Source organism: Agarivorans litoreus (genome assembly GCF_019649015.1).
GTDB lineage: Bacteria > Pseudomonadota > Gammaproteobacteria > Enterobacterales > Celerinatantimonadaceae > Agarivorans > Agarivorans litoreus.
This window is the reverse complement of sequence record NZ_BLPI01000001.1, coordinates 865,858-922,415: the sequence shown is the minus strand read 5'-3', so window position 1 is coordinate 922,415 and position 56,558 is coordinate 865,858. Positions and strand designations below refer to the sequence as shown.

At 44.9% G+C, this 56,558-nt stretch carries 59 protein-coding genes (2 of these 59 only partly in view); 38 read left to right on the top strand and 21 right to left on the bottom strand.

The window, feature by feature from the left end; all coding sequences use genetic code 11:
- The 3 genes in view from dxs to K5L93_RS04265 are tightly spaced (at most 34 nt apart) and all read right to left on the bottom strand, a layout consistent with a single transcriptional unit that may run on beyond the window.
- Positions 1-683: the start of a 1-deoxy-D-xylulose-5-phosphate synthase gene (gene dxs / locus K5L93_RS04275; RefSeq protein WP_220718609.1), read on the bottom strand. 1,186 nt of this gene lie to the left of the window's left edge; only the first 683 of its 1,869 coding nucleotides appear in the window; it begins with the start codon at positions 681-683; its stop codon lies beyond the left edge, outside the window.
- A gap of 34 nt (positions 684-717) precedes the next feature.
- Complete coding sequence (ispA, locus tag K5L93_RS04270; RefSeq protein WP_220718608.1) at positions 718-1,605, bottom strand: (2E,6E)-farnesyl diphosphate synthase; 888 nt, start codon at positions 1,603-1,605, stop codon at positions 718-720.
- Positions 1,602-1,847: an exodeoxyribonuclease VII small subunit gene (locus tag K5L93_RS04265; RefSeq protein ID WP_016402704.1), complete on the bottom strand. Its 246-nt coding sequence runs from the start codon at positions 1,845-1,847 to the stop codon at positions 1,602-1,604. Before K5L93_RS04265 ends, ispA begins: the two co-directional genes overlap by 4 nt.
- Positions 1,848-2,070: 223 nt before the next feature.
- On the opposite strand from K5L93_RS04265, the gene pomA reads away from it, so the two are divergent.
- The 4 genes from pomA (at position 2,071) to K5L93_RS04245 (ending at position 6,085) form a co-directional block, all read left to right on the top strand.
- Positions 2,071-2,835 carry a flagellar motor protein PomA gene (gene pomA, locus K5L93_RS04260; protein WP_220718607.1) on the top strand — a complete coding sequence of 255 codons (765 nt, stop codon included), beginning with the start codon at positions 2,071-2,073 and terminating at the stop codon, positions 2,833-2,835.
- 10 nt (positions 2,836-2,845) lie between these two features.
- Complete coding sequence (locus K5L93_RS04255) at positions 2,846-3,763, top strand: flagellar motor protein MotB (protein WP_040307387.1); 918 nt, start codon at positions 2,846-2,848, stop codon at positions 3,761-3,763.
- 158 nt (positions 3,764-3,921) lie between these two features.
- On the top strand, positions 3,922-5,385 hold the full coding sequence (gene thiI / locus K5L93_RS04250) for a tRNA uracil 4-sulfurtransferase ThiI (RefSeq protein WP_220718606.1): 1,464 nt from the start codon (positions 3,922-3,924) through the stop codon (positions 5,383-5,385).
- A 196-nt stretch (positions 5,386-5,581) separates the two neighbouring features.
- Positions 5,582-6,085 (top strand): glycine cleavage system transcriptional repressor, encoded by a 504-nt coding sequence (locus K5L93_RS04245; RefSeq protein ID WP_016402708.1) that lies wholly within the window; start codon positions 5,582-5,584, stop codon positions 6,083-6,085.
- 70 nt (positions 6,086-6,155) lie between these two features.
- Here K5L93_RS04245 and K5L93_RS04240 read toward each other — a convergent pair whose 3' ends face one another.
- Entirely contained in the window at positions 6,156-6,560 is a 405-nt protein-coding gene (locus tag K5L93_RS04240; protein WP_220718605.1) for a CBS domain-containing protein, read from the bottom strand.
- Between the two features lie 322 nt (positions 6,561-6,882).
- On the opposite strand from K5L93_RS04240, the gene K5L93_RS04235 reads away from it, so the two are divergent.
- Positions 6,883-9,597, top strand: a complete 2,715-nt coding sequence (locus K5L93_RS04235; protein WP_220718604.1) for a bifunctional acetate--CoA ligase family protein/GNAT family N-acetyltransferase — start codon at positions 6,883-6,885, stop codon at positions 9,595-9,597.
- A gap of 269 nt (positions 9,598-9,866) precedes the next feature.
- Here the strand turns inward: K5L93_RS04235 and K5L93_RS04230 are convergent, their stop codons facing one another.
- The 3 genes from K5L93_RS04230 to K5L93_RS04220 form a co-directional block, all read right to left on the bottom strand.
- Entirely contained in the window at positions 9,867-10,679 is an 813-nt protein-coding gene (locus K5L93_RS04230; RefSeq protein ID WP_220718603.1) for an N-acetyl-ornithine deacetylase, read from the bottom strand.
- 125 nt (positions 10,680-10,804) lie between these two features.
- Positions 10,805-11,431 (bottom strand): transporter substrate-binding domain-containing protein, encoded by a 627-nt coding sequence (locus tag K5L93_RS04225; protein ID WP_220718602.1) that lies wholly within the window; start codon positions 11,429-11,431, stop codon positions 10,805-10,807.
- 154 nt (positions 11,432-11,585) lie between these two features.
- Positions 11,586-12,488 carry a LysR family transcriptional regulator gene (locus tag K5L93_RS04220; RefSeq protein ID WP_220718601.1) on the bottom strand — a complete coding sequence of 301 codons (903 nt, stop codon included), beginning with the start codon at positions 12,486-12,488 and terminating at the stop codon, positions 11,586-11,588.
- 219 nt (positions 12,489-12,707) lie between these two features.
- Between K5L93_RS04220 and K5L93_RS04215 the strand changes: the two genes are divergently transcribed.
- Genes K5L93_RS04215 through K5L93_RS04200 form a run of 4 tightly spaced genes read left to right on the top strand, consistent with a single transcriptional unit; the run spans position 12,708 to position 18,498 of the window.
- Entirely contained in the window at positions 12,708-13,490 is a 783-nt protein-coding gene (locus K5L93_RS04215; RefSeq protein ID WP_220718600.1) for a (Fe-S)-binding protein, read from the top strand.
- Positions 13,487-14,950, top strand: a complete 1,464-nt coding sequence (locus K5L93_RS04210) for a LutB/LldF family L-lactate oxidation iron-sulfur protein (protein WP_220718599.1) — start codon at positions 13,487-13,489, stop codon at positions 14,948-14,950. The genes K5L93_RS04215 and K5L93_RS04210 overlap by 4 nt, the downstream gene beginning before the upstream one ends.
- Positions 14,950-15,615 carry a LutC/YkgG family protein gene (locus tag K5L93_RS04205; protein ID WP_220718598.1) on the top strand — a complete coding sequence of 222 codons (666 nt, stop codon included), beginning with the start codon at positions 14,950-14,952 and terminating at the stop codon, positions 15,613-15,615. Before K5L93_RS04210 ends, K5L93_RS04205 begins: the two co-directional genes overlap by 1 nt.
- 54 nt (positions 15,616-15,669) lie before the next feature.
- Positions 15,670-18,498, top strand: coding sequence for an FAD-binding and (Fe-S)-binding domain-containing protein (locus K5L93_RS04200; protein WP_220718597.1), 2,829 nt, complete (start codon positions 15,670-15,672; stop codon positions 18,496-18,498).
- A 50-nt stretch (positions 18,499-18,548) separates the two neighbouring features.
- On the opposite strand, the gene K5L93_RS04195 is transcribed toward K5L93_RS04200, so the two are convergent.
- The 8 genes from K5L93_RS04195 to K5L93_RS04160 form a co-directional block, all read right to left on the bottom strand.
- Entirely contained in the window at positions 18,549-18,869 is a 321-nt protein-coding gene (locus K5L93_RS04195; RefSeq protein ID WP_220718596.1) for a hypothetical protein, read from the bottom strand.
- 121 nt (positions 18,870-18,990) lie between these two features.
- Complete coding sequence (locus K5L93_RS04190) at positions 18,991-19,752, bottom strand: hypothetical protein (protein ID WP_220718595.1); 762 nt, start codon at positions 19,750-19,752, stop codon at positions 18,991-18,993.
- Positions 19,753-19,907: 155 nt separating this feature from the next.
- Entirely contained in the window at positions 19,908-21,719 is a 1,812-nt protein-coding gene (locus K5L93_RS04185; RefSeq protein WP_246614980.1) for an ABC transporter ATP-binding protein/permease, read from the bottom strand.
- 174 nt (positions 21,720-21,893) lie between these two features.
- Positions 21,894-22,442, bottom strand: a complete 549-nt coding sequence (locus K5L93_RS04180) for a hypothetical protein (protein WP_220718594.1) — start codon at positions 22,440-22,442, stop codon at positions 21,894-21,896.
- Between the two features lie 202 nt (positions 22,443-22,644).
- Positions 22,645-23,202 (bottom strand): VC2662 family protein, encoded by a 558-nt coding sequence (locus K5L93_RS04175; protein ID WP_220718593.1) that lies wholly within the window; start codon positions 23,200-23,202, stop codon positions 22,645-22,647.
- A gap of 207 nt (positions 23,203-23,409) precedes the next feature.
- Complete coding sequence (locus K5L93_RS04170; protein WP_220718592.1) at positions 23,410-24,624, bottom strand: glycoside hydrolase family 53 protein; 1,215 nt, start codon at positions 24,622-24,624, stop codon at positions 23,410-23,412.
- A 295-nt stretch (positions 24,625-24,919) separates the two neighbouring features.
- Entirely contained in the window at positions 24,920-26,887 is a 1,968-nt protein-coding gene (locus K5L93_RS04165) for an alkyl/aryl-sulfatase (RefSeq protein ID WP_220718591.1), read from the bottom strand.
- A 162-nt stretch (positions 26,888-27,049) separates the two neighbouring features.
- On the bottom strand, positions 27,050-28,000 hold the full coding sequence (locus tag K5L93_RS04160; protein ID WP_220718590.1) for an AraC family transcriptional regulator: 951 nt from the start codon (positions 27,998-28,000) through the stop codon (positions 27,050-27,052).
- A 134-nt stretch (positions 28,001-28,134) separates the two neighbouring features.
- Between K5L93_RS04160 and K5L93_RS04155 the strand changes: the two genes are divergently transcribed.
- The 9 genes from K5L93_RS04155 to K5L93_RS04115 all read left to right on the top strand — a co-directional run bounded on the left by K5L93_RS04155 (position 28,135) and on the right by K5L93_RS04115 (position 36,691).
- Positions 28,135-28,956, top strand: coding sequence for an NAD(P)H-binding protein (locus tag K5L93_RS04155; protein ID WP_220718589.1), 822 nt, complete (start codon positions 28,135-28,137; stop codon positions 28,954-28,956).
- A 165-nt stretch (positions 28,957-29,121) separates the two neighbouring features.
- The gene (locus K5L93_RS04150) at positions 29,122-29,703 is read left to right on the top strand and encodes an SCO family protein (RefSeq protein WP_220718588.1); all 582 of its coding nucleotides are present in this window, start codon (positions 29,122-29,124) and stop codon (positions 29,701-29,703) included.
- Positions 29,700-31,199, top strand: coding sequence for a methyl-accepting chemotaxis protein (locus K5L93_RS04145; protein ID WP_220718587.1), 1,500 nt, complete (start codon positions 29,700-29,702; stop codon positions 31,197-31,199). The genes K5L93_RS04150 and K5L93_RS04145 overlap by 4 nt, the downstream gene beginning before the upstream one ends.
- A gap of 293 nt (positions 31,200-31,492) precedes the next feature.
- The gene (locus K5L93_RS04140; protein ID WP_220721412.1) at positions 31,493-32,593 is read left to right on the top strand and encodes an ISAs1 family transposase; all 1,101 of its coding nucleotides are present in this window, start codon (positions 31,493-31,495) and stop codon (positions 32,591-32,593) included.
- Positions 32,594-32,634: 41 nt separating this feature from the next.
- Positions 32,635-32,949 (top strand): hypothetical protein, encoded by a 315-nt coding sequence (locus K5L93_RS04135; protein ID WP_220718586.1) that lies wholly within the window; start codon positions 32,635-32,637, stop codon positions 32,947-32,949.
- A gap of 80 nt (positions 32,950-33,029) precedes the next feature.
- On the top strand, positions 33,030-33,200 hold the full coding sequence (locus K5L93_RS04130) for a hypothetical protein (protein WP_016402730.1): 171 nt from the start codon (positions 33,030-33,032) through the stop codon (positions 33,198-33,200).
- A 97-nt stretch (positions 33,201-33,297) separates the two neighbouring features.
- Positions 33,298-33,546, top strand: a complete 249-nt coding sequence (locus K5L93_RS04125) for a DUF3297 family protein (RefSeq protein ID WP_016402731.1) — start codon at positions 33,298-33,300, stop codon at positions 33,544-33,546.
- Positions 33,547-33,885: 339 nt separating this feature from the next.
- Positions 33,886-35,373 (top strand): L-fucose/L-arabinose isomerase family protein, encoded by a 1,488-nt coding sequence (locus K5L93_RS04120; protein ID WP_220718585.1) that lies wholly within the window; start codon positions 33,886-33,888, stop codon positions 35,371-35,373.
- Between the two features lie 157 nt (positions 35,374-35,530).
- On the top strand, positions 35,531-36,691 hold the full coding sequence (locus K5L93_RS04115) for a PQQ-dependent sugar dehydrogenase (RefSeq protein WP_246614979.1): 1,161 nt from the start codon (positions 35,531-35,533) through the stop codon (positions 36,689-36,691).
- Here K5L93_RS04115 and K5L93_RS04110 read toward each other — a convergent pair whose 3' ends face one another.
- Complete coding sequence (locus K5L93_RS04110; RefSeq protein WP_220718584.1) at positions 36,692-37,276, bottom strand: TetR/AcrR family transcriptional regulator; 585 nt, start codon at positions 37,274-37,276, stop codon at positions 36,692-36,694. It abuts the gene before it with no gap.
- 274 nt (positions 37,277-37,550) lie between these two features.
- Here K5L93_RS04110 and K5L93_RS04105 point away from each other — a divergent pair, with 274 nt between their 5' ends.
- From K5L93_RS04105 to K5L93_RS04095, 3 genes are all read left to right on the top strand, one after another.
- Complete coding sequence (locus K5L93_RS04105; protein ID WP_220718583.1) at positions 37,551-38,162, top strand: glutathione S-transferase family protein; 612 nt, start codon at positions 37,551-37,553, stop codon at positions 38,160-38,162.
- A gap of 107 nt (positions 38,163-38,269) precedes the next feature.
- The gene (locus tag K5L93_RS04100; RefSeq protein ID WP_373869966.1) at positions 38,270-38,743 is read left to right on the top strand and encodes a nuclear transport factor 2 family protein; all 474 of its coding nucleotides are present in this window, start codon (positions 38,270-38,272) and stop codon (positions 38,741-38,743) included.
- Positions 38,744-38,776: 33 nt separating this feature from the next.
- On the top strand, positions 38,777-39,730 hold the full coding sequence (locus K5L93_RS04095; RefSeq protein ID WP_220718582.1) for a pyridoxamine 5'-phosphate oxidase family protein: 954 nt from the start codon (positions 38,777-38,779) through the stop codon (positions 39,728-39,730).
- On the opposite strand, the gene K5L93_RS04090 is transcribed toward K5L93_RS04095, so the two are convergent.
- Entirely contained in the window at positions 39,727-40,689 is a 963-nt protein-coding gene (locus K5L93_RS04090; RefSeq protein WP_220718581.1) for an integron integrase, read from the bottom strand. The genes K5L93_RS04095 and K5L93_RS04090 overlap by 4 nt on opposite strands.
- A gap of 112 nt (positions 40,690-40,801) precedes the next feature.
- Between K5L93_RS04090 and K5L93_RS04085 the strand changes: the two genes are divergently transcribed.
- From K5L93_RS04085 to K5L93_RS04060, 6 genes are all read left to right on the top strand, one after another.
- The gene (locus K5L93_RS04085) at positions 40,802-42,031 is read left to right on the top strand and encodes an ISL3 family transposase (protein WP_220718580.1); all 1,230 of its coding nucleotides are present in this window, start codon (positions 40,802-40,804) and stop codon (positions 42,029-42,031) included.
- A 210-nt stretch (positions 42,032-42,241) separates the two neighbouring features.
- Positions 42,242-42,637, top strand: a complete 396-nt coding sequence (locus tag K5L93_RS04080) for a hypothetical protein (RefSeq protein WP_220718579.1) — start codon at positions 42,242-42,244, stop codon at positions 42,635-42,637.
- Positions 42,638-42,754: 117 nt separating this feature from the next.
- The gene (locus K5L93_RS04075; protein ID WP_220718578.1) at positions 42,755-43,162 is read left to right on the top strand and encodes a hypothetical protein; all 408 of its coding nucleotides are present in this window, start codon (positions 42,755-42,757) and stop codon (positions 43,160-43,162) included.
- Between the two features lie 113 nt (positions 43,163-43,275).
- Positions 43,276-43,689 carry a hypothetical protein gene (locus tag K5L93_RS04070; RefSeq protein WP_220718577.1) on the top strand — a complete coding sequence of 138 codons (414 nt, stop codon included), beginning with the start codon at positions 43,276-43,278 and terminating at the stop codon, positions 43,687-43,689.
- A gap of 81 nt (positions 43,690-43,770) precedes the next feature.
- Complete coding sequence (locus tag K5L93_RS04065) at positions 43,771-44,013, top strand: hypothetical protein (protein ID WP_040306963.1); 243 nt, start codon at positions 43,771-43,773, stop codon at positions 44,011-44,013.
- A gap of 155 nt (positions 44,014-44,168) precedes the next feature.
- The gene (locus K5L93_RS04060) at positions 44,169-44,366 is read left to right on the top strand and encodes a hypothetical protein (RefSeq protein WP_220718576.1); all 198 of its coding nucleotides are present in this window, start codon (positions 44,169-44,171) and stop codon (positions 44,364-44,366) included.
- Between the two features lie 401 nt (positions 44,367-44,767).
- On the opposite strand, the gene K5L93_RS04055 is transcribed toward K5L93_RS04060, so the two are convergent.
- Complete coding sequence (locus tag K5L93_RS04055) at positions 44,768-45,922, bottom strand: IS110 family RNA-guided transposase (protein ID WP_220718575.1); 1,155 nt, start codon at positions 45,920-45,922, stop codon at positions 44,768-44,770.
- A 122-nt stretch (positions 45,923-46,044) separates the two neighbouring features.
- Between K5L93_RS04055 and K5L93_RS04050 the strand changes: the two genes are divergently transcribed.
- The 3 genes from K5L93_RS04050 to K5L93_RS04040 all read left to right on the top strand — a co-directional run bounded on the left by K5L93_RS04050 (position 46,045) and on the right by K5L93_RS04040 (position 47,262).
- Positions 46,045-46,431, top strand: coding sequence for a hypothetical protein (locus K5L93_RS04050; protein ID WP_220718574.1), 387 nt, complete (start codon positions 46,045-46,047; stop codon positions 46,429-46,431).
- A 197-nt stretch (positions 46,432-46,628) separates the two neighbouring features.
- Positions 46,629-46,961 carry a type II toxin-antitoxin system RelE/ParE family toxin gene (locus K5L93_RS04045; protein ID WP_220718573.1) on the top strand — a complete coding sequence of 111 codons (333 nt, stop codon included), beginning with the start codon at positions 46,629-46,631 and terminating at the stop codon, positions 46,959-46,961.
- Complete coding sequence (locus K5L93_RS04040) at positions 46,948-47,262, top strand: helix-turn-helix domain-containing protein (RefSeq protein ID WP_220718572.1); 315 nt, start codon at positions 46,948-46,950, stop codon at positions 47,260-47,262. The genes K5L93_RS04045 and K5L93_RS04040 overlap by 14 nt, the downstream gene beginning before the upstream one ends.
- A 127-nt stretch (positions 47,263-47,389) precedes the next feature.
- Here the strand turns inward: K5L93_RS04040 and K5L93_RS04035 are convergent, their stop codons facing one another.
- Both K5L93_RS04035 and K5L93_RS04030 read right to left on the bottom strand, forming a co-directional pair.
- A complete protein-coding gene (locus K5L93_RS04035) occupies positions 47,390-47,680 on the bottom strand; it encodes a type II toxin-antitoxin system RelE family toxin (protein WP_220718571.1) in 291 nt (96 codons plus the stop codon).
- Positions 47,670-47,918, bottom strand: coding sequence for a type II toxin-antitoxin system Phd/YefM family antitoxin (locus K5L93_RS04030; protein WP_005377003.1), 249 nt, complete (start codon positions 47,916-47,918; stop codon positions 47,670-47,672). Before K5L93_RS04030 ends, K5L93_RS04035 begins: the two co-directional genes overlap by 11 nt.
- A gap of 637 nt (positions 47,919-48,555) precedes the next feature.
- On the opposite strand from K5L93_RS04030, the gene K5L93_RS04020 reads away from it, so the two are divergent.
- The 5 genes from K5L93_RS04020 (at position 48,556) to K5L93_RS04000 (ending at position 53,434) form a co-directional block, all read left to right on the top strand.
- Positions 48,556-49,551: a branched-chain amino acid aminotransferase gene (locus tag K5L93_RS04020; protein WP_220718570.1), complete on the top strand. Its 996-nt coding sequence runs from the start codon at positions 48,556-48,558 to the stop codon at positions 49,549-49,551.
- A gap of 143 nt (positions 49,552-49,694) precedes the next feature.
- On the top strand, positions 49,695-50,060 hold the full coding sequence (locus K5L93_RS04015; RefSeq protein WP_220718569.1) for a hypothetical protein: 366 nt from the start codon (positions 49,695-49,697) through the stop codon (positions 50,058-50,060).
- A 105-nt stretch (positions 50,061-50,165) separates the two neighbouring features.
- Positions 50,166-52,034, top strand: coding sequence for a vWA domain-containing protein (locus tag K5L93_RS04010; RefSeq protein WP_220718568.1), 1,869 nt, complete (start codon positions 50,166-50,168; stop codon positions 52,032-52,034).
- Positions 52,015-52,581 carry a sigma-70 family RNA polymerase sigma factor gene (locus K5L93_RS04005; RefSeq protein WP_220718567.1) on the top strand — a complete coding sequence of 189 codons (567 nt, stop codon included), beginning with the start codon at positions 52,015-52,017 and terminating at the stop codon, positions 52,579-52,581. Before K5L93_RS04010 ends, K5L93_RS04005 begins: the two co-directional genes overlap by 20 nt.
- Entirely contained in the window at positions 52,574-53,434 is an 861-nt protein-coding gene (locus K5L93_RS04000) for a flotillin family protein (RefSeq protein ID WP_220718566.1), read from the top strand. The genes K5L93_RS04005 and K5L93_RS04000 overlap by 8 nt, the downstream gene beginning before the upstream one ends.
- Before the next feature lie 58 nt (positions 53,435-53,492).
- On the opposite strand, the gene K5L93_RS03995 is transcribed toward K5L93_RS04000, so the two are convergent.
- Positions 53,493-54,224, bottom strand: coding sequence for a siderophore-interacting protein (locus tag K5L93_RS03995; protein WP_220718565.1), 732 nt, complete (start codon positions 54,222-54,224; stop codon positions 53,493-53,495).
- A gap of 93 nt (positions 54,225-54,317) precedes the next feature.
- Here K5L93_RS03995 and K5L93_RS03990 point away from each other — a divergent pair, with 93 nt between their 5' ends.
- From K5L93_RS03990 to K5L93_RS03980, 3 genes are all read left to right on the top strand, one after another.
- Positions 54,318-54,752, top strand: a complete 435-nt coding sequence (locus tag K5L93_RS03990) for a MarR family winged helix-turn-helix transcriptional regulator (protein WP_220718564.1) — start codon at positions 54,318-54,320, stop codon at positions 54,750-54,752.
- Between the two features lie 156 nt (positions 54,753-54,908).
- A complete protein-coding gene (locus K5L93_RS03985; RefSeq protein WP_246614977.1) occupies positions 54,909-55,376 on the top strand; it encodes a DUF302 domain-containing protein in 468 nt (155 codons plus the stop codon).
- Between the two features lie 296 nt (positions 55,377-55,672).
- Positions 55,673-56,558, top strand: partial view of a methyl-accepting chemotaxis protein gene (locus K5L93_RS03980; protein ID WP_220718563.1) — the beginning only. It continues 1,151 nt past the right edge of the window; only the first 886 of its 2,037 coding nucleotides appear in the window; the start codon lies at positions 55,673-55,675; its stop codon lies off the right edge, out of view.

Below are 56,558 nucleotides of genomic sequence, written 5' to 3'. Positions count from 1 at the left end.
CTGCGGGCTAGCTCTTTAATTGGAGGCATACCACTTAATACTTTTTTACCACCTTCACGCAGCGACGAGTACAAAGAGCCAGAAAGAATATTGGCTAAAGAATTGTTCAGGGCGCCAACATTTTCGGAAATCGACATCTCGTTGTCATTAAGGATCACTAGCATGTCGTTATGAATCGCACCGGCATGGTTTAGTGCTTCAAAAGCCATACCTGCGGTCATGGCGCCATCACCGATAACTGCAACTACTTTACGACCTTGTTGCTCTTTCTCAGCCGCAATGGCCATGCCTAAGGCGGCACCAATAGAAGTGCTTGAATGGCCTACGCTGAGTACATCATATTCACTTTCACCGCGCCATGGGAAAGGGTGCAAACCTTTAAACTGACGAATAGTCGACATTTTTTCACGGCGACCAGTTAAAATTTTGTGCGGATAAGCTTGGTGGCCTACATCCCAAACCAATTTATCAAACGGGGTGTTATAGACGTAATGCAAGGCAACCGTTAACTCAACCGCACCTAAACCTGATGCTAAATGGCCACTCGATTGGCTGACACTGTTAAGAAGGTATTGGCGCAGTTCATCACACAGCTGAGGTAGCTGTTGCTGCTCAAGCTGACGAAGTTGCGGCGGCAAATCAGCCAGAGCAAGCGTAGGGTAATCTTTAATATTCAGTGTCATATAAAATGCTTATCATTATTCTTATTGTTGACGACTAGTTGTTTCGATGTACGACATAATCAGCTAATAAGGCTAGCAACTCACTATTGTAAGGCAAAGTCTCTAAGGCTTGAAGCGCTTCTTTACCTAGGTTTTCAGCTTTTTCTATTGCGCCTTCAAGGCCCAATAAACTTGGGTAAGTGCTCTTATTTAGGGCTTGATCTGAGCCCTGAGGTTTACCTAAAGTGTCGGTATCACTAATTATATCCAAAATGTCATCACGAACTTGAAAGGCTAAGCCTAAGGCATCTGCATAACGAGCTAAAGCTTGCTGCTCATTTGCGTGCTCAATCTCGCCACAAACCGCGCCTAACATTACCGCTGCTTTGATTAGAGCACCGGTTTTATGTTGGTGCACTTCTTCCAGCTGCTCAAGGCTAACCTGTTGGTTGGTTGCGGCAATATCTAGCGCTTGACCACCACACATACCGTTATAACCAGCCGCTTGGCTTAATATTTTAAGCATGGCCACTTTTTGGGTATCGCTGGCAGGCGCTTCGGCAACTAAGCTAAAGGCGAGGCTTTGTAAGGCATCACCGGCTAGAATGGCAGTCGCTTCATCATAGGCAATATGGCAAGTTGGTTGGCCACGGCGTAGTTCATCATCATCCATGGCTGGTAGGTCGTCATGAATCAACGAATAGGCGTGAATGCATTCTACAGCAGCTGCAGCGGCATTAAGTATGTCTTTGGGCGCATTGGTTAATTGGCCTACCAAATATACCAGCAGCGGGCGCACTCGCTTACCGCCTAGCAATAGGCCGTGACGCATGGCTGCCAGTAGCTTGGGGTCATTAACAACTTGATTGGCTAAAACACTGTCTAAATGGGTGTTTATTTGGGATTGGTAGTCAACAATGGTACTGGCTAAACTAGCGTTCACTCAGAAGGCTCCTGCACTAAAGGTTCTAGTGAATCGCCATTTGGCCCTTGGCGAAGTATCTCAACTTGCTGTTGAGCCTGTTGCAGTTTAGCTTGGCCAGCATTGGCTAAACTGATGCCGCGTTCAAATTGCTTAAGAGAATCTTCTAGGCTTAGCTCACCTTGTTCAAGCTGTTGAACAATGTCTTCAAGTTCATTTAAGGTTTCTTCAAACTTCATTTTTTCTGGTTTTTTTGCAACCATGCTAAAGCCTCTATCAAGCATATTCTGGCGCAAAGTTACCTTAGCCGTTTGGGTAGGTCAAACTTGCGACTCAAGTATTTTTATATTGGCCGATAAATATAGTAGAGCTTGGTAGGTCAAGATATTGAAATGAGAACACAAAATTACCTTCGATTCTGGTGTGCGAGTAGACTAGTATTAGTTTAATTAGAATCTCTAGGCTACAGGTTAAAAGGAAAAAGCAGTGGATTTAGCAACGCTGATTGGGATTATCGGCGCCTTCGCCTTTGTTGTTATGGCGATGGTGATGGGTGGCGGAATCGAGATTTTTATCGACATTCCTTCGGTACTAATTGTTTTTTGTGGCTCCTTGTTTGTTGTATTGATGAAGTACAATTTAGGTCAATTTTTAGGCGCAGTGAAAATTGCGGCTAAGGCTTTCATGTTCAAAGTTGATAAGCCCGATGATTTGATTGAGCGCTCTGTAGAAATGGCAGACGCGGCCCGAAAAGGTGGCTTTTTGGCCTTAGAAGAAGCCGAGATTTCCAACCCCTTTATGCAAAAAGGCATCGATATGCTGGTGGATGGCCACGATGCTGACGTAGTGCGCGCCACTATGGAAAAGGACATCTTGCTCACTTCCGAGCGCCATGAGTTTGGCGCCGGTATTTTTAAAGCGCTGGGTGATGTAGCGCCAGCCATGGGGATGATTGGTACCTTGATTGGTCTGGTAGCCATGTTATCTAACATGGATGACCCAAAATCCATTGGCCCAGCTATGGCGGTAGCCTTGTTAACGACTTTGTATGGTGCAATTCTTGCCAACATGGTGGCCATTCCTATTAGCGAAAAATTGCTGTTGCGTGCTGGTGAAGAAAAGCTTAACCGTAGTTTGATTCTGGATGCTGTATTGGGTATTCAAGATGGCCAGAATCCGCGAGTGATTGAGGGTGTTTTGAAAAACTACTTGCCAGAAGGCAAACGCTCACTAGGCACAACAGACGAGTAGGTAGCGCAGTATGGAAGAACCTTGCAAGTGCCCCCCAGAAGGACTGCCCGCATGGATGGGCACCTTCGCCGATCTCATGTCTCTGTTGATGTGCTTCTTTGTATTGCTGTTGGCCTTCTCGGAAATGGACGTACTAAAGTTTAAGCAAATTGCTGGTTCAATGAAGTATGCTTTTGGTGTGCAAAACCTACTGGAAGTAAAAGACATTCCAAAAGGAACCTCGGTTATTGCACAAGAGTTTAGACCGGGCCGCCCTGAGCCAACACCTATCGAAACCATCATGCAGCAAACCATTGATATGACTCAGGCCAAGCTTGAGTTTCATGATGGTGAAGAAGCCGATGCTGGTGGTCAGCAAAAAGCCGCTGGCCAGCAAACGGGTGGCCGAGCCTCAGCAACCCAAGCTCAGTCTTCACAAAGCCAATCCGAAACCCAAGCCCAACAAAATGAAACGGCTAAACGAATTGCCCAGCAGTTGCGTGACCAAATTGAAGATGGCGCCATTGAAGTGGAGTCGCTTGGCCAGCAAATTATTATTCGGGTACGAGAGAAGGGGGCTTTCCCTTCAGGCTCTGCCTTTTTACAACCTAAGTTTCGCCCGGTTATTCGCCGTGTGGGAGAGGTGATTAAAGACATTCCTGGTATTGTCACCGTGTCTGGCCATACCGATAACCAGCAAGCAGAGTCAGAGTTGTACCGCTCAAACTGGGATTTATCTAGTCAGCGTGCTGTGTCGGTGGCTCATGAACTCATTAAAGTACGTGGCTTTGCCGAAGAGCGCTTAATTGTTAGCGGATTGGCAGACACTCAGCCTTTAATGAAAAACAATACCATCGAGAACCGCCGTCGTAACCGCCGGGTAGAGATAGGCATTATGCAAGGTAAGGCTTCTCAATCAGGCGAGATCGCCGTTTCTGGAGAAGAGTAAATAATCCCACTCGCTTAGCTGAGCTAAGCGAGTTTTGTACTTTCTCTATGTGTACTTTCCCCAAAATTCCTGCCAAGGCGAGCTAAACTAAACAATATTGGCTCGCTGCCTTAACTCGCGGTATAATTCGCGCCCAAATTTATCAAGGCCCTTGAGTTATGAAGTTCATCGTTAAACTATTTCCAGAAATTGCCATGAAGAGTAAGCCGGTTCGTAAGCGCTTCAGTAAAATTCTTCAAAGCAATATTCGCAATGTAATTAGTCCAATCGATGAAACTATTCGAGTGCGTTTAGATTGGGACCGAATGGTTGTTACTTCACGTAACGACAGCGAAGAAAACCGCGAAGCGGTGATTCAAGCGCTTTCTTCCACTCCGGGTATCGTGCACTTTTTGGAAGTGAAACAGCATCGCTATACCGATTTACACAACATCTATGAGTTAACGTTTGACGCTTGGAAAGATCGCTTAAAAGACAAAACATTTTGTGTGCGGGTTAAGCGCAGTGGTAAACATGATTTCTCATCTATTGAAGTAGAGCGTTATGTTGGTGGTGGTTTAAACCAACATTGCGAGAGCAATGGGGTGCGGTTAAAAAATCCTGATGTTACGGTGAAAATCGAAATCGCCGACGACGTGATGTATCTGGTGCAAGAGAAGCACCCAGGTTTAGGCGGCTTTCCTATCGCAACCCAAGAAAGTGTATTGTCGCTTATTTCCGGTGGTTTTGACTCGGGCGTGTCGAGTTATCAACTCATCAAGCGTGGCGCAAAAGTACACTATTGTTTCTTTAACCTAGGTGGGCGCGCTCATGAACTAGGCGTGAAGCAAGTCGCCCACCACCTATGGAAGCGTTTTGGTTCATCACATAGGGTTAAGTTTGTTGCGGTAGACTTTGATCCAGTGGTGAACGAGATCCTTGAAAAAGTAGACAACGGCCAAATGGGCGTAGTACTTAAACGTATGATGGTGCGGGCAGCGTCAAAAGTGGCTCAGCAGCTGGATATTCCCGCACTGGTCACGGGGGAAGCAGTAGGCCAAGTTTCTAGTCAAACCTTAGTTAACTTAAGCATGATTGACCGAGTGTCAGAAACCTTGATTCTTCGCCCGCTAATTGCCACCGATAAACAAGATATTATTGATACGGCTAAGCATATTGGCACCAACGATTTTGCCGAAACCATGCCAGAGTATTGCGGTGTTATTTCTAACAAGCCTACGGTGAAAGCAGTTGAGTCGAAATTGCTAGCCGAAGAGCAAAATTTCGATTTTACGATTTTGGATAAGGTAGTAGAAGAGTGCCGCATTACCGATATTCGTGATGTAACCAAAGAAGCTGACGAACAAGTGACTGAAGTCGCTGGTGAAGAAGAACTAGCACAAGACAAAGAAGCGGTAGTATTAGACATTCGCTCGATAGAGGAGCAGGAACAACAGCCTTTTAGCTTAGAAGAAGTAGAAGTAAAGCATATCCCATTCTTTAAGTTAGCCACTCAGTTTGGCGATTTAGATCAATCTAAGCATTACATGCTGTATTGTGACCGAGGGGTTATGAGCAAACTACAGGCTTTGTATTTGCAAGATGCTGGCTTCAAAAATGTTGGCGTTTATAGCAAAAAATAGCGATTTTAAAAGCCGACGAAAGTCGGCTTTTTTATTGGGCTTGCCAAGCAAACTTATTAATAACTATGCATTTTCTGCGCAGTTAGCATTTTTACAAGCTTTTACTGCTGACCCGCTCAAATCCTGCGTCTTGTCACACCCTTTGCCGCTGGGTGGTATAAACTTAAACTAGGTTTTAGCATAAAGGGGTAGATGTATGAGCGATCTATTTTTAGTTACTGCCACCGGGGAAGATAAGCCCGGTACACTAAATCGCTTGGCCGATATTACCCACTCTCATCAAGGAAAGTGGTTAAGTAGTCGGGTGGTAAATTTAGATGGTCAAGTGGCTTGTATCTTCAAAGTGCAGGTTCCGCAAAAAAATACTCAGGCCTTGCAGCAAGCCTTGCTTGCAGTAGATGACTTACACTTAAGCATTAACGGCTGCAAACCTGCCCACTTATCTCAAAGTGAATCATTAAGTTTGGTCATTGATGCAGAAGATCGCCCCGGCTTAATTAATGATATTACCCGTTTATTGGTGGGACATGGTGTTAATGTTAACAAGCTTGAATGCCATCGAATGAGCGTACCTGAGGCTGGGGGAAGTGTATTTACTGCCGAACTTGATCTAATGGTGCCAGACAGTGAAAACACTGCTGGAATTATTGCCGAAATAGAGGGTTTGCAATCTCAGATGGTGGTTAACCAAGTTCATTAATCGGTATGTCACAGAGAGCAAAAAAGGGCAGTTTAGCTGCCCTTTTAGTGAGTAAAGCACAGTGAACTCGTTATTTGAGATTGAACTCTTTAACTGCATTAAGAATACTACGAATACTGTACTGGCCAATAAACTTGCCATTTTGCACCACTGGCATTCTGCGGCGCTTTTTCTGAATGAGTTTTTCAGCAACGGCTAAAATATCCATGTCGGTGCCAATAATATCCACTTCTTCAGTCATGTAATCGGCGACAGAACCTCCAATTTCACCGTGGTAGGTACCTTTTAATATCGCCTGCAAACAATCTATTTCAGAGATTACCCCCACAACTTCACGTCGCTCATTAATAACGGTTGCACCTGATACCTTGGCAGTAAGCATGATGTCGATGGCTTCAAACAATGAGTTTGAAGGAGTTACTGTGACCGGATTTTTGGTCATGTAGTCAATTGCACGAATAGAGGTTAACGCCATGCTTTCTTCCTTAAAATTGCAGGGTTTCTTTAAGATATGAATAAAAAAAATGCTTTTTGTCCAGTTGTTTGTATAAAAAACTGGTGTGAGTTAAAAAAACCAAGGTGACTTTGAGTTAATTGTAGTTGTAATGTTGCTCAATGGTTGTATTTTTTGTGGCGAGCCAATTTACTGGGCTAGTTACACCAAAACGGTTTTGGTAAAACTAACTACTACCTTGGTCTAGCGATGTAAATTGTGTGAACAATGAATACTTTAGTCTCAGTCGATACACGTTACACTTGGGTTTAATTGCTTTAGTTCAGCCAAAGAGATCCCGCTAATGAGTCAACGTAAGCTGCATGATTTGTTTTCGCCAAAGTCTATCGCGGTAATTGGTGCATCTAATCGCGCTTCACGTGCTGGCAACGTGGTAATGAAGAACCTAATGAGCGCTGGTTTTAATGGCCCCGTTATGCCGGTTAGCCCTAAGTACAAGGCAGTGCTTGGTGTATTGGCCTATCCAAGTATCGAGAAGCTTCCCCAGCGTCCAGATTTAGCCGTTGTGTGTGTCAACGCCAGCCGCTTACTAGAGGTCGTGGAAAAGCTCGGCCAATTTGGTTGTAAAGCTGCCATTATTACAGCCGGTGGTTTAGACATTAAGTTAGACGGTCAAGAGCAAACAATTGCCGAACAAGTGTTGGCGTTTGGCCAGCGTTACGGCATGCGCATTTTAGGGCCAAACAGCTTGGGTTTAATGTTGCCTAACATTGGATTAAATGCCTCATTCGCCCACGCCAATAGCCAGCCAGGCAAGATTGCCTTTGTGTCGCAATCTGCTGCCGTGTGCACAACCGTGCTCGATTGGGCAAACAACAAGGGCATTGGCTTCTCATCCTTTATCTCATTGGGAGATGCCTTAGATATCGACTTTGGCGAATTGCTCGACTTCTTAGCCAGAGATGCCAAAACCCAAGTGATTATGCTGTATATCGACTCGGTGAAGGATACCCAGCGCTTTATGTCGGCTGCTCGAGCGGCCTCACGCAACAAAGCCATATTGGTGATTAAGTCTGGCCGCAGCCGTCTAGGTGCGCAAGCTGCAGCCCTGCATACTGGCGGATTGGTGGGTAACGACGCGGTATACGACGCGGCATTTAAGCGTGCTGGTATGTTACGAGTAAAAGACCTACATGAGTTGTTTGCTGCGGTAGAAACACTCACTTACGCCAATCCATTGCAAGGCGAACGTTTGGCGATTATAAGCAACGGCGGCGGGCCAGCGGTGCTGGCGGTTGATGCCTTGATGGAGCGAGGGGGGAAACTAGCGGAGTTCTCGGACGATACTTTGGCTAAGCTGTCTGAGGTGCTACCCAGCGCATGGTCGGGGCAAAACCCCTTAGATATTGTTGGTGATGCTGATCCTTCTCGTTATGCCAAAGCCTTAGATATAGTTGCTAGTTCCGGCGAAGCAGACGCATTGCTGCTAATGCACGCACCTTCGGCACTGGCGGGGGCAGAGTCTACCGCTGATGCCTTAATTAATGTGATTAAGCAAGATAGCAAGGCGCGTCGCCTCAATATACTTACCAATTGGATGGGGGAAGAAACCGCCTATTCTGGCCGTTTGGCGTTCACTAAAGCGGGCATTCCGACTTACCGCACCCCAGAAGGGGCTGTGGGAGCATTCATGCACATGGTTGAGTTTCGCCGCAACCAAAAATTGTTGTCAGAAACCCCCAGTACTACCGACAAAACCTTGGTTGATCAAGGTGCTAAGCAGTTGCTCCAGCAAGCGATTGATAAAGATATATTTGTGTTGGAAACCCATGACGCTAAACCTTTACTACAGGCTTACGGTTTGCAAATCATCGATACCTGGTTTGTACACAATGTTGAAGAAGCCATTAGTTGTGCCGACAACATTGGCTATCCGGTAGCCTTAAAAATTCAGTCGCCCGATATACTGCATAAATCTGATGTGCATGGTGTGAGCCTAAACATTAATAACCAGCATGAGCTGGAAATAGCCGCAGAATCAATGGTCGATAGGGTTAAGCAAGCTTACCCACAAGCCAAGGTTGAAGGCATGATCCTGCAACGAATGGCCTTAACTGCTGGCGCACAAGAGCTGCGTGTGGCAGTAATTAATGACCCGGTATTTGGCCCTGCTATTTTCTTAGGCGAAGGCGGCTCTGAGTGGGACGAAACCCAAGATGCAGCGGTGGCGCTTCCGCCACTTAATATGAGTTTGGCGCGTTATTTGGTTATCTCGGCGCTTAAAGCAGAAAAAATACGAGACAGACGCTTGCCTAACGGATTAAAAATGCAGGCGCTTTGCAGCATGTTAACTCGGCTATCAAACTTGATTATCGATTGCCCAGAGATTGCTCGTTTAGATCTTAACCCAGTGCTAGCTGCGGGGGATAACATCACCTTGCTTGACGTGAATATGCGTTTGCAAAAAGTGGATGAACGGCTTGCTCAGCGTTTAGCTATTCGCCCTTACCCTAAAGAGCTAGAAGAATATTGTCAGACTAAAAACGGCACAAAGGTATTGCTTCGCCCGATTTTGCCAGAAGACGAGCCTAACCATTTGGCCTTCGACTCATCGCTTACCGAAGAAGATCGCTACAAGCGTTACTTTGGTGCACGCGGCCAAATGACCCATGAAGAAATGGCCTTGCTCACTCAAATTGATTACGCCCGAGAAATGGCCTTTATTGCGGTAGATGAGCAAGCCGATGATGACCGGGCAATTCTAGGAGTAGTGCGCGCCAGCATCGATCCCGACAACTTAGATGCTGAGTTTGCCATGGTGGTGAGAAGTGACTTGCAAGGCCAAGGTTTAGGTAAACACTTGCTGCAAAAGATGATTCGCTACTATCAACAAATGGGCACCCAAACCTTAAGTGGCATGACCATGATCCAAAACCGCGGCATGGCGGGTTTAGCCAAACACCTTGGTTTTAAAGTGAAATTTGAGTTGGAAGATGGGGTTATTGAAATGCAGCTTGAGCTACAAAACAATCCCCCTGCAGAGGCGAGGGGCAGTTGAACTTTGGTGTTGAAATTTTGTTCGAAATAAGCGGGCTTCAATCGCGGCGAGCACTTAGAAGCCTAGTGGACTAAGCAAGAAGTGCTTAACAAAGAGTAAAGTTCGCTTATCCGAACCTTTCGGGCAGCATTTCTTAGCCATTTATTCAGCGTTAGCGAGTGATGATTAAGCCCACTTAACTGCACACTCACTGCCTTGCCTAAATGGCTAATAAATTGCTGCAAAAACCATCAGCAAAGATCAACAGACCCTAGTTAGCGGCTTTTTAGTTATTGGCTTGAACGAACAAATTGTTGCATCACAGCGCAGTTAGCATTGATGCGCTGGTCAAAATCTTCTCGTGCAGGGGTTTCGCTGCACGCGCCGCGTTTAGCACCAATGCGCACTAAGCATGATTCAAACGAGCTGTCGTAATGGTTGTGAATTAAGCCATCATCTAGTGGGCAACCGTCAATGCTGTTGTCCTCGGCCACTTTAAAGTACTGCGCCAAGCTATCTCGCAAACCTAGGCTAAAAGGCCCTGCATCTTGCTCTGGCTCAAAAGAATACACATAGCAGTGGTGTTGCAATACATCTTCGTGGCAGGTCAGTATGCCGTCACTGCTTAGTGCTTTTAGCAGCGCTTGTTGCTTAATAAGCAGCTTGCCTTCTTTAGAGCTTTCTTCGGTTTCAATTGCGGTGCCATCGGTTACACCAAAGCCACGATTGGGGTTTTCACCATATTGGTTAAAGCGATGTCCGGCTTTAAATCCTGTAGGGTTTACTAGCGGCAATAGGCTTAAGTTTACTGATAGAAATACATCATCGTTAAGCTGGCTAAGAAACTTTAACATGCCCCATGGTCCAGCTGCTTCTTCTCCATGAAAGCCAGCGCTAATAAGAATATTAGGTAAATGTGGCTTGGGCTCCGCAGAGCGATATAAATCAACAGGGTAGCTTTCAATTTTACCAAGTGTTTGCTGTTGCATGCCTAAACGCTGCATTTGTTCATGAAGTAATGAATAGAATCTATCGATGTCATTGCTGGCACAGCCAAACTGTTGAGACTGCCAATGAAACTGTTGGAAAGAAGAACGGCTCAAAACCTAAGCTCCTGCATGGTTAAGTGATTGCTTAAGCGAACACTACCAGTACTTTTGCTTAGGCTCTAGTCTTGAGCAGTATTTACTTGTTTTTCTATATGGAGTTAGCGTTTTAGCTTAAGTGCTTAATCGTCGTCATCGTCAGAGTGAAGGCTTACTGCTTCTGCGAGTTTTTGTTTAAATTGCTCGGCAATGGCGTGATGTTTTTCATTTAAGTAGAAGTAGCTGGTTATGGTAATAAAAGGTTCTTTGAAGCAAGGTTTTATTAAAGCTTGATCGGTTTCATCAAGTAAAAACTCTATGGAGCGTTTACTTGCGGGGAAGTAATCGGCACGATGACGGCGAAGCATTTTCACCATTATGTGCGGGGTAGATACTTTCTCAAAACCCACTTCGGATAATTGATAAAAAATACCAAAGTAGGGAATGCCATTTAAACCTACCGGTTTAAAGTTACTCAGCTGGTTTGGGTCACTTGGGCAACTATGAGTCTCGGGTACCCAAATCCACAGCGAGGAGCTCTCGATGGGCACATCAATTTTTATCATGTGGCTAGAATCATGCCCTGATATTTCGTAGGGGAAAGCCTCGCCATCTAACTCGCCATGTTGCACCAAACGGTGAGCACGCGTTTCTGGCAATGGAATAAGCTCCAACTTAATATCCATTTTTGCGGCGGCTTCTACCAAGTAATTTAGACCGGGCTCATCTTCGCTCGAATCTAAATCGTAGTCGAGCACGGCGATTTTCATTAATGAAGCAGCATTAATGAAAAAAGGAATCAACAAAAAGCTTAGGATTAGCAATCGAATTGGCATTATTAGTTAAATATTTTATTGGCTTAGGCAAAGTATAGAGGGCATTTTAGCAAGGCTGGTTACAATTTAGTCATTTTGTGCTAAAAGCCTAAAAATACTCCGAAATGGCTAGATAGTGCTGCCTTATATGTTCAATCAGCAATTTGATTTTTTTGGGTTGCTGGCGGGTAAAAGGATACATGGCGTAAATGCCTAGCACCTTTGCAGCTTGGCCTGTTAGGACTTCTTGTAAGTCTTGTTTGGCTAAATCTTGGTACACCAAACATCGTGGTACATAAATTAAACCATGCCCAGCTAACGCCGTTTTGCGTAATGCTCGCGCGTTATTGGTGCTAAAGCCGCTGTTAATGCGAATGGCTTGAGTATTCTCCCCAACCTTAAATAGCCAGTCTTCGGCGCCTCCTTCTTGATAGCTATAACTTAGGCAGCGATGTTGTTTAAGCTCATCTGGGGCTTTGGGAGTGCCATGCTGTTTTAAGTAAGCTGGGCTGGCTACCACCACCCAATGCGAGTCGATAATATGCCTGGCAATTAACGATGAGTCAGGCAAGCTGCCGGTGCGAATCACCAAATCAAAACCATCTTCTAGCAAGTCTACAAAGCGATTATCCATCGACATCTCAATGCTAATTTCGGGGTGTTGTTCGCTAAATGCTGCTAAAGCTTCGGCAAGCAACAGTTCGCCCGAGATCGTTGGCACACTAATGCGGATCTTGCCGCTTAGGCTTTCGCCATATTCGCCTACTTCGGCAAAGGCTTCTTGTGCACTAAGCGCAATGTGTTTGGCTTGGCTATATAGTGCTTGGCCGGCCTCGGTGAGCGAGAGTTTACGGGTAGTGCGATAGAGCAGTTGTACCGCCAGTTGCTGCTCTAAACGAGCCACGCGCTTGCTCACTACCGAATTAGTTAACTCGCGCTGTTCTGCAACCCGAGAGAACGAGCCTTGCTCAACCACGTCGGCAAATAAAATCAAATCATCTACATTTGGCATATTTTGGAAATAATTAATTTCTTTGTTTCTATATATGGATAAATTGCCAAGGTGTAAAGTAAATGTTAATTAAAAGTGTGGTTTTAGCTAAGGCTTGCTTGGTACTTCACGGTTTACTTGCACTAAGGTCTGATTTCCGCCGGAGCAGGATTAACTAAAATCAAAGCTAAAATGCTAAACCTTGTTTTATAGCTGGTTGTTTATTAGTAAGGGAAAGGGATGAGTCAAACGGGATTAAGGATATACCCCAGCAAACCCAGTAAGGTGTATTTTTACGCAACTTGCTTGCTAGACCTGCTTGATCCCGATGGTGGCATAGCCGCCATAGAGTTAATTGAACGAGAAGGGGTAGAGGTTATTTGGGTAGAAAAACAAAGCTGCTGTGGCCAACCTGCCTATACCTCTGGCTACCAAGAACAAGCAAAAACCGTTGCCTTAAGCCAAATGGCACTATTTCCCGAAGATCACCCAATAGTCGTGATGTCGGGCTCTTGTGCCGGAATGATGTTTAAACACTATCCCCACTTATTTGCTAATGATGATATTTACGCCGACCAAGCGGAAGCATTTGCTGAACGGGTTTTTGAGTTTAGCGAATTTTTAGCCCATATTTGCCGGGCAAAACTACACGACCAAGGGCCCTTAACCTCGGTTGTGTTACACACCTCCTGCAGCGGGCGAAGAGAGTTGGGGATCCATGCCAGCTCGCAAGCTTTGCTGTCTCAGCTAGATAAAGTAGAACTTAAAAAAGCAGAGTACGAAAGCGAATGTTGTGGTTTTGGTGGCAGCTTCTCGCTGCGCCATAGCGAGATAAGTCAAGCCATGGTGGAAGATAAAGCCAGGCATTTACAAGGTTCTGGTGCCAGCTATTTAGTGAGTGCCGATTGGGGCTGCTTAGCTAACATTAATGGACATTTGGCCTATCGAGGAGAAGCCAGTCGCTTTAACGGCCAGCACCTAGCGAGCTTTTTATGGCAACGCACCAAGGGAGCTAAAGCATGAGTGTACAGCATTACTACCCTAGCCAGTTTAAACAACAAGCGAGCGATGCCCTCGCCAATCAAACCTTACGCAGTAACTTTCGCGGCGCCATGGATTACTTGCAGCAAAAGCGCAAAGACGCCTTTAGCGACCCGCAAGAGCTCGCACAATTGCGTGAACACGCCGAGAACATTCGCCAACGCTGTTTAAGCAAGTTACCGCAGCTACTAGAGCAGTTAGAGAAAAACTGCCAAGCCAATGGCATACAAGTGCATTGGGCCGAAGATGCCAAGCAAGCTCAACAGCTAATTGCCGAGTTAATTCAAAGCCAAGGCGCGACTAAGGTCGTTAAAGGCAAATCCATGGTGACCGAGGAGATCGAGCTTAACCAACATCTAGAAGGCCTAGGCATTGAATGTGTTGAGAGCGATATGGGTGAGTACATTGTGCAGTTGGCCAAAGAAACGCCCTCTCACATTATCATGCCGGCCATTCACAAAAATAAGCAGCAAGTAGCCGACTTATTTAAGCAACATATTAAAGACTTCGATTACACCTTATCGGTAGACAAGTTAATCCAAACCGGCCGCGAGGCCTTGCGCACCAAGTTTAAGCAAGCAGAGGTGGGCATATCTGGGGTGAACTTTGCGGTGGCTGAAACGGGCACTTTATGTTTGGTTGAAAATGAGGGCAATGGCCGCATGACCACTACCGTACCACCAGTGCATATTGCGGTTACTGGTATTGAGAAGGTGGTGGAGTTTTTAAGTGATGTGCCACCACTATTTAGCATTTTAACTCGCTCGGCGACTGGCCAGCATATTACCACTTACTTCAATATGATCTCTGGTCCACGACGTGCGCCAGAACGAGATGGGCCAAGCGAAGTGCATTTGGTATTGCTCGATAATGGTCGCTCACAAGCCTATGCCGACGAAGCCTTGCGTAAAACCCTGCAGTGTATTCGTTGTGGTGCCTGTATGAACCATTGCCCAGTTTATACCCGTGTTGGTGGCCATGCCTACGGCACCACTTACCCAGGCCCTATTGGGAAAATAATCTCGCCCCATTTACAGGGTTTAGCGCAAACCAGTGACCTAGTAACCGCCTCAAGCTTGTGTGGTGCCTGTGAAGAAGTGTGTCCGGTTAAGATCCCCATTCCTAGTTTGTTGCAGCGCTTGCGCCACGATGCAAAGCTGCCCGCTGCCGAGCAGACGCCAAGTTTGAAAGGGCAAGCGAGCGCTGCTAGTTGGACAGAGCACACCGCGTGGCGGATGTGGGCTTGGTTGAGTACTCATCCTAGTATCTACAATTGGGCTATGGCTGTTGGTGTAAAGCTTGCCAAATATTTGCCTATGCCAATGGGAGAGTGGACGCGTTGTCGTAATAAACCTGAGTTAGCCAGCCAAACCTTTCACCAAACAATGAAGCGCCGTGCTAGCAAGTCGGTAACTCGTTCAGCAACTGGGGGAGCACGCTAATGGCGGTGAGTAACTCAAGTGCCAAGCAAAACATTATGCAGCGTTTGGCCGCAGTATCGGCCTTAGCGCCAACAAACCAAACCAGTGCTAATGCCTGGCAGGCTTCTTCACCAGAGCAGGCTTTAGCCCGTTTTGAACAAAGCCTAGTGGCCGCCCATGCCGATGTAATTATTCTAGAAAATGCCAAGCAATTATCGGCTTGTTTGCAGGAGTTACAGCAACAGCACCAATGGCAAACTGCGCTATGTGGGGAAGGCGGCGAATGGAGCGAAGTCTTTAGTTTAGCGCTTGCCGAACACTTACAACTAAACCACTTTTTGCAGCCTTTTGAGCAGCTCAAAACTGCCTTGTTTGAAAGTACCGATGTCACTTTTACTGGCTGTGCTGCCGGCATTGCTGATACCGGCACTTTGGTGCTTAAACCCAGTGCCGATGAGCCCCGCAGCTTATCGCTGATTGCGCCGTGTCATGTGGCTGTGATTAAAGTCAGTCAAATTGTCGATAATTTTAGCCAATTAATCAGCGAGCAACATTGGCATAAAGGATTACCAAGTAACGTAGTGCTGATATCGGGGCCGTCTAAAACTGCCGATATTCAGCAAACCTTAGCGTATGGTGCACACGGCCCCAGCCAGCTAATTGTGATTGTGATAAATGGCGAGTAGCCGAGATTAAACTAATTTTTAACACCAAGTAGAAGCAGTGGAGCAGCCAAAAACATGACTCAAACACATAACGAGTTAGACGGACCTTACCAACAATTGTTTGAGCACTTGTCACTTACGCTTGCTCCCGAGCAGCTAATGACCAGTGAAGCGCAAACTTTAGCTTATGGAACCGACGCCAGTTTTTATCGCTTAATTCCGCAGCTGGTGGTTAAAGTTAACACCTTAGAGCAACTGCAACTAGTAATGGCCAGCTGCGCTAATTTGCAGCTGCCTTATACCTTTCGTGCTGCAGGTACCAGTTTGTCGGGGCAAGCGATCAGTGATTCTGTGCTTATTCTGCTTAGTGATGATTGGCGCTCTCATCAAATATTGGATAATGGCAACAAAATTAGTCTGCAGCCAGGGGTGATAGGCGCCGACGCCAACCGTTATTTAGCGCCTTTTCAGCGAAAAATTGGCCCCGATCCAGCTTCGATTAATGCTTGTAAAATTGGTGGTATTGCGGCCAATAATGCCTCGGGCATGTGTTGCGGCACCGCACAGAATTCTTATCACACAATGGCATCTATTACCTTGGTACTTACCGACGGGACGGTGCTTAATACCGCTGACCCACAAAGTGTGGCGGCCTTTAAGCAAAGCCATGCTAGCTTGTTAGAACAGCTGAGCGAGTTGGCTCAAACCACCCAACAAAACACCGCTTTAGCCGACAAAATTCGCCATAAATATCGACTAAAAAACACCACCGGTTATAGCTTAAACGCGCTGGTGGACTTTACCGACCCCTTCGAGATTTTGCAGCACTTGATGATTGGCTCAGAGGGTACCTTGGCCTTTATCGCCGAGCTTACCTACAACACTGTAGTGGAGCATCCACATAAAGCCTCAACGTTATTGGTGTTCGAAAATAGTGATGTGGCCTGTAAAGCAGTAGAAGTATTAGCCAAGCAAGCGGTTGCGGCAGTGGAGTTAATGGATGGCCGCGCGCTAGCATCGGTGGCTAACCAAGCGGGTATGCCCACGTTTATCGCCGACCTAGATAATCAAGCCTGCGCTTTACTCGTGGAAACGCGTGGTAGCCAAGCCGATGAATTAAGCCAATTATGCCAACAAGTGATGGACAGTTTGCTTAATTTCCCCCGCATTGGTGAGGTTGCGTTTACTACTAAATCGTCTGAAACCGCCGCCTTGTGGGCTATTCGCAAAGGCATGTTTCCTGCTGTGGGCGCAGTGCGAGAAACCGGCACAACGGTAATTATCGAAGATGTGGCTTTTCCAGTAGAGCGCCTAGCCAATGGCGTGAACGAGCTGCAAGCATTGTTCACCAAGCATGGTTATCACGAAGCGATTATTTTTGGCCACGCCTTAGCTGGTAACCTGCATTTTGTATTCACCCAAGGCTTCGAAGACCCCGATGAAGTGGCACGTTATGGCCGTTTTATGGATGAAGTAAGCCAGCTGGTGGCGGTTAAATATCAAGGTTCTCTAAAGGCTGAGCATGGCACTGGCCGGAACATGGCGCCCTTTGTTGAGCTAGAGTGGGGCGCCGAAGGCATTGCACTTATGCAACAAATTAAGCAACTGTTTGACCCACAAGGTTTGCTTAACCCCGGCGTTATTCTTAATGATGACAGCCAAGCCCATTTAGCAAACTTAAAACCGATGCCAGCCGCCGATGACTTAGTGGATAAGTGTATTGAATGCGGCTTTTGTGAACCGGTTTGTCCCTCGCGCAGCTTAAGCTTGAGCCCGCGGCAACGCATCGTTCTGTACCGAGAATTAAGCGAATTACGCCGAACTGGCGACAAACCTCTGCGCTTGGCCGAGCTAGAAAAAGACTTTAAGTACCAAGGCGTAGATACTTGTGCAGCAGTAGGCTTGTGTGCTGACCGTTGTCCTGTTGGCATTAACACCGGCGATTTGGTGCGTAAACTGCGCGAAAAACACTACGCTAAACATCAAAATATCGCTCGCTGGACAGCGGAGCATTTTTCTAGCGTAGCTACAATGACACGTTTAGGTTTAGGTACTGCAGAGCTTGGCCATAAAATACTGGGCGACAAAGCCCTAGGTGCCATTAGCAAAGGCATTACTAAGGTATCGGCGGGTAAGGTGCCTACTTGGAACCCTAGTTTTCCGCGTCGGGCCAAGTATCAACCACCTCAAGCTCGCTTTCATAAACAAAAGGTGGTGTATATTCCGTCTTGTGCCTCGCGCACTATGGCACCGCCCGCCAATGCTATCGACCCGCGCCCCTTGCTGGAAGTGACATGCAGTGTGCTTGAAAAAGCCGGCTTTGAGGTGATTATTCCTGATAATGGAGACGATCTCTGTTGCGGCATGCCTTATCACAGTAAAGGCATGTTCGATATTGCAGCGGGTAAATCGCAACAACTGGAAGATACTGTTTGGCGGCTCAGCGAACATGGCCGTTGGCCAGTGCTTATGGATACCAGCCCTTGTGCTAAACGTAGTAAAGAACAGTTTGGGCGTGATCTGGATATTCACGAGCCCATTGGTTTTATTCACCAGCACGCGTTAGACAAGTTAGAGATTGCCCAACTTGATGAACCCGTGATGCTGCACCTAACCTGTAGTTCACGGCGAATGGACATGCACGACCCCTTGCTAAGCATTGCCAAGCGCTGCGCTAAACAAGCGATATTGCCTGAGCATATCTATTGCTGCGGCTGGGCAGGCGACAAAGGCTTTACCACTCCCGAGTTAAATCAAGCCGCGCTAGCCCCACTTAAAGCACAAGTACCAGAAGGCTGCACCCGTGGCTACAGCAATAGCCGAACCTGCGAAATAGGCTTATCACAACACAGCGGTGTGGTGTATCAATCGATATTGTATTTGATAGATGAAGTGAGTTTGTAGAGAGACGAGTGTTAGTAAGCGAATAAGTTGAGGCTTATTCGCTTTTACTTTTATTGGCTTAAACACTCTAAAGTAAGCTCTCCTTTAGCGTTTCTTAGATTTAAATGAATGGAAAAATCATCATCTGTTTTGTTTCTTGGCGCACTTTTAACAGTGGTGATTAAGCCTTGGTGATTTATTTCTGCAAGGAACTGGCTTACAAATGGCTTGTTTAAGCTGGTTTCTAATATCCCTGCTGTTTTAATCTCGATGCTTAGCGCTTTGTTACGCAGAATTGACTGAGAGTCACCCGCAGTTTTGGCTAATAAGCTTATGGTTGGTATAGGTATAACCGCGGGTTCTCCATCAATAAAAGCTTCATTGATTAACATACAACCAATATGTACCTCGCCAGAGTTAGCCGCTATAGCAGTATTTATATTGAAAGAAGCCAACGCAGCGAACAGCAAAGCTAAGCTTCTTTTTAATGCTCTTGTATTTTTCATGAATGTATTAATAAAAAATTCCCTTTCCAAGCGGTTGATTATTTAGAATTTGCCAACGTAATATTTTCTCTAGTTTCCACATCGACCTATTCACTTCACCCAGAGTTTTGTCTTCAATTTCTCGTAACAAAGCCGCTAGCTTTTGAGTCACTCCATATTTGCTATCTAACTTATCAAGTCCCCAGCCAACAAGTAAACCTACAAAAATGGCAATTGCTAATGGAGCAGCAGCTAAAGTCGTTACAGTGCCAACAGCAGTAGCCGCGATTGCACCCACAATTGCCGAAATACCAACTTTGACTAATGAAACCGCTAGGTCTGCAACTAATTCACTTAATAGAAATTGGTCTTTTAGTAGGTGTTCTAAAATAATAATAGGTACTGTCAAAATAAATGTTAGTCTTGCCCCGGCTCTAGCAGAGGATTTAATCGCTGCTTTACCGACAGCCATGTCGACCACTTTTGTGTTTGTTGATAAATATCTGGCAGCAGTAAAGATATGCCGTTGACCAGGTCTGCCTTTAAAAATAATGTAGATTTTTCCATTAACTACTTTTTCATAAACTTTACCTGAAAAACCTAGATCTCTAATTAGTTTTGTAAGGGTGACTAGATCATTACCAGTAGCGGTTAGCCCAGCAGCAGTGCGTGTCCCCGATACAATCTGACTCTTGATTGCTTGTTCATAAAATTCTTTAACTTGATTACTTTCTAAAACGTAAACAAGTTGATGATTATTGGTAACATCTTGGGTGAATTTTTTATCCATAAAATACGCTTATTCATTCCTGCAATCTGTCAAAAAACAAACATGCCTTTATTTGATGTTATTGTCAATTAAGTCGTGGTGTTTACTGATTGATCAGGCTAGCTACAGTAATAGCCTTGTTGAAGTTAAGTTCTGAAAGTTGCCTTCTCAGGCTTCTACCGATGATACTTAAACTGCAACTCTACTAAGCGTTGATATAGCGGGCAGCTTTGCAGCAGAGATTGGTGATCGCCAACATCAATTAAGCGGCCTAGATCCATTACTGCGATTTTGTCGGCGTGCTGAATGGTTGAGAGGCGATGAGCAATAATTAAGGTAGTTCGCTTATTCATTAACTCTTGCAGGGCTTGTTGAACGTGGTGTTCGCTCTCGCTGTCTAGGGCGCTGGTGGCTTCGTCTAGTAGCAATATACTCGGGTTCTTTAATATGGCTCTAGCGATAGCAATGCGCTGGCGTTGGCCGCCAGATAATCGCACGCCTCGCTCACCCAAAAAGCTGTTATAGCCTTGTGGTAATTGGCTAATAAATTCATGGGCGTGGGCTTTTTTAGCTGCCTCTATTACTTGTTCGTTGCTGGCATCGGGATTGCCATAACGAATGTTGTGGAATACGTCGCTGCTAAACAGGGCTGGGTGTTGTGGCACTAGAGCCATGTGTTGGCGCAGCGCTGCAGGTTCTAGTTGGCGAATGTTTACGCCGCCTAAACTTACCTCGCCTATTTGCGGGTCGTAAAAGCGTTGCAGCAATTCGAACAGGGTGGTTTTACCAGCGCCCGATGGCCCAACTAGTGCCAGTACTTTGCCTTTATCTGCCTTTAATGTAAGTTGCTCTGTTGCTGCAATATCGGGCTTAGAAGGGTAGTGAAATGTGACATCTTTAAAGGCCACTTCGGCGCTTAACCCGTTAGCTGAGGCAAGGTCTTGGCTAGGTGCGGTAATGTGGCTTTTTACTTGTAGAATTTCAATCAAGCGTTCGGTGGCACCTGCGGCGCGTTGTAATTCGCCTAATACTTCTGAAATGGTCGCCAAGGAAGAGGCAACCATAATGGCATAAAACACAAAGGCGGCTAAATCTCCGGCCGACATCACGCCGTTTATTACATCGCTTCCGCCTACCCACAACATGCCGGCAATGGCACTAAATACAATCACGATAACGCCAGAGATTAAGATGGCACGTTGTTTAACTCGCTGTCTGCCTACTTCAAAGGCCTTTTCTACTTCTTTTGAAAACAGCGCACTTTCTTGGGCTTCGTTACTGTAACTCTGCACGGTTTTTATTTGCTCAATGGCTTCGCCTGCGTAGCTGCCTACATCGGCCATTGAGTCTTGGCTTTGGCGCGAGAGAGCTCTAACACGTCGGCCGTAAATCAGGATAGGAACCAAGATAAAGGGCACCGAGGCTAATACAATAAGGGTGAGCTTTATATTGGTGGCAAATAGCATGATTATTGCGCCCGCACACATTAAGACACTGCGCATAGCCATAGAAAATGACGAGCCAATAATGCTTTGCAATAAGGTGGTGTCGGTGGTGATACGCGACATAATGTCGCCACTGCCGTTGGTTTCAAAGTAGCTTGGGTGCAAGGTAATTACGTGATTAAACACGGCTAGCCTTATGTCGGCGCTAACTCGCTCTCCCACCGAAGACACTAAGTAAAAACGAAAAAAGGTGCCAATAGCAATGAGCAGGGTGACCATAAGTATAAATTGAATGGCATTACCCAGCTCTTGTTGCGACTGCTGGGCGAAGCCTTCATCAATTAAAATGCGCACCCCGTAACCCACCGAGAGGGTGAGAGAGGCGGTGAAGATTAGCGCAAGTAAAGCCCCAGCCACCTTAACTTTATAGGGGCGAATAAAAGCAATTAACTCAAACAAAATGCGCAGGTTTTTAGCTTTTTTCTGTGGCTGCGCAGAGTTTGGGGTGGCGTTGTGCGCATGGTTGTTAGTTTGCGTTTGCATTGCTGAGCCTTGGTTGTAGCCAGCGTTTCGCTAACTATTTTGTACTGCGTGATTAAGCCCAATATAAGCTTGATAGTGCTGCTCATATAACGATTGCTTCAAGTGCTTAGAATAGCAAAGCTTAGCTTTTGAGGTGGGTAGCAATTGTCATTTTGTAAGTGTTGTTAAGCAGGTTTAATAGTGGCGGTTGGCGCCTAGCTTTGTGGCGTCGTTAATCGTTTTGTAAACCTTTAGTTGGCAGGCATCGCAGCGGGTTTCTAAACCAATGTACAAAGGGCTTTGGCAAAAGTGGCAATGGGCAGCCTTTAGTGGTTCTAGCTTGGCTCGCCGTTGTTTGTGACTAGGGCACTTTTTGTGTTTAAGCAACCAAACAAAGCATAAGATGTTGATGGTAAAGCTTAAGCCACGCAGCCACCAAATATAGTCACTGTATTGCGGTGCTTCCGGGTCAAATAGTAAGCCGGTTACGATCAGCGAAAATAACAAAATCACCACTTTTGATACTAAACCATTGGTGTAGCGGCTGTCGGTTTGATTATTACATTCGCTACAAAGCCAATGCTGCCTTTTGTTTAAAGGCAAAATGGGGATCCAAAACAAACCTAACCAAGCGCGATAACGCCACAGCTCGGCAATCACTGGTTTCTCACAGTAATTGCAGTAATCTCGGCTGTAGCCAATCCGTTTGGCGTTTCGTTTCTTAATCCCTAAGTGTAAGTACATGCTGGCCGTTATCCGAGCCTAAGGTGCTTGGTGCTTAGGCAAATGGAGTTGATTTTTTGTTCACTCAAGCATGTATGTTACTGATTGGAATACAAGTAATACAGAATATTGTTGTGTTATGTGACGTGAGGTTTGCGGAAAATAAAAAGGCCAGCAATTAGGCTGGCCTAGAATTAGTTTAGGCTATTAAGCTTTGCTGCGGTTATTTAGCAAAGTTAAAAATTGGGAAGCATTTAAAGAAGCCATTGTCGGCACAATTGATTAGGCCAATTTGTACGCCGTCGATTTCTTTAGTCATGTTAAATACACCCAACTGGAAGTTAGATTTTTCTGAGATGCTAGCGAAGCCTAGGTCTGCTTTGGTATAGCCCTCTGAAAAGTTTACTGCGCTCCAGTTTAGGCCATTTACGTCGTTAGTAACGTTTACTGCAGCTAGGTTAACACCGGTAGTTGAGCCAGTATTCCAGTTAAATAGGCCTAAAGACACCCCTTTCATTTCTTCGGTTACTTTAGCGCCACCAAAAAGTAGTCCAAAGTTAATACCTGTGGTGCGCTTGGTCTCAGACATACCTAATACCGAGAAGTCTACACCTTTTACTTCGTCTACTTGACCATGAAGTACTGATAAACGTACGCCGCCAACGGTGTTTGAATCTGGTGCGTTATAGCCGTTGATCGTTGAGAACATTACTGGCGATTCGGCAAAGGCAGGAGCAGAAATTACGGCGCTAAGTGCTATAGCTGAAATGAATTTTTTCAAGGGTGAATCTCCATAAGCTGCATTGGCATAATAAGTGGTTTCGCCAAGGCAGGAGTCAATCAATAAGGGAGTGCAGTATATAATATGCTTAAGTTAAAAAGCGAGAGCGTGATGTTTACTATTTCAGTTATAAAAGGTCTTACTATGCACTACTTGGATTTAAGCTAATTTTTCACAGGTTCAATAATACTGCTACAACTTTTTCTGTTACTTTTGCGTCTTAAATATTTCCAATGAGGGTAAAGCATTGCCTCCAAAGTCGAATAGGCCTTGGTTTTCCCAGGCATTACCCATTTGCCATTGATCACTGCCGTAGGCCATTCCAGCTTTTGTCGCCCAGGTTGCGCCTTCTACAGGTAACCAAGCTGGCTCCCAATAATAAATGCCCAGACCTTGCTGGTTAGGTAGGTTATTAAGTAAAAGCATTATGTCGGAAAGAAATTGGGCTTGGCCGTTTACCGACACTTGATAACCTTGAATTGGGCCTGAGTCAGAATAACTGTTTTCTAGTCTATCTGCGTTTGCATTGGTATAGGGGAATGAGGTTTCAACGAGCAAAATGGGCTTGTTATATCGATTGCTTAGGTCTTCCATATTGGCTTTTACATCGGCAATCGGGCCGTGCCACCAAGGATAGTAAGACATACCAATAATGTCGTACTCAACACCGTATTGATGTATTTCATCAAACCACCAACGAAAGTATTCATTTTTACCAGCTTCGGCAAGATGCAAAATAATTTGAGTATCTTGCTCTCCGCTATTATCGTGTACTGCCTGAATCCCAGCTTTTAATAGTAGTGATAGCTTTTCGAATCCTTGGCTACCGGGTCCCCAGTTTTTGCCGTCTGGCCATAGCATTCCACCATTGATTTCATTGCCTATTTGAACACTATCAGGCACTACACCTGCGGCTTGGTAAGCTTGCATTACCTGTGCGGTGTAGTCGTATACTTTTTGATTTAAGTTTTCAAAAGATAGGTGCTGCCAAGCTTTGGGCTTGCTTTGTTTTTTGGGATCGGCCCAAAAGTCGCTGTAGTGAAGATCCAGTAGAAAAGTCATGCCATTGTCTTTGGCGCGTTTAGCCAAGTCTATGGAACGTGTTAATTGGTTATTTCCTCCGCCATAGCTCTCTCCGGTGTTAGATTTTGGATCTATCCATAACCTCGTCCTAATGGCATTCACCCCGTGTTTTTTTAGTATTGTGAATAAGTCTTGCTCAACACTTTGGTGATAATACTTGCCGCCTAAAGCCTCAATTTCTGGCAGCATTGATATATCTACCCCGCGGATGAAATCGTCCCTTAACTTGGGTGCTGTTATGTTGGCGTCGTCATCGTTGTCACTGGAAGAACTCGCTGTTTGGCAGCCTGCGAGTAGGCTAATGGCGAAGCAAAATACTAATCTAAGAGTTATGTTCAATAGGGTCTCTAGCTGTGCTGTGGGGTTGCTGGGTATGTATCCACAATACTGTGGTTACTTAGCCATTGTTTGAGAGTGTCTATCGATTTAGTGTGCAAGATTGCTTTATTAAGAACTTAGACCGGCTTCTCATTGGTGCTTATTCAGTGCTTATTATTATTGGTTTTTGTGGTGTAAGTCTGAGTGCTCATAGGTATGAGCGAAGCGAAGTGAGCAGGACAGGCTTTGCTGTTGTTCATTGAGGAGTACCTTGTACGCTCTAAGTGAAACATAGAGTGTACAAGGCAGTAGTTATTTAAGGCGTTACAATATTAAACCAGAAGTTAAACTCGTCTAGCATGGCTAAAAAGCTATCAAACACCACTTTGTCGCCGGCAATTTTTATGTCGCCGTTGGCAATGGCATCATCAAAACTAAGCTGTTTAAGCTGAATATTGTTCATGGTTTGCATGCTTAAACTTAGGCTTACGTCGGCTTTGGCTACTTGTTTTTGGCTATGGTTTAATACGGCGTTTTCTAACGTTAAACTGTGGTGACTGTCTATGTCGGTAAAGTCGATGTTAATGGTGAAGCTTTTCCCTTGCGCCTTTTCGGCTATTAAACGCACCGCGAGGTAGTCAAACAGCATGTCTGGTGTCATGGCTCGAATGGTATCGGGTGTGGCTGTTTGCGTGCCGCCAGCGCTAGGAACACCATTGCGCAGTTCGTAAGCACCTTGCAAATACACTGAGCGCCAAGGGCCAGATTCTGCCTGATAGCCAAGTTGTTCATAAGCGTCAGCGAGTAGTTCTTTAGCTGCTTGGTTTTGCTGGTTAGCAAATACGGCGTGTTTCATTACCTCGGCCACCCAGCGATATTCGCCTTTATCAAAAGAGGCTTGAGCCTTTTCTAATACTTGTGCTTCACCGCCCATAAACTCCATGTATTTTTTAGCCACCATTTCTTGCGGTAAATTATTTAGATCTGATGGGTTACCGTTGTACCAGCCCATGTAACGCTGGTATACCGCTCGGCTGTTGTGGCGTAAAGTGCCGTAATACCCACGGGTTGGCCAATTGCTCTCTAGCTCTGGAGGTAGCTTAAGCATTTCTGATATTTCTTCACCGTTATAACCTTGGTTCATTAAACGCACCGATTGGTCATGGGTAAATTTGTAAATATCGCGCTGCTTTTTGAAGTAGGGAACAATGTTGTCGTTGCCCCACACTGGCCAATGATGGCTCTGAAATTTTACTTCTACCGTGTCGCCCCAACGCTCTATGGTCTCGTTAAGAAAGCTTGACCACTTAAGTGCATCACGCACTTGTGCGCCGCGTAGGGTAAGAATGTTGTGCATAGTATTGGTGGTGTTTTCTGCCATCCAAAGAGCATTCCATTTAGCAAACCATGTATTCATTTCGGCGGGGGCTTCGGTACCTGGTGTCATTTGAAATTCCATCTCCACACCGTCAATGCTTACAACCTCGCCTGTTTCTTTGATTTCTTGAGTGGGTAAGAGTAAACCCGCCAAGCCGGTAGACGTGGTCATGCCTAAGCCGCCGTTCACACCACCAGTTGCGTTGCGTGGTAGTAGGGCACCGTACATATAAACCGCACGTCGTCCCATGGCATTGCCGGCAATCACATTCTCTGATACCGCGTGTTCGGTAAAGTGTTCTGGCGCTAAAATTTGCACCTTTCCTGCTTCTACATCGGCTTTGGTAACAAGACCAGTAGCGCCACCGTAATGGTCGATATGACTATGGCTATAAATAATGCCAAGCACTGGGCGCTCCCCTAATTTTTGATTAATTAAGTCTAGGGCTGCTTTGGCGGTTTCTGGTGAAATGAGCGGGTCGAATACTATCCAACCGGTGTCGCCTTTAACAAAGGTAATGTTAGATAGATCGTAAGATCTCACTTGATAAATATTAGGTGTAACTTCAAATAAACCGTATTGAATAACCAGTTGAGCATTGCGCCAAAGGCTGGGGTTTACCGTGTCTGGCGCAGCCTTATCTACCGATATAAACGCTTTGTACTGCTCTAAGTCCCATACAACCTTGCCGTCGGCCGATTTAATGGTAAGGGTGTCTGGTTGAGCAATAAAGCCGCGTTGGGCATTCTCAAAATCTTCGGTGTCGTTGAAGGGAAGGCTTTCCAATACAGCAGCATTGGCTTTTTTGGTAAACTCGGTGGCTGGTTTGGGTTCGGTAGCAGCTAAGCTTGGCAAGCTGAATAGCATTATAACAGCGCTAGTAATCGCAAACTGAAGTGGGTGCATTATTTCTTCCTTGATCAATAAATGACTTAAGTTGAAAAACCGCTGCAAATACTGCTAAAAGTATCCACATTATGCCGCCAAACACATGCTGTTGCACAGGCAAGCTACTTGAGTATTGGTGCTGTTATTAAGAGCCGCAAGTTTAGCGGAGAACTTAGCTGGCTACATTGAGTAGACCTTACCTGGTGATTTGCCAATTACCCGCTTAAACGCCCGAGAAAAAGCCGCTTCAGAGTTATAGCCGAGCTCTTCGGCCAGTTCTATTAACGGAACGTGCTGTTGCTGTAAGCGCTGATGAGCGAGGTTCATTCGCCATTGAGTGAGGTAGTTTTTAACGCTGTTGCCAATGAGTTGGCTAAACCGGGCTGAAAACCCCGAGCGCGACATACCACATTCTTGGGCTAGGCTTGCCACTGTCCAGCTTTTTTCTGGCTGGTGGTGAATCGCCCGTAAGGCGATGCCTATTTGTTTATCGCGTAATGCTCCCAACCAACCTTCACTGGCCTGTGGCGCTTGTTCAAGCCAATGGCGAATGAGCTGTATCACCAGAATATCGGCCAAGTGGGTAATGATGGTTTCCCCGCCAGGTTTAAGTTGCTGCGCTTCAGCGGTAATAAGATCAAGGGTATTGGTAAGCCATTGCGGGTGTTCTAACTCACTTTGGTGCAGGCTTAATACCGGTGGCAATTGCTGAATGAGTTGTTGCGCCGCCAGCTGGTCGAAGCCGAGCACACCACAGGTTACCTCTGTTAACTCGCCGCTTTGGTTAATCTCTAAGGTTTCGTATCTCTCACTTAGGCGTTTTACCCCAGACTCAAAAAGTGGCGTGGGGCTTAGTTGAGGATTGCTCGTTAAGCTATGACCAAGTGTGTGCGGTATTAATACCAAACTGCCTTGTTTTAGTTGTTGCGGAGCTTGATTGTTAATACACAACCAGCACTGGCCTTTCGTCACTATGTGAAACATCAACTTACCAGGCAAAAGCGGCATAGAGATAGACCAGTCCCCGCGCAACACCGAGCGACAATACAATCCGCCATCTACCCGCAGTTGATGCAGCGTTTCTCCCAAAGGGTCGTTAGCAGTAGGAAAAAATACCGGATTGATGGACATAACCCTTACTCTCGCTTATTTGGACGAATGGTTAAAAATTGTAGCTTTAAGGGTATTAAACATCCAGTTGCTTTATCAAATACTAAATAGGTGATTAACACACTATGTCTTCAACAAATATTTAGGAGCACAAGATGACAGCAACCACCTTAATTATTGGCGCAAAAGGTAAAACCGGACGTCGCGTAGAATCACTACTGCAGGCTAAAGGCATAAGTACTCGCGGTGTTTCCCGCTCAAGCTCTCCAGCTTTTGATTGGCTCAAACCAGATACTTGGCTAGAGGCAATGCAGGGTTGCGAGTCTGCTTACGTAACTTACCAACCCGATCTGGCGGTTCCCGCCGCCAAACAACATATTGCGGAGTTTATCGTACAGGCTAAAAAAGCCGGCATAAAACACCTAGTGTTGCTATCGGGCAGAGGTGAGCAAGGCGCCGAGCAGGCAGAGCAACAACTCATTAATAGCGGTTTAAAGTGGAATGTAGTGCGAGCCAGTTGGTTTTCGCAAAACTTTAGTGAAGGCTTTTTAATTGAGTCGGTGATCGCCGGACAAGTTGCTTTGCCAGCCGGTGATGTATTAGAGCCCTTTGTCGATGTAGACGACATTGCCGAAGTGGCAGTAGCTTGTTTAACTAAACCGGCTTTAGCAAATACTTTGTTTGAAGTAACGGGCCCCGAGTTATTAACCCTGCGCGACTGCGTGGCGCAAGTTGCTCAAGCACAAAATAAGCCCATTGAGTTTATCGATATTAGTGTAAGCCAGTTTGTTGAAGCACTAAAAAAACAAGGCATGCCAGCAGACATGTTATGGCTAATGAATGAGTTATTTGGGTCGGTAATGGATGGTCGAAATAGCCATTTGTGCAAGGGGGTAGAGCAAGCTTTGGGGCGCAAGCCTAAATCTTTTTCTGCCTATGCGGCGGAAGCTCATGCAGCAGGTGCCTGGCAACTATAGTTTAAATCAACGTCTCCATTAACAAGCGAGTGCTGGGCATTCGCTTTTTCTTTTCTCTATGGCCTTTATTCGCTTGGCTATTGCCTCGCTAAAAAATGAGAGACAGTTCAAAAACCCGATTACTGATAACTGGGTTACTAGTCTGGCTGCAACTAAGCTGAAATGATGAACCAGTATCTCGTTAAATTTAGGGCACTTTTGCTGTTTGTTTGCCCAGCCGTGTTTGCTTTTGCGTTGCCATTTGTAAAGCCAGTTTCCCAAGCTGGCGATTTTTATGGGCAACTTAGCCAAGCTCAGGCTTACAATATTTTGCTAAATCAGCAGGGTGAGCTTAGTGATTACCATGGCAAATATACTTATTTGTTTTTGGGCTTTCAGGGCTGTAGTCAGGCTTGCCCTCGCCAGTTACTCAATTTAGCGGCCTTAGCCGATGATGCGGCATTACAGGCCGCCCAGTTTTTGTATATTGATTTAGTGATGTCTGCCCCTCAACAGGCCTTTAGCTCTGCGATGTTAAACAAGGTGGAGTTTCGTCAGGTTGCTGACTTTCAGCAATCTATCGAGGTATCACAACGCTTTCCAGGTTATGTCTCAACCAGTTTCGACCAGCAAGTTGTTGACCACTCAGCATACTTGTACCTGCTTAACCCTCAAGGTGAGGTGAGCTTGGTATATACCCAGCAAAACCTTGATATTAGCCAGGTAGTTACCGATTTTAAGTTATTGCAACAAGGTGATTTATTATGATTTCTAACTCCGCACAGCTAGCCGATAAGCAGGTACTGTACATTTTATTGGCTCATTTACCAGTAGTAGGGCTGCTGGTACCTATTGGTTACGCAAGCCATTCTTTTGCGCTAACCATGTCGGTGCTCATCTCTATTGTAGCCTTGCTTAACTATACGTATATGCGCGGAACTCGTCTGTCTTCTTGCATAAATGCCATGTTGCTGATGGTGTATTCCATGGTAATGATTCAGGCCCAATTGGGCCGATTAGAAATGCATTTTCATATCTTTGCGGCCTTGGCGTTTGTATTGATCTACAAAGATTGGTTACCAGTGGTGGCTGCGGCGGGCTTAATTGCCGTGCATCACTTGGTGTTTACTGCTTTGCAGCTAAATGATGCGAGTTTAGGCGGTATACCGGTGATTTTATATAGCACCGGTTGCTCCTGGGGAACGGCTTTTGTGCACGCAGCTTTTGTGGTGGTAGAAAGTGGGGTACTGATTTTTTACGCGATCAACATGGCTAAGGATGCGAAGGTGTCGAACTCGGTTATTTTGGCCGTCGATAAGTTGGCTGAAAACAAAGACCTTACTGCCACTATTACCAGCAATACTGAGCACCCCACGGTGATTGCATTCAATACTTTAATTACCGAATTCAATGAACTGTTTAGCGACTTAAAACAATCTATTGTCGATATAAATGGTTTAGTGAGTGGGCTAAACCAGCAAAGTAGCGAAACCAAAGAAATTGTTATGCAGCAAATGCAGCAAAGTGATTCTGTCGCTAGCGCCTCTGTGCAGTTATCCCATTCGGCGCGTCATGTGGCTGATAATGCCAGCAATGCGGCAAATGCCGCGGAGTCCGTAGAGGCGCAAATTCAGTCTGGCTCAAAAGATGTAGATGAATCGGTAGCTGCCACCCAAACACTAAATAGCTTGCTTAGCGATTCGGAAGTTTATACCAGCCAACTTAACGACAATGTACAAGGAATTAACGCGGTTATCGAAGTGATTAAAGCGATATCGGAACAAACCAATTTGCTGGCCTTAAATGCCGCCATTGAAGCCGCCCGCGCAGGCGAGTTAGGGCGCGGTTTTGCAGTAGTGGCTGATGAAGTGCGGGCATTGGCAGCCAGAACCCAGCAATCGACAGGAGAGGTTAATCAAATCATCGATACCTTGCAAACCAACGCTTCGCAAGTGGTAGATTCAATGCAAAAAGGGTTGGTGTATTCCGATGAGTCTAAAGCCAAAATTGAGTCTGGTGGTAGCGCGCTTTCTCAAATTAATCAGAGCGTAAGTGATATGCGCGATGTGAATACCCAAATAGCTAACAGCACCACCGAACAAACCGATGCTTGTAACCAGATAGAGCAAAGTATTAATGAGATCAGAGACAAAAACACCGTGTTAATTGAGCAAAGCCAGTTGCTTGCCGATACCGCAGAAAAAGTCGCTAATACTATGCTTTCGCTGGAGCAACGAGTCGCCTTGTATCAAACTCAAAAGTGATTTAATGGCAAGAGGCAAAGCTTAATTCTTTGCCTTGCTTGCCTTAGTTTGGGTTGCGATTGGATACCAACCGGCTCGCAAAATATTTTACTCAAGAGCAACCATTTGCAGAGCTTTTAAGTTCGATGATTTGTTCTTAATATCCTGCTTTTTACACATTAATCGTAGGCGGCGATAAACCTCGTAGTTTATTGTAAAATGGGTTCCATACCCCTATCACTAGAGCAGGGCGGGATCGCACTTTGTTAACTAATATGATCTAATTGTGCCAAACCCTCAGCAGCACAGTCATTTTGAACCTTATTGAACACTTATCTGTTGTAGAAGATACTCGATCGGACATCAACCAGAAACACAACCTTATTGATGTTATGTTCCTTGTGATCAGCGCTATCGCATCGGGATGCGAAGGTTGGCAAGACATTGAATTTTTTGGAGAAGAAAAACTCGACTGGTTAAGAAAATATCGACCATTCGAGCATGGCATCCCTCGAAGACACACGATAGCTCGCATCTTGCGTTCCGTTGTTGCGGAATCTTTGCTTGAAGCTTTGGCTCTTTGGATTAACGAACAACGAACTACTCAGAACAAACCCATTATCGCTTTTGACGGAAAGGTTCTACGGGGCTCCTATCGTAACGACAGGAAAACAGCATTGCAGTTGGTCACGGCTTACGACACCGAGCGTGGCCTCGTTCTAAGCCAAAAGCCGACTGAGACTAAAAATGGTGAAATAAGCATTGTTCGTCAAATGCTTGATGTCATTAATGTAAAGGGTAGTGTTGTCACGGTTGATGCACTGCATTGCCAGCGTGAAACACTAGAAAAAATCAAAGAAAAACAAGCGCATGTTGTTGTCCAGGTTAAGAATAATCAGCCCAAGCTTAGAGCGGCTGTTGTGGAGCAGTTCCAAGCGATTTTTGATGCAGGTAAAGAGAAAATAGTCACCGAGGTCAAAGAGAAAAAACATGGTCGCAGCGAAGAGCGATACGTATTTCAGATAAAGGCCAAATTGCCCGACGAATTGGCGAAGAAATGGCCGACGATAAGAAGCATCATAGCAGTGGAACGCCATCGTGTGATCAATGGTAAAGGTACTGTAGATACCTCTTACTACATTAGTTCTTTGTCGCCAAACCACAAACTACTGGGCCATTATATTCGCCAGCATTGGCGGATTGAGAACAGCCAACATTATGTTTTAGATGTTGTTTTTAAAGAAGATAGCTCTCGTATTACTTTAGATGGTGCCGTTGAAAACATTGCGTTATCTAGACGTTTTGTGATGAATATGCTCAAGCAATGCGAATGTGGTGCGCCGAGCCAAAAAGTGAAGCTGAAGAAAGCGGGTTGGAACGATGATTATAGGGCAAGAGTCTTCTTTGGGTTATAAATCCATCAAAGTATGCTCCCGCCCTGATCACTAGAGTAAACATGGACGTTAAACCTTACATAGATTATTTCGAAGAAATTGCCCATCTAGAAAGAGATAAGCAGTTTGACTTGTTAGAGCAGGCTTGTGAGCAGATTAATGCTTCCAGTCCTTTACCAGTATTTCCGCTGATTACTCATTTAGTGCGTTTAGGTTTATTGTTGCTATTGCTTGGTGGCAGCTATTTACTCTTTGGTTTAACCATTTGGATCTTAGCCGTAGCCGGTGTACTGGGTTTGTTAGCTGCACGTGTAGTAAGCAGTGAAATAACCGACACACTTATTCGCAAGGCGCTTAAATCACTTCTGCTTGAGTAATGATATATTGATTTATATCAAAAGCTTATAGCGCTTTATTACTTAGCCTCTTGGGGTGTTTTAACCTCAAGGAATAGAGTATGAACAAGTGCGGACAATGCAGGCAATTTACCCGAACTCGTGAAAACCAAAAAGATCTTTGCGGAGCATGGGAACAGCCAACCATGGCTGATCGCCAAGCCTGCGATTTTTTTGCTGCTAAAAAGCCTTCTAGTAACTCAGCTTCCTTAGCGTCAGAGTCTGGAAGCTAGCACTGGCAATAGAGCTTAGCGTGATTTTTTCGTTTATTGAGTCTAGCGCTGGCATTGTCTACAATGACGCACTTTTTACGTATTTCAGGTAGTTAACATGAGCGAAAATAACGCTAAACCTGCTTTGCCAGATCACCTTGCGGGCAACCCTCGCAGCCCTTTCCATGTTGCCGAGTGTTTCGAGCACGACATTGGCATTAAACTTAATGGCAAAGAGCGCACCGACGTTGAAGAATACTGCATTAGCGAAGGTTGGGTAAAAATCCCGTCTCCTAAAGCTAAAGACCGTTTTGGCCAGCCAATGCTGATTAAACTTAAGGGTGAAGTAGAAGCCTTTTACAAATAGTCTTGCTACCTCAAATAGTTAAGCCTCAGTGTCGTTAAGCCATAATCTCTTATCGACACTGTGGCTTTTTTATTGGCTCATATAGCCTAATTGAGTGGCCAAAATATACTGTTATCTTCTGCATTGCCTGTTACTTTCCAACGTCGTTTTTTGTTCACAAATCTGTTGTTGTTATGTTGTAAATCCCTTTTCAAATTAATGTTTTTTCACATGGCTGTTTCGCAAACTTACAAGCTTACCCTTTATTGACCAAGGTCAATTCACTCGCAGTTACTTCTCGCTGCACACTGGCTGCAATAAAAAACCAAGGTCAAAGACCAAGCACCCGTGGAGCGAGTGATGATAAATATCCCACAAGTTAAATTAGGTATTGTTGCGGTTAGCCGCGATTGTTTCCCACTTTCATTGTCTGAGCAGCGCCGCCAAGCAGTGGCTGCAGCGTGCACTGAAAAAGACATTGAAGTGGTTGAGCTACAAACCATTATCGAAAATGAAAACGATGTAGTGAAAGCCTTAGCTGAAGCCGAGCAAGCAGGCATTAATTCACTGGTTATTTATTTAGGCAACTTTGGCCCAGAAGGTCCACTAAGCATTATGGCGCAGCGATTTGCTGGCCCAACTATGTTTGTCGCTGCCGCCGAAGAAGCCACTGCGGGGCTTAAAGATGCGCGCGGCGATGCATACTGCGGCGTATTAAATGCTTCTTACAGTGCTGGTTTGCGTAACTTAGCTGTGCATATTCCAGAATACCCAGTTGGCACGCCAAGTGAAGTAGCCAACATGATTGGCGATTTTGTTCCGGTTTCTCGCACAATTTTGGGTTTGCAAGGGCTTAAGATTTTCTCGTTTGGTCCGCGTCCACAAGATTTTGTGGCTTGTAATGCGCCTATTAAAGCCTTGTTTGATCTTGGCGTAGAGATTATGGAAAACAGTGAGCTTGATTTGCTGGATATCTATCAAGCTGCCGAAGGCCATGCCGACATTCCTAAAATTGTTGCCGAGATGGAAGCAGAACTTGGTGATAACAACCCATACCCAGATTTGCTGCCTAAGCTGGCGCAATACGAAGCGGCTTTGTTAGATTTTCATGCGGCTAATATGGGCGCGTCTACCTTTGGCGTGTTTGCCAATAAGTGTTGGCCGTCGTTTGAGAAGTTCTTTGGTTTTGTGCCATGTTACGTAAATGCACGTTTAGCGCAGCGCGGTATTCCGGTTGCTTGTGAAGTTGACATTTATGGTGCTTTGTCTGAGTACATGATCACCTGTGCTACTAATCACCCAGCCACTTTGTTAGACATTAACAACACTGTGCCACAAGACATGGTTGAGGCCAACGCGGCGGTAATGGGTAACTATACGGCGAAGGACTTATTCATGGGCTTTCACTGTGGTAATACTGCGCCAAGCTGCATGAAAAACTCGCAACTGCGTTTTCAAAAAATTATGCATAGCTTGATGGAGCCAGGCAAAGAACCTGATATCACTCGTGGCACCTTGGAAGGACAAATTAAACCGGGTGAAGTAACCCTATTTCGTTTGCAATCCACCGCCGATACTAAGTTGCGAGCCTACGTTGCGCAGGGTGATATTTTAGATATCGACCCGCAATCGTTTGGTGCAATTGCTGCCTTTGGTATCCCAGAGATGCAACGTTTTTATCGCCATGTGTTGGTTGAGAAGCGTTATCCGCACCACGCTGGTATTGCTTTTGGCCATGTAGCTAAAACCTTGTACCAAGTGCTTAACTTACTGGGTGTGTCTGACATTGATTACAACCAGCCAGCTCAAGAGCGTTATCCAAACGAAATCCCAAGTGTGTTTTTATAAACGCGTAAATAGGTAAAAATTGTAGTCCTGAAAGCCGACCTTAGTCGGCTTTCTTGTTTGAATTTTCTAACTTATGTGAGCAGATATTAAACTGTAGAAAACCGCTAAATTTGCTTATAGTTAGCTTGTCCATTTGGTTCGGCGTAGGGATAAACTAATGAGCAAGCTAAGTAATCGTATAAGTTTTTTGTGGCTTTTGAGTGGTGTACTTGCGGCTATGCTTTTCACTGGTGCGCTTAATGCGAAGCCTACTCAACACACCAGCCAAGATTACAACTTACAAGTAGAGGCCCTCACTCAACTGCCTGGTGTGCCTTGGGGTATGGCTTGGCTTAATGCCGATACATTGATTGTTACTTTGCGCCATGGTGAGTTAGTAAGTGTTAACCTTACTCAAGCTAAACAAGGGAAGAAAGCTTGGAAAAGTATTGCAGGTTTACCGGCAATTTGGGCGCAGGGTCAAGGTGGATTGTTAGATGTTGTACGTGGACCCGATGGAAGCTTCTATTTTACCTACAGTAAGCCACTCAATGGCAGCGGCGTAACAACCCTAGCCAAAGCGCAAATTAAGCAAAATGAATTTGGCCAAGTGATGATGAGTAACTGGCAAGATGTGCTCGTTACCGACTCTGCGGGTTCTACTAATCGTCATTACGGCAGTCGAATTGCGTTCGATGACACTTATCTGTATTTCTCTGTTGGTGATAGGGGAGAGCGTGACAATGGCCAGAATACTGCCAACCACGCAGCCAGCATTATTCGACTAAACCTTGATGGTAGCCTACCAAGCAACAACCCTTTTGTAGCTAATAGAAAAGTAGCCGACGCTATATATAGTTACGGTCACCGCAACCCTCAAGGCCTCGCTTATGATACAAAGCACCAGCGCCTATGGGCTATAGAGCACGGCCCGCGTGGTGGTGATGAGCTAAATCTAATTGAAGCAGGCGCTAACTATGGTTGGCCAATTACTTCTCATGGTAAGGAATATTGGGGGCCGTTAAAGGTAGGCGAAGCAGAAATAAAAGAAGGCATAAACTCACCCTTAAAAGTGTATGTTCCCTCTATTGCGCCCGGTTCATTAATGCTTTACTCCGGCGCTGCTTTTCCGGCTTGGCAAGGTGACTTACTAAGCGGAGCATTAAAACTACAGCATATTAACCGCATCATTATGGATGAAAACGGTATGCCCGTTGGTGAAGAACGTTTACTTGAAGACTTGAATGAACGGGTGCGCGCGCTACTTAGCGATAACCAAGGAAACATCTATTTTAGTGGTGATAGCGGCAATATCTACAAGCTTAGCCCAGCGCTATAGCTATGCCGCTTCGGCATAGCTGTTTAACAGTACTTCAGCCACTGCTTTAGCCTGTTTGGCTGAGTCTAAATCGTTAGTGGTGTGAGCGCCTACTATCGCGCCATCGGCTAAAATAGCTAGCTTTTTGGCGGTCTCTAACGGTTGAGTAAGTGTTAATTCACTTAGCTGCTTTTCGATAAGTTTTATCACCAAATTTTTGTGTTCGGTGCAGGCAATATGTACCGGATTATCCGCTTGGTGGTATTCGGCTGAGGCATTAATAAACATGCAGCCAAAAAAGTTATCTGAGTTAATCCAACTATCAAGGGCATCAAAAAAAGCCATGATGCGGGCAAACTGTGGCTGGCACTTTTGCTGAGGAGCAAGCTGTTCAATGCTGTTTTCTAATAGCGCTAACAGCTGCTGATCACGCCGATATAGGCAAGCAACGATAAGATCTTCTTTCGACTTAAAATGGTTATACAAGGTTTTTTTGGCCACGCCTGACTCAGCCAAAATGGTATCAATACCCGTAGCTCTAAAACCGTGTTGGTAAAACAGCCCTTGGGCGGTGTCGATAAGTAAATCGCGTTTAGTACTGGCCATAATGTTTCCTGATTGCTTCGTGTTAAGTATACCGCTCTGTCTCCTGATTCGGCAAACTCTCTGGTTCAAAAATTTTTCAAATTTTAATTCTCTAATTAAAACAGACTGTTAGCTGACCATTCAAATTTGTCGCTGCTCTTTGGGTGATATTTCTATTGACATAGACAGATCTGTCTCCTAATTTAAATGGCAAGTAGACAGACTTGTTTACTTTGCGAAGGCGAAGTCATCAGGTTTGTCAGCCAAGAATGTTTAATCAATTAAGGACAAAGTTATGTTAAAGCTTTACGATTTCGAGTTGTCTGGTCACGCCCATCGAGTGAGATTAATGCTGGCATTGCTAAAACTGCAGTATCAAAAAACTCCAGTTAACTTAGCGCAAGGAGAGCACAAACAAGACGCTTTTCGCTCGATTAACCCTTTTACTCAAGTACCGGTACTTGACGACGATGGCCTGGTGATTCGAGATTCCATCGCCATTATCATTCACCTTGCCAATACCTATGCGCCGAGCTGGAACCCGAAAAACAGCGAACAACAAGCGCAGATTCAACAATGGTTGGCGCTAGCTGCACGCAACCTCGCCGAAGGACCAGCTCGCGCTCGTTTAATTACGGTATTTGGCGCCAAGTTTGATCAAGAGGCAGTAATTGAAGCCAGCCATCAAATGCTGTCGATTATTGATGGTTTGCTTGAAGGTAAAGCGTGGATGGTAGGTGAGCGAGCGAGCATTGCCGACGTAGCCTGTTACTCCTACATCGCTCATGCACCAGAAGGCAAGGTTGAGCTAGACGCTTACCCAAATATTCTGCGCTGGTTAGCGAATGTAGAAGCGCTTGATGGATTTGTTGCAATGCAAAAAACTCCCTTAAAAGAAGCCGTTTAAGTTAGTGCAAATAGCTCGGCGTTTAGCGAGATAAACGCCGAGCTAGCCTAAAAATTGCTTAAACAGAACGCATTCAATGAATTACGACTCAAACATAGGAAAACAGTATGACCATAGAGCAGCGCCTTCCGTTACCGCCTTTTAATGCCGACACAGCTGCACTAAAAGTGCGCATGGCTGAAGATGGTTGGAACTCACGCAACCCAGAAAAAGTGGCTTTAGCCTATACCAAAGATAGCCATTGGCGAAACCGCGATAGCTTTATTAAGGGCCGCGCGCAAATTCAACAGTTTTTGAGTGAAAAGTGGGAAAAAGAGCAAGCTTACCGTTTGATTAAAGAGTTATGGGCCTATAGCGGTAATCGTATTGCGGTGCGATTTGCCTACGAGTGGCAGGACAAAGCTGGCCAATGGTATCGCGCTTATGGCAACGAAAACTGGGAGTTTGATGAAAATGGCTTAATGCAAAGCCGTCATGCCAGCATTAATGATCTAGCAATAAGTGAAGAAGAACGGCTGTTTCATTGGCCGCAAGGGCGCAGGCCAGACGATCACCCAAGCTTGAGTGACTTGGGTTTATAGCAAACGTTTGCGGTAAAAACGGGGGAGGTATTTATGGCTGTTTTTCATCAAGGTGAACTAAGCGTGCAGCAACGGGTAGGAGTAGCGGATATTGCCAAAGCCATTGGTGATAAAGCCATTCGCAACTATATGCCCGAGCAGCATCGTGAGTTTTTTAGCCAACAAGTTCTGTTGTATGCCGGCGTGCTAGACAATCAAGGGCATCCTTGGGCTTCGCCTATTTTGGGTGAGCAGGGTTTTGTTAGCTCGCCCAATGCTACCACCTTGTCTATCGAGGCCAGAGCGCTAATCGAATACGCGCAAGTTGCTCAATTGTCGGTGGGTGACAGCATAGGCTTGTTGGGTTTAGAATTAACGACTCGTCGGCGTAATCGCGTAAACGGTTTGGTTACATACTCAAGTGAGCAAGCGCTGCGTTTTGAGGTACAACAAAGCTTTGGCAATTGCCCTAAGTACATTCAAAAGCGCGAGTTAAAGCCAAGTGTGTTTAACCATGCTTTTGTGCCCAAGGCAGCAGACTTTCGCGAGCTGGCAGTAAGTGATGTAGTGCTTGAGCAGGTACTAAGGCATTGCGACACCTTTTTTATTGCCTCTAGAGCTGCCGCCTTAAATAGCGAAGACAGCGATGGAGTTGATATCTCTCACCGCGGCGGTAAGCCGGGCTTTGTCCATGTGCTTAAGGGTAAAAGCGATAAAATGCCAAGCCTAGTGTTCCCTGATTTCTCGGGTAATAATTTATTCAACACCCTTGGCAATATAGTGGCCGACTCAAGAGTAGGTTTATACATACCAGACTTTGAAACCGGCTGTAGTTTTTGGATTAAAGGTAAGGCATCAATCATTTGGGATGTGTCGCAGCTAAAACCTTATCCGGGCGCACAACGTTTTGTGCAAGTCAGCATTGAGCAATGCTTAAGTTTAACTACGCCTACCTTAGTACAACATTCAGATGTAGAGTTTTCACCGGCTTTGCATAATTTGCCTTAAACCATATCTAGTGGGCTAGCCACGCCATCGGCCCCCATATTAAGTACATGGGTATAAATCTGAGTGGTTCTAATATCACTGTGACCTAACTGAGCTTGAATGGTGCGAATATCTGTACCTCGCTGCAATAAATGCGTAGCAAAAGAGTGGCGCAAGGTGTGGCAAGTGATGGGTTTACGAATGTGAGTTTTTATTCTGGCAGCCTTAAGTGCTTTTTGAATACCGCTTGGGTCTAGATGATGGCGGCGAATGCAGCCATCGTTGGGATCTTTACTTAAAGAGTGCGAAGGAAACAAATAATGCCAAGCAAAGTCGAGTGGAGCAGCTGGGTACTTCTTAGCAAGAGCATAAGGTAAATATACGCCGGCATATTCGTTTTTTAGCTTGTCACTTTGGTAGTACTGATAGGCAACAGTAATTTGCTTTTGTATTGCCGCAACCAATGACTTTGCCAGTGTCACACGCCTATGCTTACCCCCTTTGGCGTCCCATACTTCAATACCGAAATAGTCAAAATCAATATCTTTAATCCGTAAACGTAACATTTCGGTTTTTCGCAGGCCGCTACCATACATGAGTTGAGCCATTAATACGTGTGGTGGGGAAAGCGCATCTATTAATGCGGTAACCTCGTGGCGAGTGAGCACAACAGGCAGTTTGGCTTGGCGTTTGCTATGGCGAAAGTCTAATTGAAGTGATAAAGGCTTATTAACCACCTCTTTATAAAGAAAAACTAAAGCGTTTAGTGCCACTGCTTGGCTTTGCGGAGCCAAGTTTCGTTGATTGGCTAAGTGGCTGAGGAATTGCTCAACTTCATGATTGTGTAAGTCGCTAGGGTGCTTTTTTTGATGAAATAAAATAAAGCGTTTTATCCACTGTCGGTAGCTGCGAATAGTGGACTCCCTAAAACGTTTGGTTCGCATTTTTTCTTCTATATAACTGAGATAAGGTGAGCTCATAGCAATACCTTGAACTGTTTTTTTATGGCTCTTCACCGAATGTAGTGGAAACACTTTCAACAAACATTAATGAGCGAGATAATAAGTAAACGTTCATTAATACCTCGCTACTATGCAAGACACCACGCTTTATCAATCTATTCTTGGATTAACTCACCCTTGGACTGTTTCATCAGTTGAACTCAATGAGTCTACCCAAACTATCACCGTACGCGTTGACTATGACCGAGCGTCATTAACGGCTTGCCCCTCTTGCGATAAGGCTGTACGTCGCCACGATACTCGGCGGCGGGTTTGGCGACATTTAGATACCTGTCAGTTTGAAACACGCATTGAAGCTGAAGTACCTAGGGCTGATTGCCCAGAGCATGGAGTACAAACACTTCAAGTGCCTTGGGCAACGAGTAACAGTCGCTACACAGAGTTGTTTGAGACTCACGTTATAGACATGCTTAAAGTCAGTTCCTTATACGCGGTGAGTAAAACCTATCGGCTTAGTTGGGGAGCTATTGACCGCATTATGGCGCGAGCCGTTCAACGCGGCCTGACAGCCAGAACCACCATTAACCACCAAGACTTGTTGGTCGATGAAACGGCATTTAAGAAAGGCCATGACTATGTCACGGTATTATCCAATCGTGATGGCCAAGTGATATCGGTTGAAGACGGGAGAGCAGGCCTAAGCCTATCTGCTTGCTTTAAGGCATTGCCCCTTGAATCAAAAGGGGCTACGCGCTCTATATCAATGGACATGAGCAGAGCGTATATAAGCGCAACCTATGACTATTTTGGTGAGCGGGCTAAGCAGATGATAGCTATAGACCATTTTCATATCGCCAAGGTCCTCACTAAAGCAGTAAATGAAGTGAGAAAAAGCGAACTCATGGATTTACCCCACCAATTGAAAAGAGAGTGCCACCAAACACGGTATGGCTGGTTAAAAAGAAACAGTTATCTACAAGGGACATTGAGAGAAAGAGTGAATGCATTGGCTAAAGTGATGCTAAAGACAGGGCTAAGCTGGATATTTAAAGAACAAGCCAGAGCCATTTGGTATGGCAATGCAGGACAGGCCAAAGCAGCTTGGAATGATTGGTTAGCACTGGTAGAGGTCAGTCAAATCAGGCCGATGATGATAGCAGCAGAAACCGTGAAAACGCACTTAAACGGCATCATCAATGCGATGCGTTATAGGGTATCAAATGGCTTGGCGGAAGCGATAAACGGAAACATCCAGCGCCTAAAAATACGTGCAATGGGCTTTAGAAATAAAGAGCGCTTTAAGCGAGCCATTCTATTTCACTTTGGAGGGCTTGATATGACTTTCCACCAAGAACGGTGAAGAGCCTTTTTTATACAGTATTGATGCGATTCCTACTTTCTACAAGTGATTGCATACTTTTATGCTGATGTTTTTGTTATTTTTCGAACTAGGTGGCTGATGTAGCTTAGGAAAAGTGATAACCTTGGTTTTATCAAATGTATGATAAGAGGAAAAATTCCGTGTTTAAACAAGGAAATTTTCCTATTAATAAACTGTTAGGTATTTGAAATGGGTTTTTACGATTCTGAGATTAGAGCAAGTGAAAAGGAAATTTCACGCTTACGAGACAGAATTCATGAAACTTTTGCATTGCGTAATCGAAATGAACATAAGCTCCGAGAGTGGGAGTCTGCCTGTAAGGAATTCCATGAAAGGTACCCTAAATTGGCTTTTCCAGGCGGCCTTGAAAATGCTCTTGAGCGAATTGTTTCTGGAGACTCTAAGGCCATTGAAGCGGCACTTTGTTTCATTGAAATTAGACCATTTTTCTTTAGATCTGGTTACATGTACAAAGATATTTTACGTAAACTCAGAAAAGCACCACTAAAGGAAAAAGAATTAGAGCGGTATGAACTCGTATATCGAAAATACCTTGAGTATCGCAGAAATAGAGTCAATACCTAACAAAAACATGTAGCATCAGCCCGCAAGACCTTCGCTACGCTCAGGCGGGCTTTGGACTCGTTTTCGCTGGCGCTCAACTCGCCGCTAATGTTGGCGTTATGTGCAAATGGAGTATTGATGCAAAACGTAGATGAAGTGTTAGATAAAGGACTAACAAATACCGAGTTGCTTACGGAAGAAGAGTGGCTTATTTTTGTTGTCGCTTATTTAGAGTCAATAGCTGACATGGAGGGTTGGGATCACTTTTTCACGTACAATATGAATTGGTATCCAATACTTGCAAACTCTTTACAGCTTGTTAGCGATGAAGAATCGTTAAAAATAATTGAAAACTATAAGTTGCATTTTGCAAAGCTTGGTGTCGATTTCCACCCAGAATCAATAGATTCGTTTCTTGTGTCTGCAAATAGTAGTTATTATGAAAACTGCCCCGATTGGAGAGAGCTATTTTCAGAAGTTAGCGAGCAAAGGTGGCTTAAGATTAGAGCTTACTTTTCGAGTCGCGGGATAAAAATTTGCACATAACAAACCGCTCAAGTCTGATTCGTAAACGCGTGCCAGTTTCGCTTCGCTTCACATTATGGCACGCATTCACTCACAGCTTAGCGGGGCGTTAATAGTCATTGAAGTGGATATAAATGATCGATATCGGAATTGAAGAAAAGGGCAATTGTGTCGTGGCATCCGCTTTACACTTGCCAACAAATGTCTTGAAGAAGAATTCTTCGAAAACTGCGGAAAAATCGATAGCCATTTGTATTTCCGATATAAATAAGGAAATAAGAGACATTGATTGGTTATGTTGTGAATTGAAAGATGACCAGGTGGCTTCAATTGATTTTAGTGGTTTTTTAAAGTTCCAGACCACTGGAATAAACCTATCAGTTTTGGAAGCAATTGTAGATCGAACACTTAGCGAGCCAATTTCTCTTCATCAATTCACTGATGATGAACGCAGATATTTTAGTAAGACGTTTAAAAGACATGAAAATACAAAGTTGTTTTTTGAAGAACTGTTACTAATAGAAGGTGCAGAAATTGAAAACTATTAACAAGCGGCAGCAGCATCGCCCCTTCGGGGCTGGACTCGCTAACGCTCGCTGCTGTGCCGGGCGTTATAAGCTGGTGAGGCTGTGAGTTACTTTTTAATTATTTTTGGCGGTTTGATAGTTGTCTATACGTTACTTGCCTATATTACTGGTCTTCCGCAACTGACAGACTTTCTTCCAATTGGCGTCGGTTCCGATCAGCCGAGTGGGCAGTTTTATAAGGTAGTTCCCAGTGATAAGTCTGATTATGGGCCAATGTATATGCTCGGGCTTGGCATCATTCTTTTGGTGGCGGGGTTCGGCATTAAATATTTACTATCGCGCTAGGTGGCGCTTATAACAAACCGGTGCAAGCGAGCGCCTTACGCTACACTTTTTTGCGTATTCGCTGCGCTCAATATTAACGCAAAAAAGACTTCGTTTCAGGCGCCGCCTGACCGGGGCGTTAGGTGCAACCTAAAGATTGTTGAATCGAGAACAATGTGAGCCAAAATAATTACAGATTGTATGTTGATGGTGATTTTACTCATTATGATACATTCGAAAATGCACAAGAAGCTGCAAAGAAACACATGCTTCAAAAACCTGAATTACGAATTGAAATACTTAAAGAACTACCTCAGGGTAGTGCTGATTTTTGGGCTTTCGAATACAGTACAAATAAATGGGTGCCATCGTAAAATTGCACCTAACAAACAACTCATGAGGGACTGCTAAAGCTTGGCTCGGTTCCGCTTCGCTACACAATTTTAGCCAAGCTTTATCAGCCCCATAGTTGGGCGTTGGTATGACTCCCCATGTCAAGTTGAGCGCCTAAATCCCTAGCTCGTGTGAACCATTGCTCTTTGCCTAAAGGGCGAGTTAATGCATGAGCTTGAAGCAAGTAAGTTCGTCGGTTTTCATGCTGATATCCGTAGATTACCCAAACTGCGGGTAGCGCTAACCTTACTTATTCCGTCGTGGCACCTGTCTTCAGTCTATGCTCGTGGGTCAATTACCTGTCGATAACTGCCATCCTAACGCCGTCGGTGGTTGTGCCACAGCCGATGCTTAAGCACATACATTAACTCTATTCTTGTCATTATGCGGGGACCCTAGCTAAACGATGTTTGGGGTTAACGTCTATTAACACCACTTGCTTTGCTATTGCCCAGATATAGGCAATCATTTCACGTGCAATGGCGGTGACTACCACATTGTAATGTTTACCTTTGTGCATTAAACGCTGGTAACGGCGGCATAAACGTAGTTGTGCTTGCCACGCCTTATCAACAACTGTTTTGGGTAAGCCCTCCTGCCTTAGCTGTAAATCGGTAGAGATGTTTGCCGGATAACGGTAGCTATGTGCCCCTTCAATCAGTAAACGCCTTGCTCTGCCATTACCACACTTAGTGATGGCACCTATGCGCCGCTTATCACCAGTTGAGTGTTCCCTAGGCACTAAACCCACATAAGCCATGAGCTTACGTGGATGGTCAAACCGACGTATATCCCCCAGTTCTGCAATCAAGCCTGTAGCCACTAATAATCGAACACCACGCATGGCTTGTACGGCTTTCACTACTGGGTAATAACGCCATGCTTGTACCTGATGCGCTAATTCATTATCAAGACGCTTTAGGCGAGCAATACGTTCATTAATGGTGTGTAAGTATTCTTGTAGCGCAATTTGTTGTGCTGGGTGGGGGAGCACCAACTCGGTGAGCCAGCGTAGGTGCTTAGCCGACCAATTGGCAGTGCCCGCATAGTTAATGTTATTACGTAGTAGCAAGGCTTTTAACTGATACTTAGCATCTTTTAAGTCTTTCATAGCGGTCTCACGCGCACGCGATAAATCCCGCACAGCTTCATCTTCTGGCTCTGGGACGTAAATAGGTGTTAGGTCTTCGGTTTTTAGCAGCTTGGCAAGTTTGAGTGCATCACGCTTATCGGTTTTTATCTTATCGCCTGGCTTTTTAGGGATAAGTGATGGGGCGACTACATAGCAACAATGGCCAAGGCTAGTGAGCAGGCGGTATATCCAGTAACCGCAAGGCCCTGCTTCATAGACAAAATGTAAGGTGGCTTGTGGGTATTTAGATTGAAACTGTTTGGCCAGTTTCACAATGGCGGTTTTAGCGCTAGATATTCTGCCAAAGTGCACCGCTTGCGCACCCCGTTGGTCTTCAATATAGGCGACTTCAACAAATTCTTTGTGAGTATCTAGGCCGATAAAAAGTATGTTATGTTTATTCATGCTGATCTCCAATCTAGTTTATTATCATTAACTATTATGGCTCTGGCTTTCAGCTAACCCACGAAGTTGGAGATCAGCACCTTCTTGGGGAGTCATTATGTCTATACACCAAGGAAAACTCTGTGAAGTCATTGACGATATTAATTTCACTGCTCTTTGTTTCCTGCTTTAGTTGCTGGGCATCTGAAGAAAAATGTATTGAGCAAGACCAGATGCTTTCCTTTCTCACTGATAATGCTACGAATGACCTTGATTGGGTATTAGAAATGAGGGAAGTAGCATTCAAGGAAGGGGCTCTAAAAACAATAGTTGTGCTGGATCGGCGCTTAAAAGGTATCGTGTTTACTATTCTTATGGATGAGGTTTCTGTGCGTGTAAAACCTGACCAGCTCGAGAAAATAGAGAAGATTTTACATCCTGAGTGGTACTATCCGGTTACGTGGGGTGATGAGACATTATCTATTGTTAACAGCCGACTAATTAGTGTCCGAGAAGGAATTCTGAGATAGTTGGTGTATAACAAGCGCATCAAGTCGCGCCCCTGAAAGGCGGGGCGCTGGGACATCAAAACTACGCGGCGATTTAGTTTTGGTGCTTCGCAAAGTTTAACCAAATCGCCGCTACATTTTGCTGCCCCTTATGCGGGCGTTGGCCCTGCTAGTTTGGCCCCTTGCTATCTATACGCATCTTGCGTACACTTCTGTTCATGAAAAGTGTATTTGTAGAATCATCCATTTTTGAAAAATATCGTGAAGGTTACTTAACTGACGATGAGTTCAGATCTTTTCAAGCTGAGCTAATGTCAAACCCTAAACAGGGCGATGTAATTCAAGGTACAGGTGGTTTGCGAAAGGTTAGAGTAGCGAGTAAGGGTAAGGGCAAACGAGGTGGTTCTCGTGTTATCTATTACTTCCTTGACGCGAGCAAGCGATTTTACTTACTGACAATCTACGGGAAGAATGAAATGGCTGATTTAACCGCAGACCAAAAACGACAGTTAAAGGCTTTTATGGAGGCATGGCGTAATGAGCAATCGTGATTTATTTGCAGAACTAAGTTCAGCCCTTGTCGAGGCAAAACAGCACTCTGAGGGTAAGTTGACCCTGAAAACTCATGAAGTTAATGATATTAGTGAGTTAAATATCTCGCCTGATGAGATTGTCGGAATTCGAGAAAAATTCAACATGTCTCGTGGGGTGTTTGCCCGTTTGCTTCATACATCATCACGCACTCTTGAAAACTGGGAGCAAGGCCGCAGTGCTCCAAATGGACAGGCTGTTACTTTGCTCAAGTTAGTGCAACGACACCCTGAAACACTGGCGCATATCGCAGAGCTATAACAAACGCATCAAGTCGCTCGCAAGCTCCCTGGGACATCAAAACTACGCGGCGATTAGTTTTGGTGCTTCGCCCAAATTTAAACCAATCGCCGCTACATTTTGCTGCCCCTTATGCGGGCGTTGGCAATTAATCATCTAACCTTTTCATGGCGTTACGGTAAACATCGCTACGTTCTCGTTTTCCGACTGCTAAGACGGTTACGATGATGACATCGTCTTCAACTTTGTAGACGAGACGGTAGCCCGATTGACGCAACTTAATTTTATACATGTTGTCAGCTCCAGAAAGTTTTGAAGCTGGAACATGTGGGTTATCTATGCGCTCGATTAGCTTTTTCTTAAATTGTTGTTGCAGAATAGAGCCAAGCTTTTTCCACTCTTTGAGTGCGCTCTTTTTAAAGTCGAGTTTATAGGTCATCAATATTTACCGAAATGCTCTCTTCAGATTCACGCTCTTTAGCGATAGCTAGTAGTTCAAGATCTTCGAGTCTGTCCATCATCATTTCGTACGCTTCGGCAGGTACGCAATAAAATGCTGGCTCATTTCGGTTTAATACAGCAACAGGTTCGCCATAAGCACTAGTTGCAACTTTCATAGGGTTAGCTTTCAACTCGGTAATGCTTGCAGCAACATCGGCTAAAATTCTAGTGGTCATACAATCGGTCTCTTAAGTGGTCTTTATATTGGTCATTTTAGCCTCAGCAAAGCGGTATAACAAGTTGCTTAAGAGTGATTCGCAACGCGTGGCATTTATACTATGCGTTGGTTTTGGTGTTTAAGGTGGAATGCGGCGGCTAAGGTATTGCGTTGCTCACCCCTTAATAGGGCTACCAAAATAGTGCATCACCTAAATTTAGGTGATGCCTGAATCACGAGTTGTTTTGCGGTAGTTGTGATTGACCGAGTACAGCTACAAGCAAAATGAAGCCCTGATCTAATGTTATTCCTTGCCTTTTTCTTGCTACTGATTGCTGGCGGGCTATGGGAAAGTTTAAGCAACGCCAGTTTACAAATTTGCTTTGTTGGCAGCCAAAATCCCTTCGCATACACATTTATTGCAGAATATTTGCAGATTGAGGGTTTCTTAAGCTTGATCGCAGTGCCATAAGACCACATACTCTTTTACCATTCTGCGAATCCAGTTTATGGAAAAATTGGCATTGGTCGTTCAGGTACCTCGGTTTGATAAAAGCGCGAACTCGTTCAGTCCCACCAGTTTTCTACTTCGCTAAAGAACAAACAATCAAAATAAAGAATAGGGCTTAAAGCCCCAACATAAGTAGGAACACAACATGGCAGCTTTTGGTACGGTTTTTATGCCACAAATGGCATTAGCAAAATACGAAGATCAGCAATGGGGTGATAGTGAAATTGTCTCGTCTGACAGTATTAGCTTGCACCCTGGCGCGCACGTACTTCATTACTCAAGCACTTGTTTTGAAGGGCTTAAAGCCTTTCGTCATGAAGATGGCAGCGTGCATATTTTTCGCATGGACGCCAATATTAAACGTATGGCGCAATCTGCTGAGTTATTAAGCCTACCTGCTTTTAAACCCGAATTATTAGAGCAAATGGTTAAAGACATTGTGGCAAAATTTGCCGATGAAGTGCCAGCTGCTCCGGGATCTATGTATATTCGCCCAACCTTTATTGGCACCGAGCCTGCCATTGGTAAAGCGGCCGCGCCAACTAGCTCGGCATTGCTTTACGTATTGCTATCGCCTGTGGGCGATTACTTTGCGGTGGGTGCTAAGCCATTACGTTTATTGCTAGAAGAAAACGGCATGCGCTGTGCGCCACACATGGGTATGGTTAAATCGGGCGGTAACTACGCCAGCGCTTTAGGGCCAATTAGCCAAGCGCGCAGCGAAGTGGATGCCGACCAAGTACTGTTTTGCCCAGGTGGCGATGTACAAGAAACTGGCGCTGCTAACTTTATTTTAATTGACGGCGACGAGCTAATTACTAAAGCGCTCGACAGCAGCTTTTTACATGGGGTTACTCGTAACTCTATTCTAACCTTGGCAAGTGACTTGGGCTTAAAAGTAAGTGAGCGTGAGCTTACCGTTGACGAGCTATTAGAGCGTGCGGCTAAGCCAGGTTGTGAAGCGGCCTTATCGGGTACTGCTGCGGTATTAACGCCAGTAGGTACGCTTATCCACAACGGCAAAGAACACACCGTTGGTAATGGCGAAGCCGGTGAAACTACGTTGAAGTTGCGCCAAGCGCTTAACGATATTCAATGGGGTAAAGCCCAAGACCAGCATAACTGGTTAACGAGCATTTAAGCTAAACAGCTCATTGATGTTAAACAGCCCGCTTTTGCGGGCTGTTTTGTTTTAGCCAGTTGTTTGAAAGTACATTATGAATTGATAGCTTAGTTGATAAACTGTAATGTTTTGATTTTACGTGTAAATAATAGGGAAATTGCATGGCTTTTTTCTGGAACATGTTTCAGTCAGATCAGATTAATAGAAACAATACTATTGCCTCAGAAGCTCAGATAAAAACTCGAAGCCATTCTGGAGACCTTGACCATTTAGAGAAGAGGCTAGACACATTGTCTTTAGCTAGTCAGGCTATGTGGGAAATTTTGCAAACTAAATATGGCGTTAGTGAGCAAGAGCTTATGCTGAAAATGGAAGAAATAGATCTGCGTGATGGAACTAAAGATGGGAAGCTAAATCCTGAATACAGCACCGATTGCCCAGACTGTGGTCACAAAGTTAAAAAGCGCAGAGGTAGTTGCTATTGGTGCGGTAGCCGATTGAATGATGGAAACCCATTTACTTCATAAATTTAGGCGAGTTACGTTAGATTCAAAATCTTTCAATTAATTTAGCCTCGTTTTTTTATTTGCTGCGATTACCTGTGTGAGATTGATTTTAACAAGGTATTCAAAATGCAAAAGTTACATGTTTCATATTCACCTATTGCTCGTGCAGTGCTTGTGGGCTTAACCCTTTCTTCATTAGTTGCCTGTGGCCAATATAGTGCTGATGAGCAGGCAAATGTTGAACGAGTAGAACCACAACAGCAGAATGAGTCTGTTAAGCAAACCAAGCCAGCCCAGCGGCCGCAGCAAGACCAGTCTATTAAGGCGGTGCACCCCATCGCCAAGCATCAGCGAGAAAAGCGCGCAGTTAGCCAAATGCAAATGGCAAGAACATCTAACTTTGCGGCGGCGCAGGGGCTTGCCGACTCTTCGTATTACTACGAGCAGGGCAACACTGAAAACTACCAAAAGTTTTCCGATTTATCGGTAGTGGCTGTGGCAGAACAACCGGTTTCTACTTTTAGTGCCGATGTCGACAGCGCCAGCTACGCCAACATGCGCCGTTTTATCAACAATGGCCAACTTCCACCAAAAGATGCGGTGCGTGTGGAGGAGCTTATTAACTACTTTTCTTACGATTACGCGACTGGCAACGATGCAGCTTTGAGCATTGAGCAGCCGATTGCGATTAATACCTTACTTACCGCTTCTCCTTGGAACAGCAACAATCAACTAATTCGCATTGGAGTGAGCGCATACAAAGCCGATACCAGCATTCGCCCAGCTGCTAATGTAGTGTTTTTGGTGGATGTATCTGGCTCGATGCAATCGCAAGAAAAGCTGCCTCTGTTAAAGCAATCAATGTTATTGATGCTTAATAACCTAAAAGCCAGCGATAATGTGGCGATTGTGACTTATGCCAGTGGCACTGGTGTGGCTTTACCTGCCACTAGCGTAAAAGATAAACACAAAATTGTAGCGGCCATTAACGGCTTGCAAGCGGGTGGTTCAACTAATGGTTCTGCTGGCATAGAGTTGGCCTACAATCAAGCGCAGCAAGGCTTTATTGAAGGCGGCATTAACCATGTGTACTTAATGTCAGACGGTGATCTTAATGTAGGCATCACCGACATTGATGAGCTTAAACATCGCATTACTCAAAAGCGCAAAGCAGGTGTGCAGTTCTCTACCATTGGCTTTGGAACAGGCAATTATAATGACCATTTAATGGAGCAATTGGCTGATAATGGCAATGGTGTAGCCGGTTATATTGATACCTTGCACGAAGCGCAAAAACTGCTGGTGGATCAATTAGGTAGCAGCTTGCATACGGTGGCGCATGATGTGAAGTTTCAAGTTGAGTTTAATCCTCGTATGGTCTCGGAATACCGTTTACTGGGTTACGAGAACCGCCAACTTGAGCGCGCCGATTTTAACAATGACAAAAAAGATGCTGGCGACATGGGCGCGGGGCACAGTGTAACGGCTATTTACGAGATAACCCCAGTGGGTAAACCGGGTTTAATTGACCCTTTGGTATTTCAGCAGCAGAAGCAAAACAAAATGGCTAAGCCACAGGTGAATGAAGCGCTGGCCGAAGTGCGAGTACGTTACAAAAAAGCGCAATCGCAAGCTTCCGAAAAGTATGCGCAGCGGGTGTTTAGCCAAGATTTTGTTGATTTTGAGCAAGCTCATAATGACGACCGCTTTGCGATTGCTGTAGCAGCTTTTGGCCAAAAACTACGTGCCAATGATCAGTTGGATGAGCTTGCTTATCAGCAAATTATTGATTGGGCTAATGCTGCAAAAGGACAAGATAAGTTTGGTTATCGCGCAGAGTTTGTTAAATTAGCGCGATTAACCAATACCTTAGCCTTGCAATCGCCGGTTACGCCACAACCGCAGCAATTGCCAGAGTTAGAGTATGCAGTGCAACCATTACCGGTAACCCTACCCGCAAGGATTGATGCGAACAATGAAGAGCTTAGTCAGTGATGAACAACTGATGCTTGATTATGGTCAGCGTGGTGACGTAGCCGCGTTTGACCAGCTTTATCAACGCTATCGCAAACCCTTGTTTGGTTTTATTCGGCAAAAAATGGCAGAGGCTGCCTGTAACGAAGTATTTCAAGAAGTTTGGGAATCGATAATTAGTCAAGCTAGCCAATACAAGGTACCTAATGATGACGAGCAAAATATCGCGCACTTTCGAGGCTATCTTTATACCATTACACGCCGCCGAATTGCCGATTACTGGCGCTCGCAAGGCAAGCAAAGCCATAACGACGAACAAGAAGTAGATGAGTTGGAGTCTCTTTCAAACCCTGAGAAAGAGCATCAGCAAGGCCTTGATAAGCAAGTGATATTACGCTGTGTGGAGCTACTGCCTAGTAAGCAACAAGATGTATTTATGCTAAAGCAATCGGGCCTTGCTGTGGCCGAAATGAGCCAAGTACTTGATGCATCTTTTGATGCCATAAAAAGTCGTATACGGGTTGCTTATCAACAATTGCGAGAGTGCTGGGAGAAACATCATGGTTGACACACCTAAGAGTAACGCGCCCAGCGATCAGCAAATTGATCAAGCTTATCAGCAAGCGCTAAACCAATTTGAACCCTCGGAACTGCTAGATAAACGTATTCAAAATCTGGCTAAGCAGCAGGCAAAACAGTCCCGTAAGGCTAAATCTTACTCTTGGGCGGCTGCACCTTGGTGGGCGAGCGCTGCGTCTTTGGCTTGTGTGGGAGTACTAGGCTGGTGGTTGGTCAGCGAAATTAGTGTGCCACCCAGTGAAATAAATTATCAAAGTAATGTGCAGCTAATGAGCCCTTCGATAGAGCGCAACCAATTAGCCACTGAAGAACTTGAGCAGCAAAAACAACAAATAGAAGAAAGGCTGCTGCGTCAGCGAGAACTAGACATTCAAGCAGCAGAGCGAGAGCGAAGAGAAATCGCCAAACAGAAGGCCATGCAACAACCAACTACGCGGGCTGATGCGATACAAAAACAAGCAGAGGCTGCTGCAAAGTCAGTGCAACCAGCTAAGCAGAACGCTGCAATTGAAGAGCCACTAGCTGCATTTTCATCTTTGCCCAGTGATGAGATGTCTGATGCTGTTGCTATTAGCATAAGCGATGCTGTTCTGCAGTGTGTGGAGCAGGCGCTAAGCGCTTACTCATTTGAGCAGTTGGAATTACAACTCGCCCAAACCTTGCCAGAAGATGCCAAGCAAGCACTTACGCAGCCACCACACTGGTTAAGCTGGCAACAAATACAATGGAAGTTAGTGACTGTTGAAAGTGGCTGGCTGATAGTGGGGGATGGGCTTGACGTTGATTCATCACGTATCTACCGCTTGCCAAGTACCTTAGAAGAAAGCTGTAAATTGCCTTAAGCGCTAGTCATTGATTTATAGGCTCAGTGAATAACTTCAATAGAGTAAAAGGAAGCGGCTACAAGGGAGCCGCTTTTTTTTGTGCGCCAAAGCGATCGGCATCTACGCCTTGTTTCCAATAACCTACTGCAAAGGTGTTTAGGCGATCAAAACCTAAGTCTTGCTGCAACATTGGCCGTAAAGTGCGGATCTGCGAGGCTTCTAAGCCCATAAATATGTGACTATCGCTAGCCATACCTGCGGCGATTGTTTGCACTTGCTCTGCAAAGCTAATACTTGCTTCATCTTCAATATACCAGTGGGTGTTCTCCGCAGTGTAATAGTCTAGCTCTACAATGTCGGCACGAGTGGGAACGGCGATTATTACTCTAAGGTCGGCTTGTGGGTTAAGCCTTGGCACATAACCATTAATGGCGTTAACCGAGGTAATATCCCCCAGTAGCAAATAACTGTGATGATTAAACTGGGTCAGCTTTAGTTGCCCAGGGCCAGCAATGCTTAAATGCTCACCTAGCTTTGCTTGGCTCGCCCAGTTAGTCGCTGGCCCGCTGTGCCGATTTATTACAAAATCTAAAGCAAGCTCTTGGCTCGCCGAGTTAAACCAACGAATGGTGTAGGAGCGCATTTTAGGTTTTGAACCATCGCTGTTTGGCAATATCACCTTCACGTGCGCCCCTTCCTTAGATTCAGGAAAGCGTTTAAGACTGCTGCCTTTCACTACAATCCGCAGTAGGTGAGGAGAGAGTGGGATAAGCTGTGATACCTGAACGGGATACATTTTTGGCTTCATCGTTACTCCTAATGGCTTGTACATTGTTTAATAGGTTGATAAAATCAACTATATTTTTAAAGGTAGACTTAGTCAACTAATATTTGAGGTCTTATGAAACAGCAATCAATTTCTGATTCGGTTTTTGCTCTGGTTCAAGCATATCGAATCGCTATGCGCTCTGGCTTAAAAGCCCAACAGCTAGGCTTAAATGCCATGCATGTGAGTTGTTTAAGTTTTATTGCCGCAAGCCACCATTGCACGGCTAACGACATTGTTAATCACTTTTCTCGCGATAAAGCGCAAATCGCCCGTTTGCTAAAAGAAATGATTGAAAAAGATTGGCTGAGAAAAACCGCCAACCCAGAAGATAAACGCAGCCAGCTCTTGTCTCTCACCGATGAGGGGCAAGCGCTGGCAAGCTTAATTAAAGAGACCCAAAGCAAAGTGCAAAGCCAAATGTGTCAAAACCTGAGCGATCAGCAAATTGAGGAATTTGAGAAGCTAGCAAAGCTTATGGTGGGGAACCTAAACGAGATGGGCCGTTAAGCTAGCAACCTAATATCTTATCTTGCCTACAAAGCCTGAGTTAGCAGCAACCAACAGAGTAAGTGTGATAAAGCTAATAATTGAACTAGACTTGGCTAGAAAGCGATAACTTAGTTAGATAGTAAGTTACTTATTCTGCTGAAAATAGGAGTTTTTATGCTGAGTGTTAGAGCGATAAAACGAGGGCTTGTTAGCGCTACCATGTTGATGATGTCGGGTGTGGTAAGTGCTACCAGCGATGGTGTGATTAGTGTGGCGAGCCAACACGATGTAAGCCAAACAGCAGAACGTATGCTAGCAATACTTGAACAGAAAGGCATGACAGTGTTTAACCAAGTTAAGCATTCTGATGGCGCAGAGAAAGTGGGTATTGAGCTTAGAGATACTCAATTGATTATATTTGGTAACCCTAAGGTTGGTTCTCCTTTAATGAAGTGCCAACAGCTGATTGCCTTAGATTTGCCGCAAAAAGCACTTATTTGGCAAGATGAAGCCGGTAAAGTATGGATTTCTTATAACGATCCTGAGTATCTCGCTAAGCGTCACCAAGTAGCTGGTTGCGATCCTGTGTTTGGCAAAGTTTCTGGTGCACTAGCCGCAATAAGCAAGGCCGCAGCCAACTAATTCTTTTATCTTATTTAGCCAAAGCAGCATCCAGCTGCTTTGGTTATTACCCCCCTAAATATGTTAGTAAAACGTTATCTTATGCAATTGTCATATAATCGTTTTTGTGAGCCTTCTCGCTGATAAAACATTGCACTTATTGACAAAAAATGCCCGTGTAGAGCGCTTGTTGATATAAAACAAGGAAAGCTCCTGTGATGCGTTTGTGATATTTACTTGACCAGTTGTTTTGCTTAAATTAGCTTTAGCAAGTGAATTGTTGACTTTTTAGTCAATTTTATGAAAGGGAGTTTGGCATGATTAGTGGGTTTAAAAGTCGCAGTATCTCATTGCAGTTGCAGTTAGTTATTGGCCTGATCATTTTGTTAGGTTTGGGTTTAATGGCGGCGCTGGTATACAACAAAGCCTCTAAAGCGCTGTTTGAACAAGCGATGGCTGATCATGAGTCAAAAGTAAAAGCGGTTGCTTCTATGGTTGAAGGGCAATTTGCGTCTTATTTAGAGCGAGCCCAGGATTTAGAAGCTACCTTTCGAAATGGCTATTTAAGTGGCGTAGAAGTGGCTGAACGCACTGTTCAATTTGAGCAGTTTAGCGTTAAAGATGTTCATATTCGCGGAGCTTCACTTATTGGTAATAACCGCTATGTAGACCGTTTTACCGCCGATACAGGCGCGGTTGCTACTTTGTTTAGTGCCTCTGGTGACGATTTTGTGCGGGTTAGCACCTCATTAAAAAATAGCCAAGCTCAGCGCGCTGTTGGCACCAAGTTAGGTTTAAATCACCCTGGCTATAGCACTTTGGTAAGTGGTCAAGCCTTTCATGCAAAAGTTACCTTATTTGGAAAAGATTATCTCACTTACTATAAGCCGATAAAAAACCAGCAGGGCAAAGTAGCCGCCTTAAGTTTTATTGGGGTACCAATCAATCAAGCTACAGAAGAAATCTTTGATAACCTTTCGCAAATAAAATGGGGTGATACCGGTTACACCATTGTGGTAAACAACGATGCTAGCCATTTACTCGGTAATTACTTATTACACCCAGAAATTAAACCAGGCGAGTCGATTATTGATCGTCGTGATTACGATGGTAACCAGCCATTTAAAGAAATCTTTAAGCAGCCTTCTGGTCGTCTGTTTTATCCTTACCAATACAATGGCGTGGTAGGTGAAAAATACTTAG

What these genes read in the sequence shown, in the direction of transcription:
- K5L93_RS04265 (WP_016402704.1), bottom strand. Translation starts at nt 1,847, where the DNA reads ATGGTTGCAAAAAAACCAGAAAAAATGAAGTTTGAAGAAACCTTAAAT.
- K5L93_RS04255 (WP_040307387.1), top strand. Translation starts at nt 2,846, where the DNA reads ATGGAAGAACCTTGCAAGTGCCCCCCAGAAGGACTGCCCGCATGGATG.
- thiI (WP_220718606.1), top strand. Translation starts at nt 3,922, where the DNA reads ATGAAGTTCATCGTTAAACTATTTCCAGAAATTGCCATGAAGAGTAAG.
- K5L93_RS04245 (WP_016402708.1), top strand. Translation starts at nt 5,582, where the DNA reads ATGAGCGATCTATTTTTAGTTACTGCCACCGGGGAAGATAAGCCCGGT.
- K5L93_RS04240 (WP_220718605.1), bottom strand. Translation starts at nt 6,560, where the DNA reads ATGGCGTTAACCTCTATTCGTGCAATTGACTACATGACCAAAAATCCG.
- K5L93_RS04235 (WP_220718604.1), top strand. Translation starts at nt 6,883, where the DNA reads ATGAGTCAACGTAAGCTGCATGATTTGTTTTCGCCAAAGTCTATCGCG.
- K5L93_RS04225 (WP_220718602.1), bottom strand. Translation starts at nt 11,431, where the DNA reads ATGAAAATCGCCGTGCTCGACTACGATTTAGATTCGAGCGAAGATGAG.
- K5L93_RS04220 (WP_220718601.1), bottom strand. Translation starts at nt 12,488, where the DNA reads ATGCCAAATGTAGATGATTTGATTTTATTTGCCGACGTGGTTGAGCAA.
- K5L93_RS04215 (WP_220718600.1), top strand. Translation starts at nt 12,708, where the DNA reads ATGAGTCAAACGGGATTAAGGATATACCCCAGCAAACCCAGTAAGGTG.
- K5L93_RS04210 (WP_220718599.1), top strand. Translation starts at nt 13,487, where the DNA reads ATGAGTGTACAGCATTACTACCCTAGCCAGTTTAAACAACAAGCGAGC.
- K5L93_RS04205 (WP_220718598.1), top strand. Translation starts at nt 14,950, where the DNA reads ATGGCGGTGAGTAACTCAAGTGCCAAGCAAAACATTATGCAGCGTTTG.
- K5L93_RS04200 (WP_220718597.1), top strand. Translation starts at nt 15,670, where the DNA reads ATGACTCAAACACATAACGAGTTAGACGGACCTTACCAACAATTGTTT.
- K5L93_RS04195 (WP_220718596.1), bottom strand. Translation starts at nt 18,869, where the DNA reads ATGTTAATCAATGAAGCTTTTATTGATGGAGAACCCGCGGTTATACCT.
- K5L93_RS04190 (WP_220718595.1), bottom strand. Translation starts at nt 19,752, where the DNA reads ATGGATAAAAAATTCACCCAAGATGTTACCAATAATCATCAACTTGTT.
- K5L93_RS04185 (WP_246614980.1), bottom strand. Translation starts at nt 21,719, where the DNA reads ATGCAAACGCAAACTAACAACCATGCGCACAACGCCACCCCAAACTCT.
- K5L93_RS04180 (WP_220718594.1), bottom strand. Translation starts at nt 22,442, where the DNA reads ATGTACTTACACTTAGGGATTAAGAAACGAAACGCCAAACGGATTGGC.
- K5L93_RS04165 (WP_220718591.1), bottom strand. Translation starts at nt 26,887, where the DNA reads ATGCACCCACTTCAGTTTGCGATTACTAGCGCTGTTATAATGCTATTC.
- K5L93_RS04160 (WP_220718590.1), bottom strand. Translation starts at nt 28,000, where the DNA reads ATGTCCATCAATCCGGTATTTTTTCCTACTGCTAACGACCCTTTGGGA.
- K5L93_RS04155 (WP_220718589.1), top strand. Translation starts at nt 28,135, where the DNA reads ATGACAGCAACCACCTTAATTATTGGCGCAAAAGGTAAAACCGGACGT.
- K5L93_RS04150 (WP_220718588.1), top strand. Translation starts at nt 29,122, where the DNA reads ATGAACCAGTATCTCGTTAAATTTAGGGCACTTTTGCTGTTTGTTTGC.
- K5L93_RS04145 (WP_220718587.1), top strand. Translation starts at nt 29,700, where the DNA reads ATGATTTCTAACTCCGCACAGCTAGCCGATAAGCAGGTACTGTACATT.
- K5L93_RS04135 (WP_220718586.1), top strand. Translation starts at nt 32,635, where the DNA reads ATGGACGTTAAACCTTACATAGATTATTTCGAAGAAATTGCCCATCTA.
- K5L93_RS04130 (WP_016402730.1), top strand. Translation starts at nt 33,030, where the DNA reads ATGAACAAGTGCGGACAATGCAGGCAATTTACCCGAACTCGTGAAAAC.
- K5L93_RS04125 (WP_016402731.1), top strand. Translation starts at nt 33,298, where the DNA reads ATGAGCGAAAATAACGCTAAACCTGCTTTGCCAGATCACCTTGCGGGC.
- K5L93_RS04120 (WP_220718585.1), top strand. Translation starts at nt 33,886, where the DNA reads ATGATAAATATCCCACAAGTTAAATTAGGTATTGTTGCGGTTAGCCGC.
- K5L93_RS04115 (WP_246614979.1), top strand. Translation starts at nt 35,531, where the DNA reads ATGAGCAAGCTAAGTAATCGTATAAGTTTTTTGTGGCTTTTGAGTGGT.
- K5L93_RS04110 (WP_220718584.1), bottom strand. Translation starts at nt 37,276, where the DNA reads ATGGCCAGTACTAAACGCGATTTACTTATCGACACCGCCCAAGGGCTG.
- K5L93_RS04105 (WP_220718583.1), top strand. Translation starts at nt 37,551, where the DNA reads ATGTTAAAGCTTTACGATTTCGAGTTGTCTGGTCACGCCCATCGAGTG.
- K5L93_RS04100 (WP_373869966.1), top strand. Translation starts at nt 38,270, where the DNA reads ATGACCATAGAGCAGCGCCTTCCGTTACCGCCTTTTAATGCCGACACA.
- K5L93_RS04095 (WP_220718582.1), top strand. Translation starts at nt 38,777, where the DNA reads ATGGCTGTTTTTCATCAAGGTGAACTAAGCGTGCAGCAACGGGTAGGA.
- K5L93_RS04090 (WP_220718581.1), bottom strand. Translation starts at nt 40,689, where the DNA reads ATGAGCTCACCTTATCTCAGTTATATAGAAGAAAAAATGCGAACCAAA.
- K5L93_RS04085 (WP_220718580.1), top strand. Translation starts at nt 40,802, where the DNA reads ATGCAAGACACCACGCTTTATCAATCTATTCTTGGATTAACTCACCCT.
- K5L93_RS04080 (WP_220718579.1), top strand. Translation starts at nt 42,242, where the DNA reads ATGGGTTTTTACGATTCTGAGATTAGAGCAAGTGAAAAGGAAATTTCA.
- K5L93_RS04075 (WP_220718578.1), top strand. Translation starts at nt 42,755, where the DNA reads ATGCAAAACGTAGATGAAGTGTTAGATAAAGGACTAACAAATACCGAG.
- K5L93_RS04070 (WP_220718577.1), top strand. Translation starts at nt 43,276, where the DNA reads ATGATCGATATCGGAATTGAAGAAAAGGGCAATTGTGTCGTGGCATCC.
- K5L93_RS04055 (WP_220718575.1), bottom strand. Translation starts at nt 45,922, where the DNA reads ATGAATAAACATAACATACTTTTTATCGGCCTAGATACTCACAAAGAA.
- K5L93_RS04045 (WP_220718573.1), top strand. Translation starts at nt 46,629, where the DNA reads ATGAAAAGTGTATTTGTAGAATCATCCATTTTTGAAAAATATCGTGAA.
- K5L93_RS04040 (WP_220718572.1), top strand. Translation starts at nt 46,948, where the DNA reads ATGAGCAATCGTGATTTATTTGCAGAACTAAGTTCAGCCCTTGTCGAG.
- K5L93_RS04035 (WP_220718571.1), bottom strand. Translation starts at nt 47,680, where the DNA reads ATGACCTATAAACTCGACTTTAAAAAGAGCGCACTCAAAGAGTGGAAA.
- K5L93_RS04030 (WP_005377003.1), bottom strand. Translation starts at nt 47,918, where the DNA reads ATGACCACTAGAATTTTAGCCGATGTTGCTGCAAGCATTACCGAGTTG.
- K5L93_RS04020 (WP_220718570.1), top strand. Translation starts at nt 48,556, where the DNA reads ATGGCAGCTTTTGGTACGGTTTTTATGCCACAAATGGCATTAGCAAAA.
- K5L93_RS04015 (WP_220718569.1), top strand. Translation starts at nt 49,695, where the DNA reads ATGGCTTTTTTCTGGAACATGTTTCAGTCAGATCAGATTAATAGAAAC.
- K5L93_RS04010 (WP_220718568.1), top strand. Translation starts at nt 50,166, where the DNA reads ATGCAAAAGTTACATGTTTCATATTCACCTATTGCTCGTGCAGTGCTT.
- K5L93_RS04005 (WP_220718567.1), top strand. Translation starts at nt 52,015, where the DNA reads ATGAAGAGCTTAGTCAGTGATGAACAACTGATGCTTGATTATGGTCAG.
- K5L93_RS04000 (WP_220718566.1), top strand. Translation starts at nt 52,574, where the DNA reads ATGGTTGACACACCTAAGAGTAACGCGCCCAGCGATCAGCAAATTGAT.
- K5L93_RS03995 (WP_220718565.1), bottom strand. Translation starts at nt 54,224, where the DNA reads ATGAAGCCAAAAATGTATCCCGTTCAGGTATCACAGCTTATCCCACTC.
- K5L93_RS03990 (WP_220718564.1), top strand. Translation starts at nt 54,318, where the DNA reads ATGAAACAGCAATCAATTTCTGATTCGGTTTTTGCTCTGGTTCAAGCA.
- K5L93_RS03985 (WP_246614977.1), top strand. Translation starts at nt 54,909, where the DNA reads ATGCTGAGTGTTAGAGCGATAAAACGAGGGCTTGTTAGCGCTACCATG.